The organism is Pantoea sp. MBLJ3 (assembly GCF_000816655.1).
Lineage (GTDB): Bacteria > Pseudomonadota > Gammaproteobacteria > Enterobacterales > Enterobacteriaceae > Pantoea > Pantoea eucalypti.
Genome location: NZ_JSUT01000005.1, coordinates 1,090,184 through 1,146,789 on the forward strand (window position 1 = coordinate 1,090,184; position 56,606 = coordinate 1,146,789).

At 55.6% G+C, this 56,606-nt stretch carries 55 protein-coding genes (2 of these 55 running past the window's edge); 31 read left to right on the plus strand and 24 right to left on the minus strand.

Going from position 1 to position 56,606, the window contains the following annotated elements; genetic code table 11:
* On the minus strand, window positions 1-163 hold the beginning of the coding sequence (locus NP77_RS11415) for a LysR family transcriptional regulator (protein WP_039660196.1). 719 nt of this gene lie to the left of the window's left edge; 163 of the gene's 882 nt are visible here — the first part of the coding sequence; its start codon is at window positions 161-163; its stop codon lies beyond the left edge, outside the window.
* 125 nt (window positions 164-288) lie between these two features.
* Here NP77_RS11415 and NP77_RS11420 point away from each other — a divergent pair, with 125 nt between their 5' ends.
* A complete protein-coding gene (locus NP77_RS11420) occupies window positions 289-1,455 on the plus strand; it encodes a methionine aminotransferase (protein WP_008925233.1) in 1,167 nt (388 codons plus the stop codon).
* Window positions 1,456-1,515: 60 nt separating this feature from the next.
* Window positions 1,516-2,292 carry a transporter substrate-binding domain-containing protein gene (locus tag NP77_RS11425; RefSeq protein WP_003853710.1) on the plus strand — a complete coding sequence of 259 codons (777 nt, stop codon included), beginning with the start codon at window positions 1,516-1,518 and terminating at the stop codon, window positions 2,290-2,292.
* 79 nt (window positions 2,293-2,371) lie between these two features.
* On the opposite strand, the gene NP77_RS11430 is transcribed toward NP77_RS11425, so the two are convergent.
* From NP77_RS11430 to pepT, 3 genes are all read right to left on the minus strand, one after another.
* Entirely contained in the window at window positions 2,372-2,851 is a 480-nt protein-coding gene (locus NP77_RS11430; protein WP_039660197.1) for a type VI secretion system tube protein TssD, read from the minus strand.
* A gap of 559 nt (window positions 2,852-3,410) precedes the next feature.
* Window positions 3,411-3,782, minus strand: coding sequence for a hypothetical protein (locus NP77_RS24060; RefSeq protein ID WP_312041149.1), 372 nt, complete (start codon window positions 3,780-3,782; stop codon window positions 3,411-3,413).
* A 293-nt stretch (window positions 3,783-4,075) separates the two neighbouring features.
* The gene (pepT, locus tag NP77_RS11445) at window positions 4,076-5,302 is read right to left on the minus strand and encodes a peptidase T (RefSeq protein ID WP_003853706.1); all 1,227 of its coding nucleotides are present in this window, start codon (window positions 5,300-5,302) and stop codon (window positions 4,076-4,078) included.
* Between the two features lie 127 nt (window positions 5,303-5,429).
* Between pepT and NP77_RS11450 the strand changes: the two genes are divergently transcribed.
* Window positions 5,430-7,025 (plus strand): ABC transporter substrate-binding protein, encoded by a 1,596-nt coding sequence (locus NP77_RS11450; protein WP_039660200.1) that lies wholly within the window; start codon window positions 5,430-5,432, stop codon window positions 7,023-7,025.
* A 43-nt stretch (window positions 7,026-7,068) separates the two neighbouring features.
* Here the strand turns inward: NP77_RS11450 and NP77_RS11455 are convergent, their stop codons facing one another.
* A complete protein-coding gene (locus NP77_RS11455) occupies window positions 7,069-7,983 on the minus strand; it encodes a LysR family transcriptional regulator (RefSeq protein ID WP_039660201.1) in 915 nt (304 codons plus the stop codon).
* A gap of 140 nt (window positions 7,984-8,123) precedes the next feature.
* Here NP77_RS11455 and NP77_RS11460 point away from each other — a divergent pair, with 140 nt between their 5' ends.
* Window positions 8,124-9,545, plus strand: coding sequence for a M20 family metallopeptidase (locus tag NP77_RS11460; protein WP_039660202.1), 1,422 nt, complete (start codon window positions 8,124-8,126; stop codon window positions 9,543-9,545).
* Complete coding sequence (locus NP77_RS11465; RefSeq protein WP_003853701.1) at window positions 9,542-10,810, plus strand: MFS transporter; 1,269 nt, start codon at window positions 9,542-9,544, stop codon at window positions 10,808-10,810. The genes NP77_RS11460 and NP77_RS11465 overlap by 4 nt, the downstream gene beginning before the upstream one ends.
* A gap of 76 nt (window positions 10,811-10,886) precedes the next feature.
* Here the strand turns inward: NP77_RS11465 and aldA are convergent, their stop codons facing one another.
* Window positions 10,887-12,323: an aldehyde dehydrogenase gene (gene aldA, locus NP77_RS11470; RefSeq protein WP_008925226.1), complete on the minus strand. Its 1,437-nt coding sequence runs from the start codon at window positions 12,321-12,323 to the stop codon at window positions 10,887-10,889.
* Between the two features lie 195 nt (window positions 12,324-12,518).
* On the opposite strand from aldA, the gene NP77_RS11475 reads away from it, so the two are divergent.
* Window positions 12,519-12,785: a DksA/TraR family C4-type zinc finger protein gene (locus NP77_RS11475; protein WP_003853696.1), complete on the plus strand. Its 267-nt coding sequence runs from the start codon at window positions 12,519-12,521 to the stop codon at window positions 12,783-12,785.
* 3 nt (window positions 12,786-12,788) lie between these two features.
* Here NP77_RS11475 and NP77_RS23445 read toward each other — a convergent pair whose 3' ends face one another.
* Window positions 12,789-12,887 (minus strand): YoaK family small membrane protein, encoded by a 99-nt coding sequence (locus tag NP77_RS23445; RefSeq protein ID WP_008925225.1) that lies wholly within the window; start codon window positions 12,885-12,887, stop codon window positions 12,789-12,791.
* 43 nt (window positions 12,888-12,930) lie between these two features.
* Window positions 12,931-13,254: a hypothetical protein gene (locus NP77_RS11480; RefSeq protein WP_003853693.1), complete on the minus strand. Its 324-nt coding sequence runs from the start codon at window positions 13,252-13,254 to the stop codon at window positions 12,931-12,933.
* A 359-nt stretch (window positions 13,255-13,613) separates the two neighbouring features.
* On the opposite strand from NP77_RS11480, the gene rhaT reads away from it, so the two are divergent.
* Window positions 13,614-14,648, plus strand: a complete 1,035-nt coding sequence (rhaT, locus tag NP77_RS11490; protein WP_039660203.1) for an L-rhamnose/proton symporter RhaT — start codon at window positions 13,614-13,616, stop codon at window positions 14,646-14,648.
* A gap of 309 nt (window positions 14,649-14,957) precedes the next feature.
* On the opposite strand, the gene rhaR is transcribed toward rhaT, so the two are convergent.
* Together rhaR and rhaS are read right to left on the minus strand one after the other, a co-directional pair.
* A complete protein-coding gene (gene rhaR / locus NP77_RS11495; protein ID WP_008925224.1) occupies window positions 14,958-15,824 on the minus strand; it encodes an HTH-type transcriptional activator RhaR in 867 nt (288 codons plus the stop codon).
* Between the two features lie 11 nt (window positions 15,825-15,835).
* Window positions 15,836-16,657 (minus strand): HTH-type transcriptional activator RhaS, encoded by an 822-nt coding sequence (gene rhaS, locus NP77_RS11500; RefSeq protein WP_003853688.1) that lies wholly within the window; start codon window positions 16,655-16,657, stop codon window positions 15,836-15,838.
* A 291-nt stretch (window positions 16,658-16,948) separates the two neighbouring features.
* Between rhaS and rhaB the strand changes: the two genes are divergently transcribed.
* The 4 genes from rhaB to rhaM are packed head-to-tail and all read left to right on the plus strand — an operon-like array spanning window position 16,949 to window position 20,827.
* On the plus strand, window positions 16,949-18,421 hold the full coding sequence (rhaB, locus tag NP77_RS11505) for a rhamnulokinase (protein WP_039660204.1): 1,473 nt from the start codon (window positions 16,949-16,951) through the stop codon (window positions 18,419-18,421).
* Window positions 18,414-19,670, plus strand: coding sequence for an L-rhamnose isomerase (locus NP77_RS11510; RefSeq protein WP_003853686.1), 1,257 nt, complete (start codon window positions 18,414-18,416; stop codon window positions 19,668-19,670). The genes rhaB and NP77_RS11510 overlap by 8 nt, the downstream gene beginning before the upstream one ends.
* Window positions 19,671-19,680: 10 nt before the next feature.
* Entirely contained in the window at window positions 19,681-20,523 is an 843-nt protein-coding gene (rhaD, locus tag NP77_RS11515; protein WP_008925223.1) for a rhamnulose-1-phosphate aldolase, read from the plus strand.
* Window positions 20,513-20,827, plus strand: a complete 315-nt coding sequence (gene rhaM, locus NP77_RS11520; RefSeq protein WP_003853684.1) for an L-rhamnose mutarotase — start codon at window positions 20,513-20,515, stop codon at window positions 20,825-20,827. The genes rhaD and rhaM overlap by 11 nt, the downstream gene beginning before the upstream one ends.
* A gap of 34 nt (window positions 20,828-20,861) precedes the next feature.
* Here rhaM and NP77_RS11525 read toward each other — a convergent pair whose 3' ends face one another.
* On the minus strand, window positions 20,862-21,512 hold the full coding sequence (locus tag NP77_RS11525; protein ID WP_003853682.1) for a TetR/AcrR family transcriptional regulator: 651 nt from the start codon (window positions 21,510-21,512) through the stop codon (window positions 20,862-20,864).
* Window positions 21,513-21,820: 308 nt separating this feature from the next.
* Here NP77_RS11525 and NP77_RS11530 point away from each other — a divergent pair, with 308 nt between their 5' ends.
* Together NP77_RS11530 and NP77_RS11535 are read left to right on the plus strand one after the other, a co-directional pair.
* The gene (locus NP77_RS11530) at window positions 21,821-22,078 is read left to right on the plus strand and encodes a DUF1471 domain-containing protein (protein WP_003853680.1); all 258 of its coding nucleotides are present in this window, start codon (window positions 21,821-21,823) and stop codon (window positions 22,076-22,078) included.
* Window positions 22,079-22,115: 37 nt separating this feature from the next.
* Entirely contained in the window at window positions 22,116-22,373 is a 258-nt protein-coding gene (locus tag NP77_RS11535) for a DUF1471 domain-containing protein (protein WP_003853679.1), read from the plus strand.
* Between the two features lie 77 nt (window positions 22,374-22,450).
* Here NP77_RS11535 and NP77_RS11540 read toward each other — a convergent pair whose 3' ends face one another.
* The 3 genes from NP77_RS11540 to NP77_RS11545 form a co-directional block, all read right to left on the minus strand.
* Window positions 22,451-23,635 carry a sugar transporter gene (locus NP77_RS11540; protein WP_003853676.1) on the minus strand — a complete coding sequence of 395 codons (1,185 nt, stop codon included), beginning with the start codon at window positions 23,633-23,635 and terminating at the stop codon, window positions 22,451-22,453.
* A 286-nt stretch (window positions 23,636-23,921) separates the two neighbouring features.
* Window positions 23,922-24,182: a hypothetical protein gene (locus NP77_RS23845; protein WP_003853675.1), complete on the minus strand. Its 261-nt coding sequence runs from the start codon at window positions 24,180-24,182 to the stop codon at window positions 23,922-23,924.
* Window positions 24,183-24,339: 157 nt separating this feature from the next.
* The gene (locus NP77_RS11545) at window positions 24,340-25,590 is read right to left on the minus strand and encodes an MFS transporter (protein ID WP_039660206.1); all 1,251 of its coding nucleotides are present in this window, start codon (window positions 25,588-25,590) and stop codon (window positions 24,340-24,342) included.
* Window positions 25,591-25,685: 95 nt separating this feature from the next.
* On the opposite strand from NP77_RS11545, the gene NP77_RS11550 reads away from it, so the two are divergent.
* From NP77_RS11550 to NP77_RS11565, 4 genes are all read left to right on the plus strand, one after another.
* Window positions 25,686-26,579, plus strand: coding sequence for a LysR family transcriptional regulator (locus NP77_RS11550; protein WP_003853669.1), 894 nt, complete (start codon window positions 25,686-25,688; stop codon window positions 26,577-26,579).
* Between the two features lie 130 nt (window positions 26,580-26,709).
* Window positions 26,710-27,927 carry an ROK family transcriptional regulator gene (locus NP77_RS11555; protein ID WP_039660207.1) on the plus strand — a complete coding sequence of 406 codons (1,218 nt, stop codon included), beginning with the start codon at window positions 26,710-26,712 and terminating at the stop codon, window positions 27,925-27,927.
* 113 nt (window positions 27,928-28,040) lie between these two features.
* The gene (bioD, locus tag NP77_RS11560) at window positions 28,041-28,739 is read left to right on the plus strand and encodes a dethiobiotin synthase (RefSeq protein WP_039660208.1); all 699 of its coding nucleotides are present in this window, start codon (window positions 28,041-28,043) and stop codon (window positions 28,737-28,739) included.
* 180 nt (window positions 28,740-28,919) lie between these two features.
* A complete protein-coding gene (locus NP77_RS11565; RefSeq protein ID WP_039660209.1) occupies window positions 28,920-30,296 on the plus strand; it encodes a nucleobase:cation symporter-2 family protein in 1,377 nt (458 codons plus the stop codon).
* A gap of 341 nt (window positions 30,297-30,637) precedes the next feature.
* On the opposite strand, the gene osmV is transcribed toward NP77_RS11565, so the two are convergent.
* Genes osmV through NP77_RS11585 form a run of 4 tightly spaced genes read right to left on the minus strand, consistent with a single transcriptional unit; the run spans window position 30,638 to window position 34,076 of the window.
* Window positions 30,638-31,774 (minus strand): osmoprotectant ABC transporter ATP-binding protein OsmV, encoded by a 1,137-nt coding sequence (gene osmV / locus NP77_RS11570; RefSeq protein ID WP_003853663.1) that lies wholly within the window; start codon window positions 31,772-31,774, stop codon window positions 30,638-30,640.
* Window positions 31,774-32,421, minus strand: coding sequence for an osmoprotectant ABC transporter permease OsmW (gene osmW, locus NP77_RS11575; protein ID WP_003853661.1), 648 nt, complete (start codon window positions 32,419-32,421; stop codon window positions 31,774-31,776). Before osmW ends, osmV begins: the two co-directional genes overlap by 1 nt.
* 9 nt (window positions 32,422-32,430) lie before the next feature.
* Entirely contained in the window at window positions 32,431-33,342 is a 912-nt protein-coding gene (locus NP77_RS11580) for a glycine betaine ABC transporter substrate-binding protein (RefSeq protein WP_039660211.1), read from the minus strand.
* 17 nt (window positions 33,343-33,359) lie between these two features.
* The gene (locus NP77_RS11585) at window positions 33,360-34,076 is read right to left on the minus strand and encodes an ABC transporter permease (RefSeq protein WP_003853657.1); all 717 of its coding nucleotides are present in this window, start codon (window positions 34,074-34,076) and stop codon (window positions 33,360-33,362) included.
* A 392-nt stretch (window positions 34,077-34,468) separates the two neighbouring features.
* Here NP77_RS11585 and NP77_RS11590 point away from each other — a divergent pair, with 392 nt between their 5' ends.
* Entirely contained in the window at window positions 34,469-35,935 is a 1,467-nt protein-coding gene (locus NP77_RS11590) for an MDR family MFS transporter (RefSeq protein WP_003853652.1), read from the plus strand.
* Window positions 35,936-35,974: 39 nt separating this feature from the next.
* On the opposite strand, the gene NP77_RS11595 is transcribed toward NP77_RS11590, so the two are convergent.
* Window positions 35,975-36,271 (minus strand): DUF1161 domain-containing protein, encoded by a 297-nt coding sequence (locus NP77_RS11595; protein WP_003853650.1) that lies wholly within the window; start codon window positions 36,269-36,271, stop codon window positions 35,975-35,977.
* Window positions 36,272-36,316: 45 nt separating this feature from the next.
* Window positions 36,317-36,640, minus strand: coding sequence for a DUF1283 family protein (locus NP77_RS11600; protein ID WP_003853649.1), 324 nt, complete (start codon window positions 36,638-36,640; stop codon window positions 36,317-36,319).
* Between the two features lie 273 nt (window positions 36,641-36,913).
* Here NP77_RS11600 and NP77_RS11605 point away from each other — a divergent pair, with 273 nt between their 5' ends.
* Window positions 36,914-37,240: a YnfA family protein gene (locus NP77_RS11605; RefSeq protein WP_033743086.1), complete on the plus strand. Its 327-nt coding sequence runs from the start codon at window positions 36,914-36,916 to the stop codon at window positions 37,238-37,240.
* Window positions 37,241-37,271: 31 nt separating this feature from the next.
* Here NP77_RS11605 and ydfG read toward each other — a convergent pair whose 3' ends face one another.
* Entirely contained in the window at window positions 37,272-38,018 is a 747-nt protein-coding gene (gene ydfG / locus NP77_RS11610; RefSeq protein ID WP_039660213.1) for a bifunctional NADP-dependent 3-hydroxy acid dehydrogenase/3-hydroxypropionate dehydrogenase YdfG, read from the minus strand.
* 401 nt (window positions 38,019-38,419) lie between these two features.
* On the opposite strand from ydfG, the gene guaD reads away from it, so the two are divergent.
* The 5 genes from guaD to dcp all read left to right on the plus strand — a co-directional run bounded on the left by guaD (window position 38,420) and on the right by dcp (window position 46,414).
* Window positions 38,420-39,748 carry a guanine deaminase gene (gene guaD, locus NP77_RS11615; protein WP_039660214.1) on the plus strand — a complete coding sequence of 443 codons (1,329 nt, stop codon included), beginning with the start codon at window positions 38,420-38,422 and terminating at the stop codon, window positions 39,746-39,748.
* Window positions 39,745-41,187, plus strand: coding sequence for a xanthine dehydrogenase small subunit (xdhA, locus tag NP77_RS11620; protein ID WP_039660215.1), 1,443 nt, complete (start codon window positions 39,745-39,747; stop codon window positions 41,185-41,187). Before guaD ends, xdhA begins: the two co-directional genes overlap by 4 nt.
* Entirely contained in the window at window positions 41,177-43,543 is a 2,367-nt protein-coding gene (gene xdhB / locus NP77_RS11625; protein WP_039660216.1) for a xanthine dehydrogenase molybdopterin binding subunit, read from the plus strand. Before xdhA ends, xdhB begins: the two co-directional genes overlap by 11 nt.
* The gene (gene xdhC / locus NP77_RS11630; protein ID WP_039660218.1) at window positions 43,530-44,306 is read left to right on the plus strand and encodes a xanthine dehydrogenase accessory protein XdhC; all 777 of its coding nucleotides are present in this window, start codon (window positions 43,530-43,532) and stop codon (window positions 44,304-44,306) included. Before xdhB ends, xdhC begins: the two co-directional genes overlap by 14 nt.
* Window positions 44,307-44,368: 62 nt before the next feature.
* Window positions 44,369-46,414 carry a peptidyl-dipeptidase Dcp gene (dcp, locus tag NP77_RS11635; protein WP_039660219.1) on the plus strand — a complete coding sequence of 682 codons (2,046 nt, stop codon included), beginning with the start codon at window positions 44,369-44,371 and terminating at the stop codon, window positions 46,412-46,414.
* A gap of 40 nt (window positions 46,415-46,454) precedes the next feature.
* Here the strand turns inward: dcp and hpxO are convergent, their stop codons facing one another.
* Window positions 46,455-47,612, minus strand: a complete 1,158-nt coding sequence (gene hpxO / locus NP77_RS11640) for an FAD-dependent urate hydroxylase HpxO (protein WP_008925208.1) — start codon at window positions 47,610-47,612, stop codon at window positions 46,455-46,457.
* Window positions 47,613-48,231: 619 nt separating this feature from the next.
* Between hpxO and NP77_RS11645 the strand changes: the two genes are divergently transcribed.
* The 5 genes from NP77_RS11645 (at window position 48,232) to NP77_RS11665 (ending at window position 51,921) form a co-directional block, all read left to right on the plus strand.
* Complete coding sequence (locus tag NP77_RS11645; protein ID WP_003853636.1) at window positions 48,232-49,389, plus strand: glycosyltransferase family 4 protein; 1,158 nt, start codon at window positions 48,232-48,234, stop codon at window positions 49,387-49,389.
* Window positions 49,390-49,480: 91 nt separating this feature from the next.
* Window positions 49,481-49,726 (plus strand): hypothetical protein, encoded by a 246-nt coding sequence (locus tag NP77_RS11650; protein ID WP_003853633.1) that lies wholly within the window; start codon window positions 49,481-49,483, stop codon window positions 49,724-49,726.
* 31 nt (window positions 49,727-49,757) lie between these two features.
* Complete coding sequence (gene ampC, locus NP77_RS11655; protein ID WP_039660221.1) at window positions 49,758-50,909, plus strand: class C beta-lactamase; 1,152 nt, start codon at window positions 49,758-49,760, stop codon at window positions 50,907-50,909.
* An 89-nt stretch (window positions 50,910-50,998) separates the two neighbouring features.
* On the plus strand, window positions 50,999-51,451 hold the full coding sequence (locus tag NP77_RS11660) for an antitoxin Xre/MbcA/ParS toxin-binding domain-containing protein (protein ID WP_003853631.1): 453 nt from the start codon (window positions 50,999-51,001) through the stop codon (window positions 51,449-51,451).
* Window positions 51,451-51,921, plus strand: coding sequence for an RES family NAD+ phosphorylase (locus NP77_RS11665; protein ID WP_003853630.1), 471 nt, complete (start codon window positions 51,451-51,453; stop codon window positions 51,919-51,921). Before NP77_RS11660 ends, NP77_RS11665 begins: the two co-directional genes overlap by 1 nt.
* Before the next feature lie 143 nt (window positions 51,922-52,064).
* On the opposite strand, the gene NP77_RS11670 is transcribed toward NP77_RS11665, so the two are convergent.
* Window positions 52,065-52,958: an SDR family oxidoreductase gene (locus NP77_RS11670; protein ID WP_003853629.1), complete on the minus strand. Its 894-nt coding sequence runs from the start codon at window positions 52,956-52,958 to the stop codon at window positions 52,065-52,067.
* A gap of 263 nt (window positions 52,959-53,221) precedes the next feature.
* Window positions 53,222-54,256: a LacI family DNA-binding transcriptional regulator gene (locus NP77_RS11675; RefSeq protein WP_003853628.1), complete on the minus strand. Its 1,035-nt coding sequence runs from the start codon at window positions 54,254-54,256 to the stop codon at window positions 53,222-53,224.
* A 223-nt stretch (window positions 54,257-54,479) separates the two neighbouring features.
* Between NP77_RS11675 and NP77_RS11680 the strand changes: the two genes are divergently transcribed.
* A complete protein-coding gene (locus NP77_RS11680) occupies window positions 54,480-55,502 on the plus strand; it encodes an ABC transporter substrate-binding protein (RefSeq protein WP_008925204.1) in 1,023 nt (340 codons plus the stop codon).
* A gap of 88 nt (window positions 55,503-55,590) precedes the next feature.
* Window positions 55,591-56,606 carry the beginning of an iron ABC transporter permease gene (locus NP77_RS11685; protein ID WP_039660224.1) on the plus strand. It continues 1,210 nt past the right edge of the window, so the window shows 1,016 of its 2,226 coding nt (coding positions 1-1,016); the start codon lies at window positions 55,591-55,593; its stop codon lies off the right edge, out of view.

Genomic DNA, 56,606 nt, shown 5'->3' on the forward strand with positions numbered 1-56,606 from the left:
GATCAAACAGTGTGACACCCAGCCACTGCTCCAGTGCGGCGATCTTGCGACTGACGGCACCCTGAGTCAGACACAGCTCACGGGCTGCATGGGTCAGATTGAGATGACGGGCGGTCACCACAAAGGCGTGAATGGCATTAAGCGGCAGCGATAAGCGTGACACAGTGAACCTCAGCTATGCATTTTTGTCATGGCTATTATGACGACATTTCGCTTGCCGACTCAAGTGGCAGCCCGTTGAATAGCGTTTTAACGCATCTGATCGGTTATGCCCCTGACGGAGAGACTATGTCCCTGAAAACGCCTGTCGCTATCCACTCAAAATTGCCGGACGTCGGCACCACTATTTTCAGCGTGATTGGCCAGCTCTCGGCGCAGCATCAGGCGATCAACCTGTCGCAGGGTGCGCCCAACTTCCCCTGCGATCCGGCGCTGGTCGACTCTGTCAGTCGCGCGATGCTGGAGGGACATAATCAGTATGCCGCCATGATGGGCCTGCCGGCCTTACGCGAGGCGCTCGCCAGTAAAGTGGAGGCGCTTTATGGCCAGAAATATGATCCTGCCCGTGAAGTGCTGATCACCGGCAGCGCCAGCCAGGGGCTTTATATGGCGATTACCGCGCTGGTGCATCAGGGCGATGAGGTGATCTTCTTTGAACCGGCATTTGACAGCTATGCTCCGGTGGTACGGTTGCAGGGCGGTACGCCGATAGGCCTGAAGTTGCAGGTGCCGTCATTTGCCATCGACTGGGATGCGCTGCGGGCGGCGATCACACCGCGCACCCGCATGATCATCATTAATACGCCACATAACCCCAGCGCGCAGGTACTGACGCCTGATGACCTTAATCAGCTGGCGGCATTGATTCGCAATACCGATATCGTGGTGCTCTCCGATGAAGTCTATGAGCATATTGTGTTTGATGGTCACTCTCACTGTGGCATGGCAACGTACCCGGAACTGGCGGCGCGCAGCGTCATCGTCTCCTCGTTTGGTAAAACCTTCCACGTCACCGGCTGGCGGGTGGGCTACTGCCTGGCGCCAGCAGCGCTGATGACCGAACTGGTGAAAGTGCATCAGTTCATGATGTACGCCGCCGACACGCCGATGCAGGTGGGATTCGCACACTACCTGCAGCGGCCGGAGAACTACCTGTCGCTCAGTGCCTTCTATGAGCAGAAGCGCGATCGCCTGATCACCCTGATGCAAAATTCGCCGTTCCAGCTGCTGCCGAGTGCCGGTTCGTTCTTTATGCTCGCCAGCTATGGACATTTCAGTGACGAGCCGGACAGTGAAATGGTAAAACGTCTCATCGTCGATCACGGTGTGGCCACCATACCGCTGTCGGCGTTTTATATGGATGGCACAGACAACAAACTGATTCGTCTCTCATTTGCGAAAGACGAGGCGACACTAGAGGCTGGCGCAGCGGCGCTATCTGCTTTTTCTCACTGAATCACGCCACCGCGTGAGGCAGCACCGGGAACAGGTAACCAGGACTTTTCGGGGTAAATAATGAAGAAACTGAACGCGCTTTTTCTTGCTCTGGGCATGATGACATCAGTACAGGCACTGGCACAGGATTTACGTTACGGCGTAGAATCACAATATCCGCCATTTGAAAGCCGCAATGCCAAAGGGGAGCTGGAAGGCTTTGATATTGAGCTGGGCAACGCTATCTGTAAGGCCGGCAATTTCAGCTGCCACTGGGTCGAGAGCAGCTTTGATGCGCTGATCCCGGCGCTGCAGGCGAAAAAATTTGATGCCATCAACTCGGCGATGAATATCACCGAAGCGCGCGCCAAAAGCATCGCGTTTACGCAGCCGATCTACCGTATTCCGACCATGCTTGTGGCGAAAAACGGTGAAAATCTGGCACCGACCGCCGACAGTCTCAAAGGTAAAAACATCGGCGTGTTGCAGGGCTCTATTCAGGAAACCTATGCGAAGAAGCACTGGGAGACGCAGGGCGTAACGGTCACGTCGTATCAGGATCAGAACCAGGTTTACAACGATATGGTCGCGGGCCGCCTTGATGGCACGCTGGTGATGTCTGCTGCCGGTCAGTCCGGTTTCCTTGATAAGCCCCAGGGTAAAGGCTTTGGCTTTGTCGGCAAGCCGGTCGAAGATGACGCGATTCTTGGCTCGGGCATCGGCTACGGCCTGCGCAAAGATGACGCCCAGCTGAAGCAGTCTCTTGATGCGGCGATCGCCAAAGTGCAGGGCGATGGCACCATCAAAAAGCTGGCTGAAAAATACTTCCCGGGCATTGATGTGAGCGCGAAGCCATAAACAGAATCGGGCGCACTCTGCGCCCGATTCTCTCCGATTGATTATGTCAGCCTTCATTTTTATCAAACAGTTCTTAGATTTAAGCCTTTGCAAAGTTATTCCATTCATCCCCATAGATAATGTTTCCGTCCGTATATTTCCAGGTAATAGCCTGATATCGCAATTCCAGTGTTTCCAGGTGCGTGCTGCTTAGTCCGTTAGGGGCAAGATAGGGAGAAACGGTAGTGAGCTTTATCCCTTCCAGCATAATATTGAAATATTCAACCTCGCTGCCTGACTCCACAATTCTGTACATTTTTGTTGTGCCATTTTTAAGTATTCGTCCTTCACAGATTGCGCGATAAAGAACGGACGTTGTCTGGTCGAACTCTTTGACGATAGTAATCGGGCTGTGAAAACGCGTACAGGTTAGTTTTCCCCAGGCGGGATCAACAGGAATGGTGATGTGGTGTGCGAACGATTTTAACTCTATTGAACCGAGTCGACGTGGCATCTGGCAGCTCCCCACGATGGGTGAACCGTTTTCATCGTCAAGCCATAGATGAGCGGGTACAGACATAATTTTATTTCCTTGTGAAAATCATACTGTATATTAAAGGGCTGTTACCATTTTACTGTTATGGGGAAGAATATTATTACAAGCAGAGCAAATACAGCGATGGGCCACAAAGGGCCGCCTGGGAAAAAATGAATAAATAACAAAGAAAAGGCACTTACAAAAAGAGCTGGGCCGAAAAGCGAAAGCCACGATGTAAATTTTCGCCTTAGAAACCTGATTATGAAATCTTTCATCATTCATCTACCTGATCATATTAGTAATTATTTTTGCAATGTCATCATCAGAGGGAAATGAGATTCTGAGTGCTCCAAACTTCTCGAATATAGGGTCAATCAGGAAGTACATCATTTCAAGTTCACTTTCATACAAAGCCGCGTAATAAGCAGGCAGTGCATAATTCAGCCGATTCGCGCTGTCTGCTGCTTTCTGAACTACGCCGTATATGCCTGCAACGACTGTTGCACCACCAGCCTTTTGGCCAGCAAGCGCACTGATATTAAAGCCGCATTAAATCCAACAGCCACGGCCGCTGTTACAGCTAAAACAAAACCGTGTTGGGTTAGATGACTGGCGCAATATGTACATTTACCGCCATGAGAGACTTCTTTATTTGCTCCAGTTGATTATTTGTTTTATATCTGAATAGTTCATTGAAATATATCTTGAGCATGTCATTTATAACATTTCCATGCCTTCTAAGTTGAATCACTCCCTTTGCAAATCTTACGTCCTCATCTTTTTGCTTCTGACAAACCTCCTGATATTTTTCTGTGAAGCAGGAGGTGTAATAAAGCGCACTTTGCACGCCTGAACCTATGTGTTCAATCTGATGTGATAATGCATCACTAACCCCATTAAAGGCCCGATCTAACTTTTTTGCTAAAATTTCGTTCGCCTGTAAATAATTAATTATTTCATCAGTGTGTTGCATAACTGAACCCCTTAAATTATCCCCGCATTTAAATGTTCATTGAAGATAAAGAGCATTAAGATGTATGTAAATCCGCTTAAGTGCTCATTAATGCGCGCGATCAAAATAAACCGGATAAAAGGAGGGTGCTTTTGGGAGGTGAAGTTATAATAGTGACGGAATAACGCAGGTTCTGGCCTTAATAAAACGCGCGTTTAATGTGGAAAATTCGCTGATTAGGTTTCACTGGCTGTATCAAAATCAGGGCTGAATTTCCCATTTCAGCCCTGTACATATAAGCATTAATAAAACTGTTAACCCGCCGCCAGATAACAGAGTTTTTCCGCCACCTGATAGGATTTCACGAAGGACGTAATCGGCAGAAACTCGAAGCGTGAGTGGAAGTTGTGTGCGCCGGTAAAGAAGTTCGGCGTCAGCAACCCTTTGGCTGACAGCGCAGCCCCATCCGTGCCGCCACGCATCGGAATGACTTTTGGCTCAATTTCCAGTGCGGCAAACGCACTGAAGATCAAATCAATCGCCCGACGATCCTCACCCAGTGCATTGCTGATATTGCTGTAAATATCGCTGATCGTGATGCTCACGTCGCCGGTGGGATAACGCGCTGCGAGTTTTTCCGCTGCCTGCTGCAACTGCTGCTTGCGTGCGGCGAAGCTGGTGAGGTCAAAATCACGAATGGAGGCCTTTAGCGTGGCTTTGCTGGCGTTGGCCTGAATCTCATTAAACCAGATATAGCCTTCGCGACCTTCGGTGTGCTCCGGCGTCTGCTGGCGATCAAACAGGCTGATATAGTCATGCGCCATCAGCAGCGGATTGACCAGCACGCCTTTGCCCGACATGGGGTGTGCGGGCACACCGGTAAACACAATCTCTGCAGCAGCACCATTGAAGTTTTCATATACCACTTCACCCAGTTCGCAGCAGTCGATGGTCCAGGCAAAATCGACATTAAACCGCGATTCCAGATCGAGTGCTTTCGCCCCGCGCAGGCCAATCTCTTCGTCCGGCACAAAGGCCACCACGATATCGCCGTGGTCGCCTTTAAGATTGGCCATCAGCGTCATCACTACAGTAACCGCCGCTTTGTTGTCAGCGCCCAGCACGCTGGTCCCGTCGCTGAAAATCACCTGCTGACCCACATAGGGCGCGATCTCAGGATGTTCATCGCGGCGCAGCCAGATATCCTGCTCTGCATTCAGACAAAGATCTTCGCCCTGCCAGGTGAGGATCTGCGGGTGAATATCAGGCGACAAACCGACATCAACGGTATCGATGTGTGTAATAAACCCGATGCGCGGTGCGTCAGGACGGTTACCGCGTTTTACTGCCGTCACTGTGGCATGTTCATCAATTACCACCTCATCGAGACCCAAATCGCGCAGCTCATCCGCCAGCAGTTTTGCCATGGCGTGCTGACTCGGGGTGCTGGGCAAGGAGGTTGATTTGGCATCGCTCTGACTGCTGACGGCGAGGTAACGGAAAAAACGTTCGGTGAGTTGCGACTCAAGTTTGTCTGTCATCACTATTCCTTATTAGTCAGCCACTGGCGGGGTTCGCTATGGTGCCGAATCGTGCTATCAATGAAGCATCTGAATGATTCATTTAGATATTGTGATCACCGGAAGTCAATACAAAGCGAGGATGATAATGAAAATCAAGATAGCCACCTTAGCGCTTGTTACTGCTGGGATAGCGCTGGCTGGCAGCGTAAACGCCAAAACGCTGGTCTACTGTTCTGAGGGATCGCCAGAGAATTTTAACCCTCAGCTCTATACCTCCGGAACCAGTGTTGACGCCAGTGCCGTACCGGTCTTTAATCGGCTGGTGGATTTCACGCCCGGCACCACCAATCTGGTCCCGAGCCTGGCGGAAAGTTGGGAGATCAGCCCGGATGGCACCGTATACACCTTCCATCTTCGCAAAAATGTGAAGTTCCAGAGCAATAAACAGTTCAAACCCAGCCGCGACTTCAACGCCGATGATGTGATCTTCTCGTTTATGCGTCAGATGGACCCGAAAAATCCCTACCACAATGTTTCTGGCGGCACCTATTCCAACTTCGAAAGTCTGGAACTCTCCACGCTGATTAAAGGTATTGACCGGGTTGATGACCACACCGTGCGCTTCACGCTTGCTCATCCGGAAGCACCATTTCTTGCCGATCTCGCCTGGTATTTCGCCTCAATCCACTCGGCGGAATATGCAGACGCGATGCTGAAAGCAGGGACGCCGGAGAAGGTCGATATGAACCCGATTGGCACCGGCCCCTTTGAACTGGTGCAGTATCAGAAAGATTCCCGCATCCTCTATAAAGCGTTTCCGGACTACTGGCAGGGTAAGGCGAAGCTCGATCGGCTGGTATTCAGCATTACGCCTGACGCCTCCGTGCGTTATGCCAAGCTGGAGAAGAACGAGTGTCAGGTAATGCCATTCCCGAACCCCGCCGATCTGGACAAAATGCGCGCCAATCCGGACATCATTCTGGAACAGAAGGCGGGTCTGAACACCGGCTTCCTGGCGTTTAATACCACTAAAGCGCCAACCGACAACGTCAAAGTGCGCCAGGCGCTGGCGATGGCGATCAACAAACCGGCGATCATTGAGGCGATATTCAAAGGCACCGGCACGGTCGCGAAGAATATCCTGCCGCCGGGCGTCTGGAGCGCGGACAAAGATCTGAAGGATTACGACTACGATCCGGAGAAGGCCAAAGCGTTGCTGCAACAGGCTGGCGTCAAACCGGGTACCGAAATTGCGCTCTGGGCGATGCCGGTTCAGCGGCCTTACAACCCGAATGCGCGCCGCATGGCGGAGATGATTCAGTCTGACTGGGCCAAAGTCGGCATCAAAGCCAATATCGTCAGCTATGAGTGGGGCGAATACCTGAAGCGCGTCCGAAGTGGCGAGCATCAGGCGGCGCTGATGGGCTGGACGACAGCGACCGGCGATCCGGATAACTTCTTCGGCCCGCTGTACAGTTGTACCTCTGCGCAGGGCGGTTCTAACTCCTCAAAATGGTGCTACCAGCCGTTCGAGAAGTTAATCACCGAAGCCCGCGCCGAGCCGGATCAGGGCAAACGCACCGCGCTCTATCTGCAGGCGCAGCAGATAATGCATGACCAGATGCCTGCCGTGATGATTGCGCACTCCACAATCTTCGAGCCGGTGCGCAAATCGGTCAGCGGCTATCAGGTCGATCCGTTTGGCAAGCATATCTTCTATCAGGTGGATATTAAGCAGTAACCCGTGGCAGTTAACGTCAATGGCCCACGCATCAGTGGGCCTCTTATCCCATCCTCACCTGCTGATCCATCTCCGTCAGCCGCTGCTGCAAAAACGCCAGAAATAGCGTCAAAGCCGCATTGCGCTGACGTCCCGACACTGTCTGAAGTTGCAATGTGCGCTGACTCAACTGATCCACTCCCATTGACCGCAACACCAGATTTTGCGTATCGCGCTCGAACAATAGGGTAAAGGCACTACAGATGGTTACTGCCTGCGGCGTATGCAGCAAAAAGTGATAAAGCGTAGCGAAATAGTCGCAGGTCAGCACCGGCTCCACCACGCAGTCATTCATCTGACAGGAAAGATCAAACAGCTGCCGGACGGTGGTGTGATGGCCCGGCAGCGCCAGCGGCCAGCGAGGCAAATCGCTTAGCGTGACCTCGCGTGACGCCAGCGGATGTGACTCATGCATCGCCAGCAACACCGGTGCGGGCCACGAACCCAGTACCTCAACGCTGCGCTCCGGCTGCAGACTAAACTGCAGCGCCACATCGCATTCTCCCGCCCGGACGCATGCGGCCACGCCCTGCGAGTGCGTCACGTTAATCGCAAACAGCGCGCCCGGGTTTGTCAGGCGAAACGCCGCCAGCAGGCCAGGCAGCAGACTAAACGCCATACCATCCGTGCAGGCGATGCGGATCAAACTGCGGCGTATCGCTTTCAATCCCTTAATCTCTGCCAGCGCATACGCCATATCAAGCTGACTCTTACGCACGTGATGCGCAAAAATCTCACCTGCTTCATTCAGCACCATGCCGCGCGCATGACGCTCAAACAGCGGCACCCCGACCTGTGCCTCCAGCCGCTGAATCTGACGACTGATCGCCGACACCGCAACAAAAAGTTGTTCACTGGCGGCGCTCAACGAGCCGCTCTCAACAACCGCCAGGAAATAGCGGATCTCGCTGCTTATCATCTCCACTCCGTCAAAACGCATCATAAAAGGGCAGTCAGGCATTGCTTTAAAAGCAACGCTCACTCGATAAATTGATAATTGTGGCAAGGAGAGAAGTTTGTCAAAGATAAAGCACGATAAAAAAAACAGGCAGGGCAAACATGACAGAGCAACAGGCCGTTGATCAGGCGATGAACTATTTCGATAGCGGTGAGTTTCAGCAACTGCTGGCACGGCGTGTCGCCTGTGTGACCGAAAGCCAGCAGGCCAGCAGAGGGGCGGAGCTGGACCACTATCTGCAGCAGGAAATTGGCCCGCAACTGACGAAGATGGGATTTACGTTACATCCATTTGAAAATCCCCAGCCAGGCAGCCCGCCGTTTCTGATTGCCACCCGCATTGAACATCCGCTGAAACCGACGCTGCTTTGCTATGGCCATGGTGATGTGGTATTCGGCGACGATGAAAACTGGCGCGAAGGCTTATCGCCGTGGCAACTCACAGCTGAAGGCGATCGCCTGTATGGACGTGGCAGTGCGGACAACAAAGGTCAGCACTGCATCAACCTCGCGGCGCTGGAACAGGTGTGGCAGACGCGCGGTGGAAAGCTGGGCTTTAACTGCAAAATCCTGTTTGAAATGGGCGAAGAGATCAGTTCGCCGGGACTGGCGGCGATCTGCCAGCAGCAGCAGGCGCTGTTAAAAGCCGATCTCTTTATCGCCTCTGATGGCCCACGGCTCAACGCAGTGCGACCAACGCTGTTTTTGGGTTCGCGTGGTGCGGCGAACTTTCGTCTGACCATTCGGGCGCGTGACAACGCCTATCACTCCGGCAACTGGGGCGGACTGCTCAGTAATCCCGGTACGCAACTGGCCAATGCGATCGCCTGCCTGGTGAATGCGCAGGGCGTATTGCAGGTCGCTGCGCTAAAACCGGACTCGTTGACCAGGGCCGTGCGGGCGATCCTGAGTGATATTGACGTCGGCGGTATGCCGGGCGATCCGGCGCTTGCAGAAGGCTGGGGTGAGCCAGGTCTGACGTCTGCAGAGCGCCTTTATGGCTGGAACACGCTGGAGGTGCTGGCGTTTGAAACCGGTAATCCGGCACGTCCGATGAATGCTATTCCGGGCAGCGCCACGGCGGTGTGTCAGCTGCGATTTGTGGTCGGCACTGACTGGGAAAACCTGGTGCAGCATGTCGAAAGTCACCTGCGTCAGCACGGCTTCGATAACGTCAGCGTGGAGTTTCTGCGCGGCTCACCGGCGACGCGGCTCGATCCGCAGGATCCGCTGGTGGCCTGGGCACTGGACACGCTGGCGCGTAGCAGCGGTAAAAAACCGGCGCTGTTACCCAATCTTGGCGGTTCACTGCCCAATGAAGTCTTCGCCGATATCCTGGGTCTGCCAACGTTGTGGGTGCCGCACTCCTATCCCGCCTGCGGCCAGCATGGCGTTAACGAACACATGCTCAATTCCATTGCACGTGAAGGCCTGGCGATTATGACGCGGCTTTTCTGGCAACTGGGCGAAGAGGGCGAACAGTTGATGACGCGCCACCATCAGTGGCGGAGAGGTGAACAATGAGCAGCATCGCGCAGACGACCTCGCAGGTGAAACCGAGCCTGCACAAAACACTGTTCGCCACCTGCATTGGTAACGCGCTGGAGTGGTTCGACATCGCGGTCTATGGCTTTTTTGCCAGCTACATCGCGCACGTTTTCTTTCCGGTCAGCGATCCGTCAGTGTCGCTGTTGCTGACCTTTGGCAGCTTCGGTATCTCCTTTCTGATCCGTCCGCTGGGTGCCATTGTACTGGGCAACTATGCCGACCGTCATGGGCGCAAAAAGGCGCTGCTGTTGTCGATTAACCTGATGATGCTGGGCGGGGCGATCATTACGTTTATGCCGGGCTACGCCACTATCGGTCTGGCCGCACCGCTATTGATCATTCTGGCGCGTCTGATTCAGGGTTTCTCTGCCGGGGGCGAGTTTGGCAGTTCCACTGCCTTTCTGGTGGAGCACTTTCCCGAACGTAAAGCCTTTATTGCCAGCTGGCAGTTCGCCACTCAGGGGGCGAGCACGCTGATGGCATCCGCATTCGGGCTGGGGCTGACGCACTGGCTAAGCGAAAGTGATATTCAGGCGTGGGGCTGGCGCATTCCGTTTGCCTTCGGCCTGCTGATTGGCCCGCTGGGTATCTACATTCGCCGCCATGTGCAGGAACCTGCCAGCTTTGCCTCGCAGGAGAAGGAATCCGCGCCGCTGAAGACGCTGTTCGGGCGGCAGAAAGCGCTAATCACCCTGGCGATAGGCGTGATGGTGATTTCCACTGCAGTAAACTACATGCTCAACTACATACCGACTTACGCCACCAAAACCCTGCATCTGCCGGGATCGGTCGCCTTCACCGCCACACTGATTGCGGGCATTATCCTGACGGTCGTGACGCCCATCATGGGATTGTGGGCAGAGCGGATTGGCCGGTTGCCGCTGATGTGGGGATCGCTGCTGCTATTGATGGCCACCATCTATCCTGCGTTTAAATGGATGGTCGATCACACCACGCCCACTACGTTAATCCTGCTGGTGGCCTGGATGGCGCTGCTCAAGTCAGTCTATTTCTCGACGGTGCCGTCGGTGATGGCCGATCTCTTTCCGGCGACCACCCGCGCCAGCGGTATGGCGATCAGTTACAACGTGGCGGTGACAGTATTTGGCGGGTTTGCGCCGCTGATTTGCAGCATGCTGATTGCCGCTACCGGCAGCAGTCTGGCACCAGGCTACTACCTGATGGCGGTGGCAGTGCTAAGTGGCATCGCGCTGCTGCGCTGCAGTAAGCGGGTGGCATAGCAAAATGGGCCGGTTAGCTGGCCCATTTTGTGGCTGACAACGTCAGGAACGGGAGGCGTTAAGATCGAGCCTTCGTTTAACTGAACTGCAGGTAAGCAACATGGGTCTGCAGATACTCCTCCAGGCCATGTTTCCCATCGGCACCGCCGATACCCGACCTGCGCCATCCGGCATGAAAGCCCTGCATCGCCTCAAAGTTCTCACGATTAACATAGGTCTCGCCGAACTTCAGCTTTCGCAACGCGGTCATGGTGGTATTGATATTCCGGGTATAAATTGAGGACGTCAGCCCATACTCGCAGTCGTTAGCCAAAGCGATCGCCTCATCCAGCGTTTTGAACTTCATCACCGGCAGCACCGGGCCAAAAATTTCCTCCTGCATAATCGCCATCTCCTGACGCACATCGGTAAGCAGCGTCGGTTCAAAGAAGAAGCCCTTATCGCCGGCGCGCTTGCCGCCCAGCACCACTCTGGCGCCGGCGGCGACGGCGTCTGCTACTTTCTGCTCAACCCGATCCCTTGCCGCGCCCGTAATCAGTGGCCCCATGTCGATATCACTGCGTTCGGCGGGATCGCCAAACGTAACCTGTTGAAACGCCGTGGTCAGCGCGCTGATAAAGCGCGCGTAGATGCCTTCCTGCACATAGACACGCTCTGCGCAGTTACAGACCTGACCGCTGTTGATCATCCGCGAACTGACAATTGCCTGAACCGCCAGATCGAGATCGGCGTCATCCATCACGATAGCCGGGGCTTTGCCGCCCAGTTCCAGCGACACTTTGGTGACATTTTTAGCAGCGGCTTCCATGGTAGCGATACCTGCGCCGACGCTACCGGTCAGGCTCACCAGCCCGACTTTGGGGTTTGCCGCCAGCTCCTGTCCCACTTCCGGACCCAGACCGTAGACAATGTTAATCACGCCCGCTGGCAGACCCAGCGTGTGAATGATGTCGGCAAAAATGGCCGCATTGTCTGGCGTCAGCTCACTGGGTTTAATCACGATAGTGTTGCCAGTAATCAGGGCAGGCGCCGCTTTGCGGGCAATCAGGAAGAAGGGGAAGTTCCACGGTAAAATCCCGGTGGTAACGCCAATCGCTTTTTTGAACAAAAAGATGTTTTCATTGGGTCGGTCGCTGTTGATGATCTCACCTTCGTAACGCCGCGCCCACTCTGCCATGTAATCAAGGTAGTCGGCGGTGAACAGCACTTCGGTCTTCGCCAGTCCCTGGGTTTTTCCACCCTCGGCCACAATCGTTGCCGTCAGTTCAGGCTCCCGATCGCGGATGGCGCTCGCGATTTTGTGCAGCCAGGTGCCACGCTCCACTGCAGGCAGAGCCTCCCACGCTGGCTGAGCGGCTTCTGCGGCGTTGATGGCACGGCTGGCATCCTGACGAGTGCCTTCGGGAATACGTGACAGCAGCGCCTCAGTGGCCGGGTTGTTCACCTCAATCCATGCGTCACCGTGATGGGCGACGAACTCGCCATTAATGTAATGTTGATGATGTGTTGTCATTCGCTTTGCTCTCCGCTATCGATATGTTGCAGTGATGTAATCGCAGAGTGAAACAGATCGTTAAGCGTGACCTTTAGCTGAGTGCCAGGTGCCGTAATCGGCTGGCAGCCAATCACAGGTATCGGTGAGTTCTGAGGCAAAAACGTCAATCTGTTGTAGATTTAAAGAAGTGAAGTCGTGAAAAGGGGTTAAATAATGGCAAGCGGATGGGCTGCAGAAGGCGCAGTACAGGAACAGATTGATAGCACCGTGAACGACGGTATTGAGCGGGTAAGGCAGTCAATCGGGCAGGGCGAAAGCGCCACAGAATGCGAGCTCTGCGGCGAGCCGATTCCTGAAGCACGTCGTCAGGCACTTAAAGGCGTGCACTATTGCGTGGCGTGTCAGGAAAAAATCGACAAACAGCAGCAGAGCACCAGCCTGTATAATCGTCGGGGCAGTAAGGATAGTCAGCTGCGCTAACCCTCAGGAGCCTGGCATCGCCAGGCCGCTGCCAATAAACCATGCCAGAAACCCTACACCCGCCACAATAATGGCGATCGGAAACAAAATTCCAATTCTCATATTCAACCTGCTGCAAACAGCGTTTTCAGGGGCCACGATCTTATCATGAGATCTGGAGAACGGCGCGATGGGTTTTCAGCAGGGTAAAGAGCTGAAACTGCGTTGCATCACTCTCTTCGCGCAACACTTCCCCTTTTTTATAGACAATATGATGCACATGGCCGAGCTGACGCCAGACTACAATCGCTGAGGCGATGAGAGCGCAATGCTGTTCTGACTGCAGACACTCGATGGTGGCATAGTGCGTTTCATCCAGGCCATTCACAAACACCTTTATCGCATCTGCGGGTAATATTGCCCTGATGTCATCCAGCATCACCCGGCTGACTGACTGTGAAAGAAACAGTGTTAACCATTTTGATGTCATCCCAATCCCTGATCCGATCAATTTTCCCCAGTTTATACAATCCTTGCTGGGTTTATAAAAGGCTTCTTTGCAGACTTGCCACTCCATCAGCCTTTATGGCAGCCATAACAGAATTGTGCTGCGCTACACAGCAGAACAGTAAAAAACAGTGAATAATAAGTAAGTTACCTTTGCGCTGGTCCAGTTTTATAACAACTGTGAAATTGTGATCCCTGACAGGAATAACGGTCAGAAATTGCCACGCTGCTGCGGTTTCCGGCATTTATCCAAAGGCTGAGGAATTCCTGCAAAACGTAGACTGCCTGCTGAGCGGAAGCAGACAGGTTTCCGACAGGCCTCAACCAAACCGGGGAATAACAATGAACAGTGCCATTATTGCGGGTATCTTCTGGCATTTTGTCGGCGCAGCCAGCGCGGCGTGTTTCTATGCGCCGTTTAAACAGGTGAAAAGATGGTCATGGGAAACCATGTGGTCAATTGGCGGCCTGATGTCGTGGCTAATCCTGCCCTGGACGGTGAGTGCCATTTTGCTGCCGAACGTTATGGCCTATTACAGCAGTTTTACGCTGTCGCAACTCACGCCGGTATTTCTGTTTGGCGCGATGTGGGGAATAGGCAATATCAACTATGGTCTGACCATGCGCTATCTCGGGATGTCGATGGGTATTGGTATCGCGATTGGCATCACCCTGGTGGTTGGTACGCTGATGACGCCGCTGTTGCAAGGGCGCTTTGGTGAGCTGTTCGCCTCGTCGGGTGGCCGGTTAACGCTACTGGGGGTCATGGTGGCGCTGATTGGTGTGGGGATTGTGACACGCGCCGGGTTGTTAAAGGAGCGCGCGCTGGGGATCAACGCGGAGGAATTCAATCTCAAAAAGGGACTGGTGCTGGCGGTGATGTGCGGCATTTTCTCGGCAGGCATGTCGTTTGCGATGGATGCGGCGAAACCGATGCATCAGGCTGCCGCTAATCTCGGCATCGATCCGCTTTATGTGGCCTTACCCAGTTACGTGGTCATCATGGGCGGCGGGGCGCTGGTCAATCTGGGCTTCTGTTTCTGGCGGCTGGCCACCCGGCCGGAGCTGTCAGTGCATAAAGACTTTTCCGTCGGGAAGTCACTGCTGATTGCGAATACCGCGTTTGCCGTGCTTGGCGGCACCATGTGGTATCTGCAGTTCTTCTTCTACGCCTGGGGACATGCGCGAATCCCGGCACAGTATGACTATGTCAGCTGGATGCTGCACATGAGTCTTTATGTCTTATGCGGGGGGCTGGTTGGGCTGCTGCTGAAAGAGTGGAAGTCAGCGGGACGTCGCCCGGTGAGCGTATTGTCGCTCGGCTGTGTGGTGATTATCATTGCCGCCAATATAGTCGGTCTGGGCATGGCGGCCTGATTGCTCACTCCGTCGGAGTTAAGTTACAGCAACCTATTAGCAGAACGTGCAGGAGACGGGGTCAGAAGAGGAAAGCGTCCCGCCGCCCTGGACAAAAACGCCGGGAGCTTTTTTGAACAACGCAACGCGTTGGCCCGGCCACGGGCGCACCTCATCCATGAGGTGCGTAATCGCGCGGACCGGGCATGTCACGGATCACGGCTCTAGCGTCTTTCCAGTCTGATCCTGTTCCCTGTAAAGACACTGTTTCACAACAATGCAGGGCTGCTTTTGTCTGTAACCTGAAAGGGCCTGCTATGCAGGCCCTTTTTAGTCAGACTCGGCACTCTTCAGTGCCTGCCGGGGCGCGATAAATCGCTGGCGCCAGGCGCTGGGCGCTAACCCGGTATCACGGGTGAAGACGACAGAAAAATAGTTACTGTCATCAAAACCGCAGCGGGCGGCGACCTCACTAATCAGACAATCCTGGGTGCGCAGCAGATATTTTGCCTGACAGAGCTGAAGCTGACGCAGGTAATGACCGATGGTCATGCCGGTCTGCTGACGGAAAAGCTGCCTCAGCGCCCGTTCGCTGAGTCGATTCTGCTGGCAAAACGCCGCCAGATCGAAGGGGCGGGCAATCGCACCCTGTAAAGCCGACATCAGCAGATCCAGCTGTTCACCCTCCGGTAACGCCCATGGACGGTCAGCGGCGTAGCCGTGGCGACGCAGAATCAGCGCCAGCTGTAAAAACAGCGCCTCTGAGAGCTGCACGGACAGCGGATCGCTTTTGCGGCTTTCTCGTTCCAGCTGGCTGATCACGCCCCGTGCCAGCGCCATCCCTCGCGTGGTCAGCCGCCAGCCGCCCGGTTCATCCGCGCCCTGTTGCGGCAGCAACTGGTTCCAGTCAAGGGCAAGACCAAAGCGATCGCGGCAATAGAGGATGTTATCCAGCACCAAATCATTGACGCTGTCGTAGCTGTGGCAGTCACTGTCGCGGATGTAAAAAACGTCGCCGCAGGTTATAAGCCAGGGACGATCGTTGAGGATATGCAGGCCGTTGCCGCGCCAGACAATCACGATTTCGCTGAACGTGTGTCGGTGCGGCGGGAAAGAGGGTTGTGGCATCCTTTCAGCCACCGCCACCGGCAAAGTAGTGGCGGGAAAATAGTCATCCCGACTGAGTATCAACGCCATGTTCGCCTCCATTACAGCATTTGCTGACGCTCCGTTCGCGGTGCGCAGCCAAATTCGCGCCTGAACAGCGTTGAGAAATGGTTGCTGTCACCAAATCCACACTGGAAGGCAATATCAGTAATGCGCATATCACTGTGACGCAGCAGATGACGGGCCTGTAATAGCCGCAGACGGTTAAGATAGCGCTGCGGCGTGCTGCCGGTCTGCTGCTTCATTTGCCGATGCAGCGTACGCAGCGACAGTGAGAAGCGATCGGCCAGCTCATCCCAGACAATCTCGTCACTGTAGTGATCACCCAGCCAGTCAAGCAGGCGATGCAACCGTGCCTCCAGATCCTGACTCTGTCCGTCAATGCATGCTTCTCGCAACAGCACCAGCAGCTGTAAAAAAAGCTGCTCCTGTCGTGCCTGCTTCTCCAGCGACCAGCTCTCATCGGGCTGCATTTGCGATGCCACACACAGCGCCTGCGTCATCACTTTGTGATTGATGCGCCAGTGAGAGCGATATTGCCCATCCTGATCGCGGGGCAGTAAGGCCTGTAGTCCGGAGAGAAAGCGAAACGCGCCGGGACTGCGATAGAGCACGTTGGTCAGGCAAAGATTATCTGTCTGCTCATAGAGATGACGATCGTGATCCCGAACAAAGCAGACGCACCCCGCGCAAAGCGTTTGTGGCTGACCATTGAATACATGAATGCCGGCACCTTGTTCAACCAGCACAATCTCATGGAAGTCATGATGATGTTCCGGAAAGGCTGCCTGCGGGTGTCGGGGTTCAATTGCTATGGCGTAATCACCTTCGGGGAAGAAATCCGCACTGTGTAAAATGGTCATGATCTTCTCTCGCTACTTTACAAAACCGTAACGCAGTCTAATCAGCCCGCCAACACCTTACCTTGAATTTTCATCCTGACTCAGCAGGAATCACGCTGATTTTTCAAGATATCCTCAGCAGTTAATCATTTTGCGGCAGGTGTCACATCCTCCTCACTGCCGCCTCTGTGATCTCTCTCACGAAGTTCTTTGCCAGTCTGCCAGGGCCTGTCCGCCGCTGGCACTCCGGGGAAGGTGTGAAACCCCTAAGATTTTTACGCTGTGACGACGCAATCACAGGAAACCGCCGCTATGACCAGGAGAAGTTTTGTTGCTATCGATCTCGGCGCCTCCAGTGGACGGGTTATGCTCGCCAGCTGGGAGGCAGCGCAGCGCAAGCTGATGCTGCGTGAGGTCCGGCGCTTTAACAATACGCGTCAACATCGTGCCGGTTATGACTGCTGGGATCTGATGCTGCTGGAGCAGGAGATCCGCGCCGGGCTGGCTCAGTTAGATGAAGAAGGCATTGTGCCGGACAGTATCGGCATCGACACCTGGGGCGTTGATATGGTGCTGCTGGACGCACAGGGCGAGCCGGTGGGTGAGGCGGTCAGCTACCGCGATGCGCGCACTCACGGTGTGATGGAGCAGGCGCATCAGGAACTGGGCCGTAGTGCTATCTATGCCCGCACCGGCATTCAGTTTCTGCCATTTAACACGCTCTATCAGATGCGCGCCCTGCATCTTCAACAGCCCGACTGGCAGGCCCGCGTAGTACATGCACTGATGATTCCCGATTACCTGCATTTTCGTCTGACCGGCAACCTTAACTGGGAATACACCAACGCCACTACCACGCAGATGCTCAATATTCACAGCGGCGAGTGGGATCGTGATTTGCTCGCCTGGGCGGGGGTGGATGCGCAGTGGTTCGGACAGCCGCAGGCACCGGGCAATACCGTCGGCCACTGGATTAACCGCGCAGGCATACCGGTTCCGGTCATCGCGGTCGCCACGCACGACACGGCCAGCGCAGTGCTGGCAACGCCGCTGATGCAGGATGACGCCGCCTATCTGAGCTCCGGGACCTGGTCGCTGATGGGCTTTGAAAGTCTGCAGCCCTATGCCAGCGACGCCGCGCTGCGCGCCAATATCACCAATGAGGGCGGCGCAGAGGGTTATCGCGTACTTAAAAACATTATGGGCTTGTGGCTGTTGCAGCGCATCTGTGCCGAACTGCAGATTGACGATCTTAACGCGCTGATTGAAGAAACGGCCCGCCAGCCCGCCTGTGCGTCACTGATCAATCCCAACGATGCCCGCTTTATTAATCCCGACAGCATGGTGAGCGAAATTCAGAATGCCTGTGCAGAGCAGGGCATGCCGGTGCCGCAATTTGCCGCTGCGCTGGCGCGCTGCATTTTTGACAGCCTGGCACTGCTCTATCGCGACGTCATTCACGAACTTGCACAACTACGTGGCAAATCTTTCAGCCAGCTGCACGTAGTGGGTGGTGGCAGTCAGAATCGTTTTCTGAATCAGCTTTGCGCCGATGCCTGCCAGATTCCGGTGCTGGCGGGTCCGGTTGAGGCCTCCACGCTGGGCAATATTGGGTGCCAGCTGATTGCGCTGGGCGAGCTGACGGATGTGGCGGATTTTCGCTGCAGCGTTATTAACAACTTTCCTCTCGAAAAATTCGAACCGCAAACTCACAGCGTCTTGAGTGCCAGTCAGGCACGCTTCGCGACGCTGACTCAACCCGCTAAGGAACCCATTTATGACTAAGCAGATTGAACAGGCTTTTGAACTGGCTAAACACCGCTACGCCGACATGGGGGTTGATGTTGAACAGGCTATTCGTCAGCTGGACCGCATCCCGGTTTCAATGCACTGCTGGCAGGGGGATGATGTCCGGGGATTTGAAAACCCACAGGGCCCATTGACCGGCGGTATTCAGGCGACGGGTAACTATCCAGGGCGAGCACGTAACGCCGATGAACTCCGCAGAGATATCGACAAAGCGATGTCCCTGATTCCCGGTGCAAAACGCCTGAATCTGCACGCCATCTATCTGGAAAGCGACAAACCCGTGACGCGCGATGCGATTGAACCTGCCCATTTTGCCCATTGGGTTGACTGGGCGAAAGAGCACAATTTAGGGCTGGATTTTAATCCCAGCTGCTTCTCGCATCCGATGAGCGCAGACGGTTTTACGCTGTCGCACAGTGATAAAACCGTGCGTCAGTTCTGGATCGATCACTGCAAAGCGAGTCGCCGTATTTCCGCCTATTTTGGTGAGCAACTGGGCTCGCCATCAGTGATGAATATCTGGGTGCCAGACGGCATGAAAGATATCACCGTGGATCGACTGGCTCCGCGTCAGCGTCTGATGAGCGCACTGGATGAGGTCATCTCAGAAAAACTCAACCCGCAGCACCATATCGATGCGGTAGAGAGCAAATTGTTTGGCATTGGCGCAGAGAGCTATACGGTAGGTTCCAGTGAGTTTTGTCTCGGCTACGCTGCCAGCCGCCAGACGGCGTTGTGCTTGGATGCAGGCCATTTCCATCCCACCGAAGTGATCTCCGACAAAATTTCTGCCGCGATGCTCTATGTGCCGCGTCTGCTGCTGCATGTCAGCCGTCCGGTGCGCTGGGACAGCGACCATGTGGTGCTGCTGGACGATGAAACTCAGGCGATCGCGAATGAGATCGTTCGTCACCAGTTGTTCGATAAAGTCCATATCGGGCTCGATTTCTTTGACGCCTCTATCAACCGCATTGCCGCCTGGGTTATCGGCACACGCAACACGAAAAAAGCGCTGCTGCGTGCCTTGCTGGAGCCCACCGACCGTTTGCGGCAGGCCGAAAACAGCGGTGATTACACCGCACGGTTGACCCTGCTGGAAGAGCAAAAATCGCTGCCGTGGCAGGCAGTATGGGAAGCGTGGTGCCTGCGCCATGATGTCCCGGCTGATGCCAGCTGGTTAGGTGATGTCCGTCACTATGAACAACAGATCTTGAGCCAACGTTAAGGATTTCATGATGCAAAACATTCTTTCTTCCGGGTTTGTTAAGGGAATGGTCAAAGCGACCAGTGATATGTGGCTGAAGGGCTGGGACGAACGCAACGGCGGCAACGTCAGCCTGCGTCTGCTGGAGGAGGAGGTCAAACCCTTCGTCCACGACTTCTGTAAAGCACCTCGCTGCATTGAGCTGACTCAACCGGCACCTTCGCTGGCAAACGACTGGTTTCTGGTGACCGGGTCTGGAAAATTCATGCGCAACGTTCAGCTTGATCCGGCGGATTGCCTGGCGCTGCTGCAGGTCGATGACAAAGGGCTCTCCTATACCATTCACTGGGGCCTGTCGAATGGCGGATTGCCGACCTCCGAGCTGGCGTCACACTTCCAGTCTCACGCGGTGCGTAAAGCGGTCAGCAAGGGCGCAGATCGGGTGATCATGCACTGTCACGCCACCAACTTTATGGCGTTGAGCTATGTGGTGGAGATGGATTCTGCCCGCTTTACCCGCCTGTTATGGGAAGGCAGCACTGAATGTCTGGTGGTCTTCCCGGATGGCGTGGGTGTGCTGCCATGGATGGTGCCCGGCACCGATGAAATCGGCGCGGCGACGGCCGGGCAGATGCAGTCGCACACGTTGGTAATGTGGCCGTTCCACGGCGTCTTTGGTACAGGCCCGACGCTCGATGAGACTTTTGGTCTGATAGACACAGCGGAGAAATCGTCCGAAGTGATCGTCAAAGTGCTGTCTATGGGCGGGATTCGCCAGAGCATTACCACAGAACAGCTGGTCGCATTGGGTGAGCGCTTCGGGGTGAAGCCGTGGCAACCCGCGCTGGATGTGGGGCCTGCTAATGCTGCGTAAAGCTTTTGTGATGCAGGTGAATGCCGACGCTCATGCAGAGTATGAGCGCCGCCACTCCCCGATCTGGCCGGAACTGGCTGAGACGCTGAAAGCGCATGGCGCACACAACTATGCTATCTGGCTGGACGCCGAACGGCATCTGCTCTTCGCCAGCGTTGAGATTGAATCTGAGGAGCGCTGGCACGCGGTGGCAAAGACGGAGGTGTGCCAGCGCTGGTGGGCATCAATGAAAGATTTAATGCCGTCGAATGCCGATAACAGCCCAATCAGTCAGCCGTTGAAACCGGTGTTCTTTCTGGAGTAGTGGAGGGAAAGGGCGGCATCGCCGCCCTGATGCTCTACCGTTTAGTCTGACACAGGCCGGTCAGCGTTGGCCACATCGCCATCAACGTATCAATAATACTATCAAGATCGTCGCGCTCAGCGCCTTCACGCGCCCGCACCGACATGCCCTGCAGCATACAACCCAGATAACGGGACAGCGCCGGAACATTGACTGACGCGCTCAGTTCGTTACGCTGCTGACGCGCCAGCAGAAAATCGCTTAATACATGCTCCTGCGACTGATGCTGCTGTTGCAGCATAGTGGCAATCTCCTTCGACGCCGCCGACAGGGCGGTTGAGGTGCAGATAAAGAAGCAGCCGCCGGGAGAGTCACGCTCAGTAAAGCAGGCGGCGGTGGCACGGAAATAGGCTTCAATTGCGCGATCTACGGGTAACGTATCGTCGCCTAACACCGCTTCTCGCCAGGCACTGAACTTCTCTATATAGCGATCCATCGCCGCACGGAACAACCCTTCTTTATTCACAAACTCTGCGTAAAGGGTCGGTGCTTTTGCACCGGTTGCGGCGACAAGATCGGACAGGGACGTTCCCTCATAACCGTGTGTCCAGAACAGGGTGAGTGCTTTATCAAGCGCAGCGTCACGATCAAACACTTTAGGTCGGCCACGGCATTTCTTTACATCACAATCCTGAACCTGGCTCATACATCCTCACTGACAGTAAAACATCCTATTAAATTACCGATCATTATAAAAATGTGCAAGGTCCGCTATGCATGCCCTCGGCCAGGGTTGCCATTTTGTGCGCCAGCGCAGTGTTATCGCCCCTATGGTTAAGTCAGAAAAGGGGCTGAAGCCCATAATCACGCCACTTCGCGATTAAAATAACGCTCATTAAATAAATATTGACGGCGAGCCCCGGCGGGGTCTATCATTTGTTTAACGGTCGTTAATTAAATAGCGACAACCTAATTCAGACCAACCAAATTCAACTACCGAATAGAGAGAAGATGATGAAAACCATTAAAACCACCCTGGCAGCACTGGCACTTACCACTCTGACTTTTGGCGCATATGCCGCTGACCTCGTCACCAGCGAACCGTCTAATCAGCAGCCAGTCGGCACCATCTCTGTACAGGGCGGCACTAACCTGACCTCCCTTGAATCACAGTTGAGTGCTAAAGCGGATGAAGCGGGTGCGAAATCGTTCCGTATCACCTCAACCAGCGGCCAGAACAAACTGCACGGCACGGCAGTGATTTATCAGTAAATCGGGTGTCGACAGAATCAGTGAGAGGGGATTTGTTATGAAACGTATTAGCTTGATGGTGACAGCGGCTTTGCTAAGCAGCATCTCATTTGCCAGTGTCGCGGCTCAGCAGGTCAGCAGTACACCGCCTGATGCGCAAAAAATCGGTGTCATCAGCGCGACGGGCAGTACTAATCTGACCTCGCTGGAGCAGCAACTGTCAGAAAAGGCCAGCGATGTCGGGGCAAAGTCTTTCCGCATCACTTCGACCTCTGGCAACAACAACCTGCATGGCACAGCCATTCTTTATAAGTAAAAGCACGATAAATATTCATAAACAGGCTTCAGATAAACCCACTTATCTGAAGCCTTTTTTATTCTTAAGTCACAGCCTTATCCGTTGCTCCGCAACTGGGGATAACGACGGAAGATGTAAATACACCAGAGTAACGCCACCAGCCCGATCATCCCGCCGACGTTCCCGACTTCCGCCATGCTCAGATGCAGACTGACCTGATTCCCCAGCAGCGCACCTGCGCCAATCCCGATATTATAAATCCCTGACATGAGCGACATTGCCACATCCGTGGCATCGGGTGCCAGTGACAGCACCCGCACCTGCATACCCAGTCCAATCATCATCATTGCCATGCCCCAGACAACGCACAGTGTTGAAATAGCGGCAGGTCGGACGGCAGCAAAAATCAGCAGCCCCATACAAAGGGTTATCAGTGCGATGGCGGCAATAAGCAGTCCGGAAGGGAATTTATTGCCGAGGGTACTGAACAGCACGCTGCCCACAATACCCGCTGAACCAAACAGCAACAGCAGCAGGGTCGTAAAATTGCCGCTGGAATGCGCCACATTCTGCATAAACGGCTCGATATAGCTGTAAGCGGTGTAATGCGCGGTCACCACCAGCGTCACCAGCAGATACATGCTGACCAGCGCGGGACGGCGAAACAGCATCGGCACACTGCTCAGCGAGCCGGTATGCTCACTCGGCAGGCGCGGCAGGATCCGCACCAGCATAATCATCAGCACCAGCGCCGAGAGGCCAATCGCGCCGAAGGTGGTACGCCAGCCAAGATACTGACCGACCACACGCCCAATCGGCACGCCCAGGACCATTGCCAGCGCAGTACCGGTCGCCAGCATACTCAGAGCCTGTGTTTTCTTGCCGGCGGGTGCAACGCGAATCGCCAGTGAGGCTGTAATCGACCAGAACACCGCGTGAGACAGGGCGATGCCCACACGTGACACCATCAGCGAGCGGAAATCCCAGGCGACGGTTGAAAGTATATGGCTGACGATGAAAATCAGGAATAGCACGCCCAGCAGCAGGCGTCGCTCGATATTACGGGTTAGCAGCATCAGCGGCAGTGAGAGCAGCGCGACGACCCAGGCATAGATAGTCAGCATGATCCCGACATCAGCCGTCGGCATTGAAAAGTCAGCGGCAATATCGGACAGCAGGCCAACCGGGACAAATTCGGTGGTATTGAAGACAAACGCAGCAATAGCCAGCAATACCACGCGTAGCCAGGCAGTCTTACGTGAAACAGTTGTTGATTGCATGAGGAGTCAAGCCAGTCAGAATAGCGAATGTGGATGTGACAGACACACCCAGTGAAAGTGACCTGCGTCACAAAATTAACCGCTATTGTAGTCAATAAACCGGGAAGAGAAACCTGATAACGCGCTTTTAATACTGAATTTTTTTTATCGCCCTGGCACCGGGCGATAGCCAGAGGTTATTACCCGCGACAACGCAAGGAGATCCTGTGCAGCAGCATAATCTATAAGCAAAATGTGACGGAGCAGCACGCCGGAGAGAACACCATCACCGTTAAAAGCCCTGCGCTTAACGCGACGTTGGCGTGTGCTTCAGGGCCACACTGAGCTGAGCTGCCGGATGGGTCGTATGATTGAGCGGACAGCAATTTTCACAGCCTATTGCACCCACATAATATTTTTTCGCCTGAAGAATAGCGGCGTTAACGTGGTAAAAACTGCCCAGAAACAGTCTGTTATCCATGTCGGGAAGATGAGGGCAACCCGCAGCATGGACGACATGATTATCGTTATATCCTGATTGTTTATTAACGTAATAGTAGAGAGCCACAGGCGTTCCTTGTTGCCGTGCTGAAAGGCAAAACAGATGAATTATGACAATAAAATGATTATAGCGGGAAACGCACACTTTGTTTGTTGTGGATCTGAATCAAACGTTCTGGAGGCGGTTTGCCAGACCCGGCGGGGCCTGGCAAACGTGCAGGCTGTCAGAGTTTTCTACTGTGCAGGCGCCAGGCAACCGCTAACGCCAGTATCAGCAGGACGCTGATAAATAGCGTAATACCGCCCCAGCCGAAGTTATGCCAGAACAGACCGCCCAGCGTACCCGCCACGCTGGAACCCACGTAATAGCTGAAAAGATAAAGCGAGGAAGCCTGTCCCCGCGCCCGACGCGCCCGGGGACCGATCCAGCCGCTGGCAACGGCATGAGCAGCAAAAAAACCGGCAGTGAACAGCATCATCCCAGGCAGGATCAGCCAGAGGGAGTTAAAGGCCGTTACCAGCAGGCCCAGTAACATGATGGCTGTCGCGCCCAGCATTACCGGCCCGCGCCCAATGCGGCTGGTCAGCGCACCCGCTTTAGGCGAACTCCATGAGCCGGTCAGGTAGACCACGGATAACAACCCGACCACGGCCTGACTGAGATGCCAGGGCGCGTCCAGTAAACGATAGCCAATGTAGTTGAACAGGGTGACGAAGGCGCCCATCAGCAGGAAGCCTTCGGCAAACAACCACGGCAGGCCTGGATCGCGCCAGTGCAGCCGGAAGTTAATTAACAGATTACGCGGGCGCAGGGTGATGGGTCTGAAATGACGCGATGCGGGCAGGATCTTCCAGAACATCAGCGCGGAGGCCAGTGAAAAACAGCCGATTACCGCCACGGCGATCCGCCATGAGAAGAGGTCGGTCAGGACACCGCTGAGCAGACGCCCGCTCATTCCGCCTATGGAATTACCGCTGATATACAACCCCATGGAAAAGGCAACGACCCGTGCATCTATCTCTTCACTGAGATAGGTCATGCCCACCGCCGCAACGCCGCTAAGCGACAGGCCCATCAGCCCACGCATGATCAGAATGCCGTGCCAGCTGGTCATCGTGGCCGAGATCAGCGTACAGATGGCGGCGAGCATCAGGGCGGTCACCATCACCGATTTACGCCCGATAGCATCAGAGAGTGGGCCGGTGACGAGGAGGCCCAGCGCCATCAGACCGGTAGAGATGGAGAGCGACAGGCTGCTGGTCGCCGGAGAAACCCCAAACTGCTGTGACATGACTGGCAGAATCGGCTGCACACAATAGAGCAGGGCAAAGGTGGCCAGTCCGGCCGAGAAGAGTGCCAGCGTCACGCGCATAAACGCGGGCGTTCCGCGGCGAATGTATCCTGAAGCTGCCGCAGATTCTGGCGGTGCAGACACCGCACTCTCATCCACGGCGGCCTGTATTGAGCGACTCACACATCATCCTTTCAGTCAGAAAACCAGTGGTCAGCATAGGAAAGTGGAATTATGATGTCTAATATATTAATAATCTCAAATAAGACGTTTAAAATATGAATATCGAGCTGCGTCACCTGCGCTACTTTATTGCGGTTGCCGAAGAGTTACATTTCGGGCGGGCAGCCCTGCGTCTGAATATCTCTCAGCCGCCGCTCAGCCAGCAAATAATGCAGCTCGAAACGGAAACGGGTGCCAGGCTATTTAATCGCACCAACCGCAGCGTGCAACTTACCGCAGCCGGAGAGCAATTACTGAGTGATGCCCGTGCGATTCTTTTACAGGTTGAGCAGGCGTCTGACCGCGCAGCCCGGCTGCATCGTGGCGAAGAGGGAGAGTTAAGAATTGGTTTTACCTCTTCGGCGCCGTTTACCGCGGTGGTCTCAGATGCACTGTTCCGGTTTCGTCAGCGCTGGCCACAGGTGCATATAAAGATGCAGGAGATCAACACCCGTCAGCAACTGGTCCCGTTGCACGAAGGACTGCTTGATCTTGGTGTGATGCGCAATACGCCGCTGCCGGCCGATTTGCGGCATCAGTTGCTGCTGAGTGAGCCGCTCTATGCCGTGGTGCATAAGGCCCATCCGCTGGCGGGCGCCGAAAAAATTTCGGTGACTGCGCTGGCGGCTGAACCCTTTGTCTTCTTCGATCCTCAGGGCGGCACCGCGCTTTACAGCGATATTCTGGCGCTGCTGCACCGCTATCACATCAAGCCCTATATCACGCAGGAAGTGGGTGAAGCGATGACCATCCTGGGGCTGGTCGCAACCGGTCTGGGCGTATCCATTCTGCCCGCCTCATTCCGGCGGGCGCGGCTGGCCGATCTGGTCTGGCTGCCGTTAACGGAAGAGGATGCCATTTCAGAGCTGTGGCTGGTCTGGTCTGCAGGACGTGAATTAAATGCCCAGATGCAGCACATGATGGCGTTGCTGCAGGAGAAGCAGCGCTGAACCCTGCCTGTCACCGCATCAATTTGTGCGATAAATCACATTTCTAATCAAATATTTGACGCTGTTGCCTGATCTGCCTCACCATGGCGCATGTTTATTTAGAAGCGCGAAAATAACCGGGAGCAGGGTTGTGAATCCGGACAGTCAACCTGGCCACATTGACCAGATTAAGCAGACCAATGCAGGTGTCGTATATCGATTAATTGATAGCTACGGTCCCATTTCGCGTATCGAACTTTCCCGCCGTGCCCAGCTCGCGCCGGCCAGCATCACCAAAATTGTGCGTGAAATGCTGGATGCGCATCTGGTGCAGGAGACTGAGTATCAGGACCCCGGCAGTCGTGGCCGTCCGGCGATTGGCCTGATACTGGATACCGATGCCTGGCACTATCTGGCGATTCGGTTGCATCGCGGCGCAATGACCTTCACGCTGCGCGATCTCAGCAGCCGGGCGCTGGCAGAAGACAGCCTGCCGCTGCCTGATGAATCTGCTCAGCCATTACTCTCCGCGCTAATAGAACAGGTCGATGCTTTTTTCATTCGTCATCAAAAGAAGCTTGAACGCCTGACGGCTATCGCTATCACCCTGCCAGGACTGATTAACGCCGCCTCCGGCGTGGTGCATCGTTTGCCAGGTTATGCGGTACGCGATATGCCGCTGGGCGATGCGCTGGCAGCGCGAACCGGCTTAGCGGTGTTTGTGCAGCACGACATTTCAGCCTGGACGCTGGCGGAATCGCTGTTTGGCGCATCACGCGGTGCACAGGATGTTATTCAGATTGTGATTGATGAAACCGTCGGCGCTGGCGTGATCAGTGGCGGTCAGCTGCTGCACAAGAGTGGCAGGGCACTGGTCGAAATCGGCCATACCCAGATAGATCCTTATGGTCAGCAGTGCTACTGCGGTAATCATGGCTGTCTGGAGACAGTCGCCAGTACCGGCAGTCTGCTCGCGCTGGCAGCGCAGCGTCTGCCAGCCCAGCCGGACAGCCTGCTAAATAACCAGCCGTTGACGCTTCAGTCACTGTGCGAGGCCGCGCAATCGGGCGACCGTCTGGCGCGCGACACCATTGCCAGCGTCGGGCACCACGTTGGCCGGATCCTGGCGATGATGGTCAACATCTTCAATCCACAACATATTCTTATCGGTTCTCCGCTCAATGCCGCCGCTGATGTGCTGTTTCCGGCAGTCAGCAATACGATTCTGCAGCAGTCACTGCCCGCTTACAGCGCGAGTATTGAGCTGGCACCCACTGAATTTAGCGAGCCGGGAACACTGGGCGGTGCCGCGCTAATCAAAGACGCCCTCTATAACGGACATCTGTTAGTGAAGTTGTTGCAAGGTTAAGCAGACCTGAACTTGCGCTAACGCAATCTGTTCCCCTCCTTCATTCCTTAAAATGCCGTTTCGCAGCAAGGTTAATCCCTGATTAATCGCAACGGTTTTAGAGGAGAAGTTGAGTGAACAGATTATTTGTTACTGGCACCGATACCGCAGTGGGCAAAACGGTGGTGTCACGCGCCCTGTTACAGAGTTTTATACAGACCGGACACAGTGCAGTCGGCTATAAGCCTATTGCACGATGTGCAGTTAAAACCCCGGATGGCCTGCGTAACAAAGATGCACAGGTTCTGCAAAGCGCGTCCTCCATCGACTTGCCTTATCAGGCGATCAATCCGCTGGTTTTCCAGGAAGAGGAGATCTGCACCCATCCCACGCAGATCATCGACTATGGGTTGCTGACTCAGGGCTTAACCCGCCTGATGCAGCAGGCCAGTCGCGTGGTCGTTGAGGGCACAGGCGGCTGGCGCAGCCTGATGAACGATGGACGTCCGCTCTCCTGCTGGGTCGTTGAGCAGCAACTGCCGGTGGTGCTGGTGGTCGGCATCCAGTCGGGCTGTATCAGTCACGCCTTGTTGACGGCAGAAGCGATTGCGCAGGATGGTCTCCCGCTGCTGGGCTGGGTAGGCAATCGAATTAACCCAGGACTGGCGCACTACAGCGACATTATCGAGATTCTGCGCGAAAAAATCGGCGCACCGCTGCTGGGCGAACTGCCTTATTTACCGCGTGCCGAACAACGCGATCTCACACCTTATATCGATATTTCCCTGCTGGAGCCGGACAGTTTGCACGCTGTGAGTGCAAAGATCGCCTGATTATGAAACAAAACGAGTCATCTGAGTCGGGAGTGAGCCTAAAGTTTCAGGCTCGTTTTCGACTCTCTGCAAAAATTTCTGTTTATATTTGAATGGCCTGACGCAGTTAACGCGAAACAACAACGTCATGGCGCAAAAAATGCATTAACTCCGCTTATCACAGTGAGCCGGAGTATCATCATGTCGCATTCGCACGAGAAAGGTTTGTTATATGGGCTTGAGGCCCGCATTGGTCCCGCCCCGGCGTTTCTGGCCGCATTGCAACATCTGCTCGCCAGCGTAGTGGGGATTATCACGCCACCGCTGATTATTGGTTCAGTTCTGGGATTAAATGCCTACATTCCTTATCTGATAAGCATGTCGCTGTTTGTTTCAGGGTTAGGCACTTTTATGCAGGCCAGACGCTTTTATGGCATTGGCGCGGGCATGATCTGCCTGCAGGGCACCAGTTTCGCGTTTCTCGGTGTGATTCTCTCCGGTGGGCTGATGGTGAAAGGGCGCGGCGGATCGCCAGAAGAGATTATGGCGATGTTGTTTGGCTGCAACCTGGTGGCAGCGCTGATTCCGATTCTGATTAGCCGCTGTGTGGGCTCACTGCGCAAAGTCCTGACGCCGGTTGTGACCGGCACAGTGATTACTCTCATCGGCATCAGCCTGATCAAGGTGAGCATCACCGACTGGGCTGGCGGTCACAACGCCACAGATTTTGGTTCGCCGGGGAATCTGGCGCTGGGAGCGCTGACGCTGCTGGTGATTGTGGCGCTTAACCGTTCGCGCAACCGCTGGGCAAGGCTGGTGGCAGTGGTGGCCGGCATCGCGGTGGGATGCGTGGCGGCAGTCTTAACCGGATATTTACAACTGCACGTCGCGCCGGAGAGCAGCTGGATGGTACTGCCAGCCTTCTTCCGGTTTGGTTTCGCCTTTGACTGGACTATCTTTCTGCCGATTGCACTCGTGTCGGTCATCGCCGTAATTGAAGCCGTTGGGGATCTCACGGCCAACTGCCTGATTTCACAGCAGCCCATCGCTGGCAAGCCTTTTCAGCAGCGGCTGCAGGGCGGTATTGTCGCTGATGGCCTGAGCTGTGTGCTGGCGGCGGTTTTCTCCGCCTTTCCTAACACCACGTTTGCGCAAAATAATGGGGTTATCCAGATGACGGGCGTTGCCAGTCGTTACGTAGGCATGCTCTTAGGCATTATGCTGGCGCTACTGGGGCTTTTTCCTTTTGTTGGCTCGCTGCTGCAGCAGATCCCGCCGCCAGTCCTTGGCGGAGCCACTATTGTGATGTTTGGCAGCGTCGTCGCTGCGGGTATCCGGGTGATGACACAGACGCCGCTGGGCCGCCGTGAGATGCTGATTGTCGCAATTTCATTCGGGATTGGTCTTGGCGTGGAAGCGGTGCCGGAGGTACTGAAGCAGTTCCCACCGCTAATTAACAGTCTGTTTGGTCATGCGGTAACGACCGGCGGTATTCTGGCGATTATGCTCAATCTGGTACTGCCAGACGAGGCATCTGCCGTGGAAGAGGTTGAGGCGGAAACACTGACTGAAAGTTAAAAGCTGAATAACGCACAACCGCTGAATAACGCACAACCGCTGAAGTTGCTCTGACAGACGGCTCAGAAATTCAAAGCGATGGGAGCATACGCCAGTAGCAAAGCATCGCGGACCAGGGATGGGAGCATACGCCAGTAGCAAAGCATCGCGGACCAGGGATGGGCCGCGCTGAGCCCGCCAGGGATGGCGTGGTTTGCGTCTTTGTCGAGGGCGTAAGCTCCCTGAGCTGGTAATAAATTAACAGTCATAATACGTCGTGACTTAACTGGCTTTAAGATGGAGTCGGCGAGGGGAATAGGGCCAGAGCGGCCCTTTTTCTGACTTATATCACTATTACGACATTATGGATTCAGACGACGACGGGTTCGACCCGAGCTGAGGTAATCCGCGATGTAATCCTGCGAAATCTCCCCGCTGTAGCGACCCTCTTCATCGACTATTGGCATCCAGACTGTATTGTGCTCATAGAGTTTGGACAACACCACGCGCAGGTTCTCTTCCGCTTTACCGGTGACCTTAAAGGTGTGCAGCTTCTCTTCACAACGGCCACTCACGTTACGCGCCTCGCGACGCTTCACGAAGCCCAGCGGCTTACCATCCTCATCGACCACGGTAATCGACCGCATATCGTTCTCATCCATGGTGCCAAAGGCTTCATCCAGTGGCGTTGAGCGGCGCACGGTGATGGTCGGCTGCTGATCGGTCACGTCTCCCGCCTGCACCAGTAACAGACGCTTAAGCGTGCGGTCCTGGCCCACAAACGAGCCAACGAAATCATTGGCCGGAGTCGCCAGCAACTCATCCGGGCTGGCGCACTGCACGATTTTACCCTGACCAAAGACGGCGATGCGGTCGCCGAGCTTGAGCGCCTCATCGATGTCGTGGCTCACCAGCATCACGGTTTTCTTCAACTGGCGCTGCATGTCGAGGAACTCGTTCTGGATCACTTCGCGGTTAATCGGGTCAACGGCACCAAACGGCTCATCCATCAGCAGCACCGGTGGATCCGCGGCCAGGGCGCGAATCACGCCGATACGTTGCTGCTGACCGCCGGACATCTCACGCGGATAGCGATGCAGGAACTTAGTCGGGTCCAGCGCGACCATGCTCATCAGCTCAGTGGCACGTTCACGACACTGCTTCTTGTCCCAGCCCAGCATGCGTGGCACTACAGTAATGTTCTCCTCAATGGTCATGTTGGGGAACAGACCTATCTGCTGGATAACATAGCCAATGTTGCGACGCAAAGTGGTGGTGTCCTGGGTACTGGTATCTTCGCCGTTGATCAGGATGCGGCCACTGGTGGCGGGGATCAGACGGTTAATCATTTTCAGCGTGGTTGTCTTACCGCAGCCCGATGGCCCCAGCAGTACACACATCTCACCGGCGGGTACGTGAAGGCTGACGTTATCGACGGCTTTGTTAGTAGTGCCGTTTTTCTGGGTAAAGGTTTTCGTCAGGTTTTCCAGCGTAATCATTATCGAATCCCCTTTGGAGTCAGCGCCTGCTGCAAACGGTGCAGCAGCCAGTCAAGAAAAATAGCCAGCAGACAAATCATCAGTGCCCCGGCAATCAACATACGAATATCACTGCCGCTGATCCCATCGAGCAGCAACTGGCCCAGACCGCCCGCGCCAATGACGGCAGCAATCGCCATCACGCCAACGTTCATCACCACGGCGGTACGGATGCCGCCAAAAATCACCGGCAGCGCCATCGGGATTTCAACCCAGCGCAGACGCTGCCAGAAGGTCATGCCGATGCCACGGCCCGCTTCACGCAGTCCATCCGGCAGATTCTCCAGCGCGGTGTGAGTGTTGCGCACAATCGGCAGCAGTGAGTAGAGGAACACCGCGGTGATCGCTGGCAGCGCGCCGATGCCCTGACCGATCAGCGAAAATACCGGAATCATCAGACCAAACAGCGCAATAGTAGGAATGGTCAGCACCACGGTAGCGATACCGAGTATCGGCGTTGCCAGCCATCTGACACGCACGATCAGAATGCCCAGCGGCACGCCAATCACAATGGCCAGGCCGACCGCCACCAGCACCAGCCAGCTGTGCTGCCAGCTCAGGGTGAGCAGGGTGCTCCAGTTATCCATGATGTAGTGAAGGGTATCCACAGTGCCTCCTTACAGCATGTTTTTGGATTGAAGGAAATCACGCGCCACGGTTTCCGGTGACTCATGATCGATATCGACCCGCTTGTTCAGCTCTGTGATCGCCTCATCAGTGATCTGAGCAGAAAGCTGATTAAGCGCGGTATCCAGCCCCGGATGGCTCGCCAGCACATCCTGACGCACGACCGGCGTCACGTTGTAGCTCGGGAAGAAGTGTTTATCATCCTCCAGCACTTTCAGGTTGAAGCCCTTAACCCGTCCATCGGTGGTGTAGATCAGACCGGCATCGACGAATCCATCGCGAATTGCGTTGTAAACCAGACCCGGGTCCATCTGGCGGATCTGCGGCCGATCGAGCGCCAGGTTATAGGTTTTCTGCAGGGGTTTCAGGCCGTCAGAACGACCGGCGAACTCCAGATCCAGCCCCAGACGCCAGTTATGGTCCGGGTCAGATTTCCGCACCTGCTCAATTTTCGCAACCAGCTGCGAGAGGGTGGTGATGCCTTCTTTTTCGGCCCGCTCACGGGTCATGGCAAAGGCATAGGTATTGTTCATCGGTGCCGGATTAAGCCACACCAGTCCCAGCTTTGCATCCAGCTTTTTGACCGTTTCATAGGCCTGCTGCGAAGACATCGGCTTGTTGATATGGTTGAAGATAATCAGTGAGGTGCCGGTATATTCCCAGGTCATATCAATCTGCTTGTTCAGCAGTGCATTACGACCAATGGTAGTGGCGATATTACGTTTAGGGACCACCTCAAAACCTTTCTTCTGCAACCACAGCACCGTCATCGCGGACAGGATATGCTGCTCGGTAAAACTTTTGGTTGCCATCACCAGCGGGGTGGCAGCCTGCGCCGTCTGGCTTAGCAGCAGCGTCGCAGTCAGCGCGACAACGCTTTTCTTAATCCACTTCGTTAGCATTACAAAGCTCCTTGTGGTCAGGCCGCAGCATGCGGACTCAGAAAGCGGCCCAGTGCGGCCAGCAGCATATCCAGAACCAGTGCCACCAGTGCGGTGGCAACGGCGCCCAGAATCAGCGTCGGAAAGTCATTCAGATAGATGCCCGGGAAGATCAGCTCACCAAAGCTGCTGGCACCAATCAGGAAGGCCAGTGGAGCGGTACCGACGTTGATGGCGGTGGCGATGCGCACCCCTGCGAGAATGACCGGCAGGGCGTTAGGCAGCTCAACCTGACGCAGACGTTGCCATTTGGTCATGCCGATGCCGTTGGCGGCCTCAATCAGCGACGGAGGAACCGCGCTCAGGCCAGAGAAGGTGTTTCGAACGATGGGCAGCAATGACGCCAGAAACAGCGCAATCAGCGCCGGACGATCGCCAATGCCGATGATTACCATCGCCAGCGCCAGCACCGCGAGCGGTGGCAGTGTGTTTCCCACATTGAAAATCTGCATCACATATTCGGCCCAGCGACGCGCAAACGGGCGACTGAGCAGGATGCCGCTGGGAATACCGACCAGCAGAGCGAACAACATTGACCAGAAAACTAAGAAGAGGTGCTGCTGCCCGAGATAGAGCAGATCGACTTTACGTGCGACCAGTTGATCCCAGCCTAAGCCCCAGATCAGTGCTGCGATCACCGCGACCACTGCAAGCACTGCCAGACCGGCGCGTTGGGCCAGTGAAGCATTTTGCATAGGAGAATCTCCCTGATGACGATCTCATTTGTTATAACAACCATAAACAGTCCGACAGGCGCGACAAAAACTGCCACCGCACCCAAAACCGAAACTGCGATAAAATGTAGATAAAATGACTGTTTACCCACTCTTTTTCAGCGAATACCGAATAAGATGGGGTAATGCTATAGCAGGCCTTTTTTGCACAAGCCAGCTTTTAAGCCATATATCAGGCAGATATAAACAGGTTAAAATGGTGTTAAAGCCGCATAGCCGCTGGGTTAATGCGACAATAAAAAAAATTCATCGACATTTGGTGACAACGTCACAGATGACGCAAAAGGTGCGCACGCGCGGGAAACTGCACTGGCTGTTTTTGAGCTAGCCTTGCAGATAAAAAAAGGAACCCTATGACTGAAAGCGCGCAACTCCAGACCGGACATCGCCACTGGATCTTAATTGCCTGCATGCTGGCGATGTTTATGGCGGCCATTGAAGTGACGATTGTGGCTACCGCAATGCCCACTATCATTGCTGACCTTGGCGGTTTTTCGCAGTTTGGCTGGGTCTTCTCCATCTATCTGCTGACTCAGGCGGTCAGCGTACCGCTCTATGGCCGGCTGGCGGATATGGTGGGGCGCAAAACAATGTTTTTTGTCGGGACCGCCATCTTCCTGGTGGGATCGGTGCTGTGTGGGTTTGCCCATACGATGACCTGGCTGATCCTGTTCCGGGCATTTCAGGGCCTGGGCGCGGGCGCGATTATGCCGCTCAGCTCCACCATCGTGGCGGATATCTATTCGCCGCGCGAACGGGCCAGCGTGCAGGGCTGGCTCTCCAGCGTCTGGGGTGTGGCGGCTATCGTCGGGCCACTGACCGGGGCCTGGCTGGTGCAGCACTTTAGCTGGTCGGTGATTTTCTGGGTTAACTTGCCGATTGGCCTGATGAGCATGCTGATGCTGGCGCGCTGGCTACCGGCGCACCAGAAGGAGGAGAAATCACAGCCGCTGAACCTGGCAGGAAGCGGCTGGCTGATGCTCTGCGTGACGGCCCTGCTGGTGGCGCTATTGCAGGCAGAACAGCTGGGCATCTGGCTGGTGCCGTTTCTGATGTTCTCGCTGTTTGCGGGCTGGCAGCTTAAACGCCATGAGCAACGTTCAGCAGCACCGCTGTTTCCGCTGATCATCTGGCGCAGCCGGCTTATCGTGGCGGGTAATGCGGGCAATCTGATTATCGGGGCGGCCATGATGGGCATCAGCGCGTTTTTACCCACCTGGATTCAGGGGATCCGCGGTGGCTCACCGTTGCAGGCGGGCAGTGTGCTGGCGATGATGTCGATTGGCTGGCCGCTGGCCAGTACCCTCAGCGGCAGACTGATGCTGCACACCTCCTACCGCTTTACCGCCCAGCTTGGCGCGCTCTTGCTGGTGACGGGCAGCGCCTTGCTACTGTTCTTACAGCCCGCAAGCTCTCTCTATCAGGCGGGCTTTACGGCGTTTCTGATCGGGACTGGCATGGGGATGACCAGCACCACGTTCCTGGTTTCTGTGCAGAATCAGGCGGACTATCAGATTCGTGGCATCTGCACCGCTTCAATCATGTTCAGCCGGATGATCGGCTCGGCGGTGGGAACGGCGATTATGGGCGCAGTGCTGAATCTGAATCTGCAATGGCGACTGCCACAGGTACAGGATCCGGTGCAGCAGATTATGTCAGAATCCAGTCGTCAGCATTTGCAGCCGGAAACGCTGCAACAGATGGTTGCGTCCATCGCGACGTCATTGCACTGGGTATTTGTGGTGGCACTGGTGATTGCGCTGTTTGCGGTGGGTGTGGCCTGGATGATGCCACGTCAGCGGCCGGAACAGGCGGACTAGCAGGCAGGGCGACAGGATGTCGCCCTGATTTGACGCTGACTACTGAGCAGGCGAGTCCTGTGAACTGCCGGCACTGGCGGGGACACTGGCTTCGTCGTCACGGCCTGTACGCTTATAAACAATCTTTTGTGTGTCGTTTTCACAATGTCCGACGACCTGACCGCCCGCCTGATCAACCTGATCGTTGGCGACCACGTCGAGACTAAAACCTGACTCAGGCACACCGTTCTGAATAATTTTCTGGCTGATGTCGGCTTTCACCGACTCACAGGATGCCTGTGCCATCAGCGGCAGAGCTAAAAACGCCGCGCTTAATAAAACCCTCTGTAGCTTCATCACGTCTTCCTTATGTTAGTCGTCCGTCATTACTATAGCTCAAAATTACGGCGCAACCGGGCGACCTGAACGGCGGTCCAGGCAACGCAGGGTGTTGGGTTCCCAGTAAGCGTTGAGATTAAGGCTCTGCTCGCATTTGTCGCGGGTGTCATAGGCGCGATCGGCCTTATCAAACTCTTTTTCGACGCGGGTGTTCACTTTGTTACGCAGCATGCGCGTGTCATTCCATTGCTCTTTATCCTGGCGCGCCGCTTCATTGCCCAGCGCGGTGCTGCCATCTTCAATGATCAGACGATTCGTATTCGCACTGGCAGTGAATGCCGCAGAGGAGATCAGAACCAACAGCACGGCAGGGATCATTTTTTTCATCACAATATCCTTTAGTTAACGCAAACATCGCCTTCCGGGACGTCTGTTGCAGCGGGTATGCTTTAAGCCTGGCCCACCAGCCGTCATTGTTGCTGTAAGTCCGGACAGGGAAAGCGCGAAGCAATCCGGCGTACATGCGTGGTGATGGTGAGCGCTGCCCGGGTTCAGGCTAAAAATAAAATAGCCCGATGACAGAGATTCTTATTATATCATCGCCGTTTCTTCGCTCACCAGTGGTGAGTCATTTGTTTACGTTCAGGAGAGGTTAGGGTGCTGATTAAAACCGCCTTGCTGTTTTTTATTACCGCGCTGGCGGAGATCATCGGCTGTTTTTTGCCCTGGTTATGGCTAAAAAAAGGGGGCTCAGCCTGGCTGTTACTGCCTGCAGCGGCGAGTCTTGCGCTGTTTGTCTGGCTGCTGACCCTGCATCCTGCCGCCAGTGGACGGGTCTATGCCGCTTACGGTGGCGTCTATGTGCTGACTGCGCTGCTTTGGTTGCGGGTAGTGGATGGCGTGAAGTTAAGCGCGTGGGACTGGAGCGGGGCAGTGATCGCCTTCAGCGGCATGCTGATCATCGTGATGGGCTGGGGGCGCGGGTAGCGCCAGCCGGACGGACTGGCGCTGCAGAGGCTTAAGGCTTATGGACTTTCAGGCCTGCCAGCGTCTGGCTGACCGGCATCATTTCAAGACTGTTGATGTTGACATGCTTAGGCAGCGTGGCAACCCACCAGACCGCTTCTGTGACATCTTCGGGTGTTAAAGCCTTTGCGCCTTCATAAACCTGGCCCGCTTTGTCATCATCGCCCTTAAAGCGCACATTGGAAAACTCCGTGCCGCCGACAAGGCCGGGTTCTATATCGGTGACGCGCAGTGCCGTACCGTGCAGATCGGTTCGCAGGTTAAGGCTGAACTGACGGACAAACGCTTTGGTTGCACCATACACGTTGCCGCCGGCATAAGGCCAGCTACCGGCAATCGAGCCAATGTTGATGATGTGGCCGACATCGCGCTCTACCATGTGGGGCAGCAGGGCGCGGGTCATGTAAACCAGGCCTTTGGTGTTGGTGTCGATCATGTTTTCCCAGTCTTCAACATTCGCTTTGTGCGCAGGTTCAATCCCCAGCGCCAGACCGGCGTTGTTAACCAGTACGTCAATATTGCGCCACTCTGCCGGTAAGTGCATGACCATCTCTTCAATGGCTGCACGGTTACGCACATCCAGCTGCACCGTATAAAGATTCTCGCCCAGCTCCTCCTTCAGCGCTTTTAAACGCTCGGCGCGGCGTCCGCTGGCAATGACTTTGTGACCATTCTCAATAAAGCGGCGGGTGATGCTTTCACCAAAACCGGCGGTCGCGCCGGTGACAAAAATAATCATCTCACTGTTCCTTATGCCATTTTCAGAGTCGATGACTTCACCATAGCATTTCATTTCCGCTTCTGCGCGTTGAAAAATCGCCAGGCCTGTAAATGGAATTTACCGGTTAACTGACTGCGCCTTTTCAGGGCAGGCTGCACCTAAAAAGGGCACGTTTCCCTCCGGCAGGCCATACTCAGTATGATCAGTTTACATAAAATTGAGTCGCAACCGTTTGCCTCCGTTCCGCAAACGGTTGCTAAGCCATCTATGGTGATTTATGTTGCGCAACAGGTAGTAAATGATTTATTTGATTGATTTATAAGGATTTTACGGCTCACCAGTTCTGGCACGCAGGTTGCAAGGCTATAACTGGAGATTTCCCTGCAACTATTCTATCGCGCTTTCAGAAAGGACAACCCATGCTATCAGCAACCGACACGGCGATTCGCGCCAGCTTCTTTGACTTTACTGGTGTCGTGGATCAGCCCGACGACCTGGCCGGTAAGGCGCGCTATCTGGAAGATGCGGTGCTGTTGCTGCGTGACGGACGCGTAGCAGGGCTGGATAGCTGGGAGAACAGCGAGGCGATGCTGGCAGGCCATCCGATTACCGATCTGCGCGGCAAACTGATCGTACCTGGCTTTGTCGATACGCATATTCACTATCCACAGACAGAGATGATTGGTGCGTTCGGCGAACAGCTGCTGGAGTGGCTGAATCACTACACTTTTCCGGTTGAAGCGCAGTATCACTGTCCTGACCATGCGGCCAAAATGTCCGCCTTTTTCCTGCATCAGCTGCTCTCAAATGGCACTACCAGCGCACTGGTGTTTGGTACTGTCCATCCGCAATCGGTGGAGGCGCTGTTCAGTGCCGCAGAAGCCCTGAACATGCGACTGATTGCCGGGAAGGTGATGATGGATCGCAATGCGCCCGACAATCTTACCGAAACCCCGGAGCAGAGCTACCAGCAGACACGGGCGCTGATTGAGCGCTGGCATAATCGTGGACGGCTGAGCTACGCCCTGACGCCGCGTTTTGCGCCGACCTCCTCCCCGCAACTGCTGGAAAAAGTGCAGCAGTTGCGCCAGGCATTTCCGGATACCTGGCTGCATACCCATCTCAGCGAAAATCCACAGGAGGTGGCCTGGGTAAAAGCGCTGTTCCCGGAGCGTGAGGGCTATCTGGATGTTTATCATCATCACCAGCTAACCGGGCGTCGCAGCGTCTTCGCGCACTGTCTGCATCTGGAGGATAAAGAGTGGCAGTGTCTGCACGATACCGATTCTTCTATTGCTTTTTGCCCAACCTCAAACCTCTTCCTCGGCAGCGGCCTGTTTAACATTAAACGCAGCTGGCAGCAGGGCGTGAAAGTGGGAATCGGCACGGATGTCGGCGCGGGCACCACCTTTAATATCCTGCAGACGCTGGGCGAGGCTTACAAAGTAGGCCAGTTGCAGCACTACCGGCTCAGTGCCGCTGAAGCCTTTTATCACGCCACGCTGGGCGGAGCGCGTGCACTGGATCTCGACCACGCCATCGGAAATTTTAACATCGGCAAAGAAGCCGATTTTGTCGTGCTCGATCCGGCGGTCTCTGCGCTGCAGCAGCTGCGTATTGGCAATAGCAAAGATATCTGGGAAAAGCTGTTTGTATTAATGACGCTAGGCGACGACCGCAATATTGCCCAGACCTGGGTAAATGGTCGTCCGGTCTGGCAGCGCGACGCACAGGAGCAAGCCGCATGATTGAGTTTTTGTTAAACAACCAGCTGGTCAGGGAAGAGGCACTTGACCCCAATCTTACGGTGCTCAACTATCTGCGCACCCGTCAGCATCGTCCTGGTACCAAAGAGGGCTGCGCCTCTGGTGACTGTGGCGCCTGCAGTGTCACCCTGGGAAAAGCCGTCAGGGGTGAGATGCAGTATGAAACGGTCAATAGCTGTCTGACGCTGGTCTCGTCATTACAAGGCAAACAGCTGATCACCGTAGAGGATCTGCGTCACGGTCGTGCACTGCACCCGGCGCAGCAGGCGATGGTCGACTGCCACGGCTCACAATGCGGATTCTGCACGCCGGGTTTTGTCATGTCGCTGTTCAGCCTGCAAAAAAACGCAGCGGGCTGGGATCGTCATCAGGCGGAAACGGCGCTGGCCGGTAATCTTTGCCGCTGCACCGGCTACCGGCCCATTATGGCTGCCGCAGAACAGCTCTGCTCCCAGCCGGTTACTGACCAGTTCGATCACAGTGCCGCCGCCACCGTGCAGCGGCTGGAGGCGCTGGCTACCCCGGACATGCAGGAGATAGACGGTGAAGGCCGCCGTTGTTTCCTGCCCAAAACGCCGGCTCAGCTGGCAGGGATCTACCTGGCGCATTCCGATGCGAAACTGATTGCCGGTGGTACCGACCTCAGCCTGCAGATTACCCAGCAGCATAAGAGAATACCGCTGCTGATTGCGCTGGAACAGGTGGCCGCGCTTAAGGTCTGCAGTGAATTTGACGATCATTACCTGCTGGGTGCAGGTGCCTCACTGCAGCAGGTCAGTGAGTTTCTTGCCACCCGCATTCCTGGTGTCAGCGAGATGCTGCAGCGGTTTGCCTCACTGCAAATTCGTCTGCAGGGCACACTGGGCGGTAATATCGCTAATGCGTCCCCGATAGGCGATGCGTCGCCGGTGCTGCTGGCCCTCAATGCAAGTTTGCTGCTGCAGCGCGGTGAAGAACAACGCAGCCTGCCGCTGGACCAGTTCTTTACCGGCTATCGGCAGACACAGCTGGAAAAAGGGGAGTTTATCCGCGCCATTCGCATTGATAAGGTGACGGTGTCACCTGATTTTGTCGCCTGGAAAGTCTCCAAACGGCTGGATGATGATATCTCCGCCGTCTTCGCTGCCTTTAACCTGCAAATCGAACAGGGCGTGGTGAGTGGTGCCCGCATCGCCTTTGGCGGTATGGCGGCGACGCCAAAACGCGCCCACCACTGTGAACAGGCGCTGATGGGTCAGCCACTGAATGCCGTGACGGTGTCACGTGCCGCTGCCGCGCTTGCGTCTGATTTCCAGCCGCTTTCCGATTTTCGCGCCAGCAGTGACTACCGTCTGCAGGTCGCCCGTAACCTGCTTCGCCGCTACTGGCATCGCCATAACGGCGAAATCACCTGCCTTGAGGTCTCTCGCTATGTCTCATAACCGCCCGGAACTCAACGAAGAGGTCATCAAGGCCCAGTATGCCGCCGATTTACAGAGCGGCGTAGGCCGGAGTAACCGCCATGAAAGCGCGGAGAAACATGTCTCTGGCGAGGCGCATTTTATCGACGATAAACCGGAGTTGCCGGGTTTACTGCATCTCTGCCCGCGTCTGAGTGAACACGCGCATGCGCGCATCGTGAATATTGATGTGCAGCCCTGTTATGCCGTGCCGGGTGTCGTCAGCGTATTAACCTGGCAGGATGTGCCGGGCATCAATGATGTCGGGCCGCTGGAGCCGGGCGATCCGCTGCTGGCGCATGACAAAGTCGAGTACCTGGGGCAGATCGTGATTGCCGTCGCGGCGGACTCCCCTGACGCTGCACGTCTTGGCGCGGCCGCAGCGGTGATCGAATATGAGGTGCTGGAACCGCTGCTGGATGTAGAGCAGGCGCTGGCGCAGGGCAGCTTTGTACAGGAACCGCACATCCATCAGCGCGGTGATGTGGACGCGGCACTGGCGCGTGCGCCGCATCGGGTGAGCGGGTCGTTTCATATTGGCGGCCAGGAGCATTTCTATCTGGAAACCCAGACGGCAATGGTCATCCCTGGTGAAGATCAGCAGCTGCAGGTCTTTTCTTCCACTCAAAACCCCACGGAAGTGCAGAAGCTGGTGGCGGAAGTCATGGGCATCAGCCTGAATAAGGTGACGATAGATATGCGCCGTATGGGCGGCGGCTTTGGTGGCAAAGAGACGCAGGCCGCCGGTGTCGCCTGTCTCTGCGCCATCGTAGCCCGTCAGACGGGGCGGGCGGCAAAGATGCGACTCTCACGCCGCGACGACATGCGCGTGACCGGCAAGCGCCATCCTTTCTTTGTGCGTTACGAGGCAGGCGTTGAGGAGGATGGCCGGCTGTGTGGCATCAAAATCGATCTGGCCGGTAACTGCGGTTATTCGCTGGATCTGAGCGGATCCATTGTCGATCGCGCCATGTTCCACGCCGATAATGCGTATTACCTCGGCGATGCGTTGGTCACGGGCTATCGCTGCCGCACGAATACCGCCTCCAACACCGCCTATCGCGGCTTTGGCGGACCGCAGGGTATGGTGGCGATTGAACAGATCATGGATCACATCGCCCGCCACCGTGGGCTGGATCCGCTGGCGCTGCGCAAGCGTAACTATTATGGCAAGCAGGATCGCAACATCACCCATTACCACCAGCAGGTCGAGGACAATCTGCTGGATGAGATTACCGAACAGCTGGAGCAGAGCAGCGACTATCAGGCGCGTCGCGCGGAAATCAGGGCGTTTAACGCCCGCAGTTCGCTACTGAAACGCGGTCTGGCGCTGACGCCGGTAAAATTTGGCATCTCATTTACCTCCAGCTTCCTTAATCAGGCGGGCGCGCTGATCCTGATTTACACCGATGGCACGGTGCAGCTGAATCATGGCGGCACCGAGATGGGCCAGGGCCTGAACACCAAGGTGATCCAGATTGTCGCCGAAGTACTGCAGATAGAGACCGATAAAATCCAGATTACCCCCACCGACACCGGTAAAGTGCCCAATACCTCGCCAACAGCGGCCTCCAGCGGTGCTGACCTCAACGGTAAGGCGGCGCAGAATGCGGCTGAAATCCTGCGCGATCGCATGACCGCCATGCTCTGCGAACTGCATCAGTGCGACGCAGCGGCGGTGAGCTTCCGCAATGGCGTGGTACGTGCCGGAGAAAAACATTACACCTTCGCTGAGGTGGCGAAACTGGCGTGGCTGAATCAGGTGCCGCTCTCTGCCACCGGCTACTATCGCGTACCAGGCATTCATTACGACCGCGTTGCCGGGCGCGGCACGCCATTCTATTACTACGCCTATGGCGCGGCCTGCTGCGAGGTCGTCATCGACACCTTAACCGGCGAATCCCGCCTGCTGCGCGCCGACATCCTGCATGACGTTGGTGCCTCGCTGAACCCGGCCATCGACATCGGTCAGGTCGAAGGAGGCTTTGTCCAGGGTGTCGGCTGGCTCACCTGCGAAGAGCTGGTGTGGAATGACAAAGGTCAGCTGCTGACCGACGGTCCCGCGAGCTATAAAATTCCCGCCATCAGTGACGTGCCGGCGGATCTGCGGGTCACACTGGTGGAGAACCGCAAAAACCCGAAAGACACAGTCTTCCACTCCAAGGCCGTTGGCGAACCGCCGTTTATGTTAGGGATAGCTGCCTGGTGTGCGCTGCAGGATGCGGTCGCCAGCGTGGCGGATTACCGCCAGCATCCGTTGCTGGATGCGCCCGCTACACCGGAGCGCATCTTCTGGGGCGTGCAGCGTCTGTCGGGAGCCATTGATGATCTATCATGACTGGATAGGCGTGCTTCACCAGTTGCGTGAAAAACGGCAAAGCTGCGTGCTGATTACCGTGCTTAGCGAGCACGGTTCGGTGCCCCGTGACAGCGGCAGCAAAATGGTCGTCACACAGCAGGAGAGTTTTCTCACCATCGGTGGCGGTCATCTGGAATTTGCGTGTATCGCCCAGGCCAGGGCGATGCTGCAGGATGGGGCGACCGCGCCCCATACCGATGATTTCAGCCTCGGCGCGCGGCTTGGACAATGCTGTGGTGGCAAAACGACGATTTTGTTTGAGCCGCTGCTGCAGGCGCAGCCGGAGATATTTCTGTTTGGTGCAGGTCATGTCGGACAGGCACTGGTTAACCTGCTGGCGACGTTACCCTGTCACATAAACTGGATTGACAGCCGTCCGGCGCAATTTTCCAGCGTCCCTGCGGGCGTAGTGACCTGGCAGCCCGATGATCCGCTCGATTGCGTGGCGCAGGCGCCTGCGGGCAGCTACTTTATTATCATGACCCACCATCATCCGCTGGACTTTGAACTGTGTGAAGCGGTGCTGAAACGCGGGGATTTCCGCTATGCCGGATTAATCGGTTCGTCGACGAAAAACCAGCGTTTTCGCTACCGGCTGGCAGGCAGGGGCGTTCAGAGCGAATCACTGGCGCGCCTGCGCTGCCCGATTGGTCTGCCGGATGTTAAAGGCAAGCTACCCGCCGAGATTGCGGTGGCGATTGCCGGTGAAATTATCTGCGTTTATCAGCAACATATCACCTGAGTTGTGGCCTGCGCGGCAACCTGTCAGGATAAGACTTTGCGATGCCCCATCAGGAGCGAACCATGAACGCCCGTCAGAATCCCTTCTTTAGCGTCAGCACACTGCCTTATCATGCTCCGCCTTTTGACCAGATAGAGGAGCAGGATTTCCTGCCTGCGCTGCAGGCGGGCATCGAAGAGAAGCGTCAGGAGATCGAGGCGATCGCCCTGAATAGCGAAGCGCCCACCTTTCTTAACACCTTTGAAGCACTGGAGAAGAGCGGACAGCTGCTTAACCGGGTCAATCTGGTCTTTGGTGCCATGACCTCGGCCCATACCAGCCCGTATCTGCAGCAGGTGGATGAGGAGATAGCGCCCCAGCTTACCGCGCTCAACGATGACATCATGCTGAACCGGCCGCTGTTTTCACGGCTCGACGCGGTCTATCTGCAGCGCGCTAAACTGGATGCTGAATCAAAACGTCTGGTTGAAGTGATCTGGCAGCGCTTCCAGCTGGCGGGGGCCAATCTGCCTGAGGCGCAAAAACAGCAGCTTAAAGCGCTGAATCAGGAGGCCGCACGCCTCGGTACGCGCTTCACCAACAGACTGCTGGCTGCCACCAAAGCGGGTGGACTTGTCGTCAATGATTTGCAGCAGCTGGCGGGTCTGTCGCCGGCCGATCTGGCCGTAGCACAGGCGGAAGCGCAGGCGCGCGGGCTGGAAAAAAGCGGGTTGCTGGTGCTGCAGAACACCACGCAGCAACCGGCGCTGCAGAGTCTCGCCGATCGCGCAACCCGTGAAGCGCTGTTTAAGGCGGGCGTGACGCGCACGGAAAAAGGGGATGAAAACGACACCCGCGAGCTGGTGTTAAGGCTGGCGCAGGTCAGGGCGGAGCAGGCCCGGCTGCTGGGATTTGCCAGCTATGCGGAGTGGAAACTGCAGGATCAGATGGCCAAAACCCCCAAAGCAGCGCTGGCCTTTATGCACAACATCGTGCCCGCTGCGCGCGCCCGTGCCGAACGCGAAGCCGCGGCTATCCAGCAGACTATCGATAAGCAGCAGGGCGGCTTTACCCTGCAGGCCTGGGACTGGCGTTTTTATGCTGAACAGGTGCGGCGCGCACGCTATGACCTCGATGAGAGCCAGATTAAGCCCTACTTTGAGCTTAACTCGGTGCTGCAGAACGGGGTGTTCTGGGCGGCGACACAGCTCTATGGCATCCGTTTTACCCCGCGACAGGATCTGCCGGTTTATCATCCTGACGTGCAGGTCTATGAAATTTTCGATGCGGACGAGACGCCGCTGGCGTTGTTCTATACCGACTTCTTTAAGCGTGACAGCAAAGGCGGCGGTGCCTGGATGAGCAACTTCGTCAACCAGTCGACGCTGCTCGACACCAAACCAGTGATCTATAACGTCTGTAACTACACCAAACCGCCCGCCGGTGAACCGGCGCTGCTGAGCTGGGACGACGTCATTACGATGTTTCATGAATTCGGCCACACGCTGCACGGCCTGTTTGCCAGCCAGCGCTATCCGAGCCTGTCAGGCACGGAGACCCCGCGCGATTTTGTCGAGTTTCCTTCGCAGATCAATGAGCACTGGGCCAGCGAGCCGGCGGTGTTCCGCAACTACGCTCGCCACTATCAGACGCATGAGCTGATGCCCGCTGAGCTGCATGAAAAGATTGTCCGGGCCGCAACGTTCAACAAAGGTTATGAGATGAGCGAGTTGCTGGCTGCCGCGCTGCTGGATCTGCACTGGCATAGCCTTAACCGTGATGCCGCGCCGCAAAGCGTGGAGGGATTCGAGCAGCAGGCGTTGCAGAGCGACAATATGGCGCTGACAGCGGTGCCGCCGCGCTATCGTTCCAGCTATTTCCAGCACATCTGGGGCGGCGGTTATGCCGCAGGGTATTACGCCTATATCTGGACGCAGATGCTCGCCGACGATGGCTATCAGTGGTTTGCGGAGCATGGCGGATTGACGCGTGAGAACGGCGATATCTTCCGACAGAAAATTCTGTCACGTGGGAACAGCAGCGATCTTAAAACGCTGTATGAAAGCTGGCGGGGCGCGGCCCCACAGCTTGAGCCGATGCTGAAAAATCGCGGTCTGGCGGATTCATAACAAAAGGGCTGTCACCATGACAGCCCTTTTGTTATTGGGGCTAGCCCAGCGGGCCACCTTCAATGGTTTCGCACATTCCGGCCAGCACCCGCTCACCGGTTTCGTTTTTCAGTGACTGATACCACTCTGCCGTGACCGCCGGGTCGCGAGCATGGGTGACATCACAGCGTTTGCGCGCTTTCAGCACCAGATCTTTGACCCGCTCAACGCGGCGCGCCTGATAGCGTAGCAGCGCATCTTCGATGCCCAGCGAATGTGAGGCCAGCGTCGACGCCAGCACCACAGCATCTTCCATCGCCGCGCAGCCGCCCTGACCAATATCGGGGGTGGTGCTGTGGGCTGCATCACCCAGCAGAGCAACGCGTCCTTTCACAAAGCGACTAAAGGGTTCAATGTCGTGGATCTCAACCCGGTTGGTGGTGTCGGGATTAATCGCCGCGATCAGCTGCTGTACCGACTCCGCCCAGCCCTGGAAGTAGCCGGTTAAATCGGCTTTCACGGTGCTGCGATCCTGCGGCAGACCTTTCGGCAGCGGCACATCAAAGAAGAAGTAGAAGCGATTACCGCTGACCGGCATCAGCGAAACGCGTTTGCCGTCACCGACAAAGGTAGTCCACTGATCGGCGGGTGCAATCCGCTCGTCAATGGTGACCAGCCCATTCCAGTTAACGTAACCGGCGTAACGGCGCTCCAGCTTCTCTTCCAGCACATATTCACGAATCACCGAATGGGTGCCATCGGCAGCAATCAGAAAATCGCCGGTGGCCTGACTGTTGTCAGAAAAGGTGGCGATCACGCCGTCTGCGGTCTGTTCAACCTGGATCACCCGCTTACCAAACTGCACCCGTTCACGGCCAAAGGTATCAATCAGCATCGCCTGCAGCTCTGCACGCGCTACCGGATAAGGGTATTCACCAACCTGTTGAACCAACGGCGCCATGCTGAAGCGGGTCAGAGGTACGCCGGTCGCGCCGTCGTGATAAGCCATAAAGGCCATGTTACCGCCCAGCTCACGCAGCGCGGCTTTCATTCCCAGCGCATTCAGGCATTTAACGCCGTTGGGCCAGATGGAAATCGCCGCGCCGACAGGCTTCATTTCCTGCACCGCTTCGTAAACTTCCACGTCAATTCCGGCTTTCTCCAGCGCAATGGCGCTGCTCATTCCGCCAATACCGCCACCAATCACGATTGCTTTCATAATGCTCTCCTGTCTGCATAGACTTTTCCTGCAACTTTTGTACCAGAGGGAGGCCTACAGGGAGAGTGAGTAGAAAAAACAGGTTAATCAGTACGTTGACATATAATCTCTGAGGTGGCTGCGTCGTCTGATTGCTGACCTCATGCACTTAAATGTGGCAAAAGGTCGAATCAAAAGGGTGCAGTGATCATTTTTTCTGCATCGATTGTTTCATCATTCATCAGGTGCAGTCGGTCAGTTTCAGAGCCATTTATCCTTCAGCGTGCATTGTCGGCGGCTTAGCCTTATACCCGTTTTAATTTGTTTAAAAATTATAAACTAAATCACCCGCTTCCCTGAAATCAGCCCGCCCGGGCAGCGTCATATTCTCATGACACACAGCACACCCTTTTCCGTGGCTTTGCCTCTTTATCGGACAATAATGCGCTGTGACGTTATCAGAAAGCCTTGTTCAGTACAGGCGCGCAGGCACGACGAAGGCCTTCCGGTTATGGCTTTTAATGATTAGTAAAGTTAATTATTTCGAGGCGAAACGGTCTTTTAGGATATTGCTCAAACGCATCTGGCACGATCGCGTGATATAGATCACTCTGGACATAAAGGACTCTGGAAAACGACCATGAAAGTTGGAATCACGAATAACCAGTATCCGGAGCAACGTAATATTTTAGTTAATCCGGAAAACCAGTACATCAATCTGAAAAAGAGCAATCTTTTCTATTTTATCAACCCGTTACGAACCCGATTGCTCAAGAAAAACAAAACCTTTGTCTTTCAGCCTGTGCCTTTTTCAGGGGCAGCGCGGGCTGACATCCTGCATCTGTTTAATGAGGTTGCGATTACCCGACAGAAGTGGGTCGCCTCATTTGAGACTGAGCTGCCGCGCGTGCTGCCGGTGGCTGGCGTAGCCAAGCAGGATAACCCTGAGCTGCAACGCCTGATCCCCTATCTGTTAAAAGACAATTGCCTGGGGCTGATTGCCATTTCCGACGCCACGCTGAACATTCAGATGAAGCTGTTCAAAGCGGATGTCGCCCGGCAGATTCAGCGTAAAACCGTGGTGCTGCATCCGCCACAGACGCTGTTTGTTCAGCAAAAAGCGCCACGCCAGTCAGGTACGCTCAGGCTGATTTTTGCCGGTAACGAGTTCTACCGCAAAGGCGGAGCCGAAGTGGTGCTGGCTATCAGTGAGCTGATTGAAGAGAAGCGGCTGGATGCGTCGCAGCTGGATGTGCAGCTGATTGGTGATCTCGCTAAGCGCCGCAACGTTGCTCACCGCCAGTTCCAGGATGACGAGGCTTTTTACCGCGACATTGAGAATCGCATCAAACGCCATCGCTGCTTTACGCATCATACCCAGATGGAAAACAGTGCGCTAATGCAGCTGTTCCGCCAGAGCGATGCCGGCCTGTTACCGACCTGGCAGGAAACCTACGGGTTTTCTGTACTGGAAATGCAGGCTAATGGCTGCCCGGTGATCACCAGCAACGTGCGTGCATTGCCAGAAATTAACCCGGATAGCGCGGGCTGGGTGCTGGCGAGTCCGCTGAACGCGGACCGTGAATACAGCATTACGTCAACAGAGCAGAAAACGCAGCTGCGACAGTCCCTGGTGGAAGGGCTTAAATCCACGCTGCTCGCCATCATCGAACGGCCTGAGATGCTGCAGGAGAAAGGCGAGGCGGCGATTCTGCGCATCAAAGAGCAGCATGATACCGGGCGCTACATTGCCCGGCTCAACGATATTTACCGTCGTGGCGTAGTGAATGCCACTTAACATCCTCCTGGTGTCTCAATTTGATTAGATTTCTCTGACGGCGCGCGCCAGACTAGCCATACTTAGCGCAGCGTCCCACTGGAGAACTCTTATGAAAATTATCCTCACTCTGCTGCTGTCCGGATTACTGGGCAGCAGCGCCTTCGCTCAGCCCGCACCGGTTTTTCCGGCCCGCGCGCCTCTGGTTCAGCTGACCCCTGCGGCAGCCCGCTGTGATGTCTCCGCCTGTCAGACCAACTGCTACGTCGAACAGTCACACTGCAACACCCGTGAAAACGGTGCCTGCAGTTCAGAGGCGCAGATGTGCGTACAGGCGTGTGCCAGCCAGTGTAAATAATTCATTTCAGTGAAGAAGCCTTTAGTTGCCAATGAAAAAGTCTGTGTTTTATTTTGCTTTACTGTCTCTTTCTGCCAGCTGTGTTGCCGCCGATCTCTCTTCACAGCAGGTCACTTCTCTGGTTAAAGCCGCGATCGAACCGCTGATGGAGCAGCAGGCGATCCCGGGCATGTCGGTGGCGGTGCTTTACAAGGGCCGGGCGCAGTTTGTGAACCTCGGCGTGGCCGATCTCGCATCAGGCCGCCAGGTGACGGAAAATACGCTGTTTGAGCTGGGTTCGGTGAGCAAAACGTTTACCGGTACGCTGGCAGGTATCCTGATCCGCAACGGTGACATTCGCCTCAATGATCCCGTACAGAAATACTGGCCGCAGCTGACCGGTGAACAATGGCGTCCGGTGAGGATGCTGCACCTGGCGACCTATACCGCCGGTGGCTTACCTTTACAGCTGCCGGATGAGGTTACCGATCAGACCTCACTGCTGCGCTTTTATCAGGAATGGCAGCCAAAAGCATCACCAGGCACGCTTCGTCAGTACTCTAACGCCAGTATCGGTCTGTTTGGCTCGCTGATGGTGAAGGGGGATTATGAGCAGGCGATGGCGCGTAATGTGTTTCAGCCGCTGCGGCTGACGCGCACTTATATCACCGTGCCGCCCTCAATGATGCTGGACTACGCGTGGGGCTATAAAAAGGGTCAGCCGGTTCGGGTTTCCCCCGGCATGCTGGATGCCGAAGCGTACGGCGTTAAATCCACCGCGCGTGACATGCTGACCTTTATGCAGGCCAACGTCGATCCTAATCGCCTCTCCTCGGGCAACACTGTGTTGCGTAATGCTATCCGCACCGCACAGTCGCGCTATTTCAAAATCGGCAGTTTCTGGCAGGGACTGGGCTGGGAGATCTATGATTTGCCTGCCACTGCCGACACCATCATCAGCGACAGCGACAATGGTGTTGCGTTACAACCGCGGCCAGCGACCCTGCTAAATCCGGTCGGGCCCTCACTGAACGCCAGTTGGGTGCATAAGACCGGTGCCACCAATGGATTCGGTGCTTATATCGCGTTTATCCCTGAGCAGAACAGCGGCATCGTGATGCTCGCCAACAAAAATTACCCCAATCCGCTGCGCATAAAGGCCGCCTGGCAGATTCTGCAGGCGTTACATCAGGGCACGCCTTAATACCTATCTGCTTACTCTGCGACGGGGTAAGGCTGGCACCTCCTGTTCATTTGAGCTAAAATAAAAATCAAATGAACAGGAGGGCTGCTATGTCCATCGCCATCTATACACCCGCTCAGCATCGTCGCGATACGTCGTTGCTGCATGCACTGAACCTGCCGGATACGCTGCCCGATGCGCACCAGCGAATTGCAGTGGGGTTCAGCAGCGGCGTGCTGAAACGCACGGCGTCATTGTCCACCTTTGACGAAGGCTGGCTATGCCGTCTGGCGGGCATTGACCGCACCACCTATAACCGCAAAGTGAAAGATCCTGATCAGACCTTTTCGCCCGACCAGAGCGGACGCATCTACATGCTGATTCGTGTTCTCTCTGCCGCCAGTAAACTGTTCCGCGACGACAGGCAGCGCCTGGTGCAGTGGCTGGAAACGCCGGCTAAAGCGCTGGGAGGTAAAAAACCGGCGGAAATGACCACCACGGTAGCGGGTGCAGAAGCGGTCATTAACCTGATTGGTCAGCTTGAGCATGGCGTGATTACCTGATGGCGGTGCCTTTTTACCGTCTGGTGAAGCGTGAATATGCAATGACCGCTTTTGATGGGTTTGGTGCCCGTACTTATGGCGGGCGCTGGAACTCTGTGGGCACGGTTTGTGTTTATATGGGATCGAGCCGGGCGCTGTGTGTGCTGGAGGCCTTAGTGCATCTCACCATTCAGGATCTGGCGCATGACTACGCTATGCTGGCGATTAGTGTGCCAGAGGCTCTGATCACCGAGCTCTCGCTGTCGGCATTGCCCGACGACTGGCAGACCGATCCTGCACCCGCCTCTACACGGCAGATTGGAGACGACTGGCTCGCCAGCCCGGACAACGGCCTGGTGCTCAAGGTGCCCAGCACGCTGACCGGTGAGTGGAATGCGTTGTTCAATCCCCGTCATCCGGCGGCGGCCGGCATCGTCAGCAAGGTGGTGGTGGAGCCGTTTTTCTTCGATCCCCGCTTCCGGCTGCAGTAGGGCGCTAACAGGCTTTCCCGGTCACCTCGCGCAATCTGAACAGGCACACCAATGCCATCCGGTTGCCACCGTGGCGGCTGGGTAACGAAACGAAAGAAAGCGGGACAAAAAAATGGCCGCATAACGCGGCCATCGGGATATTGTTACAGCGTGCCGGTACCGCCATCAGAGCACCAGACCTGACCGGAAGAGTAGCTGCTTTCGGTTGAGGCCAGCGTGACATAGAGCGGGGCGATTTCAACCGGCTGGCCCGGGCGACCCATCGGTGAATCGGCGCCAAACTGTTTCACTTTCTCCATTGGCTGTCCACCGCTGGATTGCAGCGGCGTCCAGTAAGGACCTGGGGCAACAGCATTGACCCGGATACCCTCGCCACCCAGCTGTTTAGCCAGTGATTTCGTAAAGGCGACAATGCAGGCTTTGGTCTGCGCATAATCCAGCAGAATATCGCTGGGTTTAAACGCCTGAACCGAAGAAGTATTAATAATGGATGCACCGCGTGGCAGATATTCCAGCGCCGCTTTGGTGATCCAGAACATGGCGTAAACGTTAGTTTTAAACGTCGCATCAAAATCTTCCGTACTCAGGGTACGGATGGACTCATTAAATTGCTGACGACCGGCGTTATTTACAAGAATATCCAGGCCGCCTAATTTATCGGCTGCGTCTTTAACCAATTGCTGACAAAATTCTTCAGAGCGAATATCGCCCGGAATAGCGAAAACTTTACGGCCTTCCGCTTCGATTAATTTAACCACTTCATCAGCGTCGGGCTGTTCTTCAGGCAGGTAATTGATCACTACGTCTGCGCCTTCGCGGGCATAAGCGATAGCTACCGCGCGGCCAATGCCGGAGTCACCACCGGTGATAAGCGCCTTACGGCCAGTCAGTCTGCCTGTGCCGCGATAGCTGGTTTCACCGTGATCGGGAACCGGGATCATTTTGCTGGCCAGGCCTGGTGCCTGTTGTGGCTGATCCTCAAAAGGAGGTTTAGGGAATTGATCCAGATCGAGCGTCTTGTTAGTGGGTGTCGCCATTGTATGCTCCTTGAACAACGTTATCTGAGACATTAAGCCTGGCACAAATGTGATATTTGTCACATCTGACTGCTGATTCATTGAGCAGGTAAAACCAGAAGAAATTAATAATGCTGATAAAGCGTAGTCATGAAATCAGAAAACTGTGCCGGAGCCTCCGATTATTTTTCTGCGCGGGAAGGGGATATTTAAAACGAAGCGTGGCGGGTTTTGGTTATTATTACAGCGAATAAAGCGCATCGGCAGAAAATAAAAAAAGGCGGTTATCCGCCGCGTACTGAACCCCGCCAGACGACATCCACCGGGTATATTCTGCGCTCCTGCTGCTGTTCATTCTTCGGCATCAGTGTCTCCGGTTGCGCTTCCGTCTCCACCAGCCAGGCAATCGCATCGCGGGCGAACTGCTCCACCGGCTGCGCGAAGGTGGTGAGGTTGTAAGAGGACCAGCCCGACTGCGGAATATTGTCGTGCCCCATGATGCAGAGATCCTCCGGAATACGCAGCGCAAAGCGGTGACGCGCTTCATCCATAAAGCCACAGGCGAGCAGGTCGGTGGCGCAGTAAACCGCGTCAGGGCGAACTTTTCGGGTCAGCAGACGCTGAGCCAGAATCTGTCCGCTTTCATAGGAGGTGGAGCCGAAGCGTTCGACCTGAACCGCGACGCCCGCTTTCTGCGCCGCGGCCAGAAAATCGGCTTCGCGCTTCAGCAGGCTGGGTGTTCCCGCCAGCGAATTCACGAAAGCGATGCGGTTGCAGCCCGCCCGCACAAATGCGTTGACCGCCATTTCCGCTGCCGGGCCGGAGTCGAGATTAATATTGAGCGTACCGGGCAAAGACTCATCGCGATTAATCAGCACCAGGTGCTGGCCATGTTTGTAGCAGAGGCGGGTAATGCCGCTGTCAGGCATACCTGAAAGAATAATGGAGGCGTCGGCGCGAAAATTAATCGCCTGTTGCAGCGCGGCGGAAACGCGCGCATCCGAGCGGTCGGTGTTAATCAGCATCGCCACTTTTCCCGCTTCCTGCAGGTACTGGGTCATCCAGCGCACCAGGCTGGCACGGTAGGGCGTATCCACTTCGGAGGCAATTAAACAGACAATGCCGCTGCGGTTGCGAACCAGACCCCGTGCCAGATGGTTGACGTGATAGCCCAGCTCTTCTGCCGCTTTCATCACCCGCTGACGGGTGGCCTCCGACACGCTGGCACCTGGCGTAAAGGTGCGGGAGACCGCTGAACGGGAAACGCCCGCCCGGTCTGCGACATCCTGTGCGCTTACCACCGCTTTAAGCTGCTGCATCTTATTTCCCCGTCCCACCGTTGTCTGCACTGAGTCTGCCTGAAATTGCAAGGCTGTGCAAAACATGGCTGCACGTAAAGTGTTTCAAATTTGTGACAGCGCCTGACAATTGCGTAACAACCGAATTGACAGTGTCAACAGCTCGCCGTACTACTTTGCGCATACGTTTGCACACATGTGCAATAGCTGGCGCACCTGCGTCATCCAGCCCCAGGAGAACATCATGCGTTATTCCTCTCTGCTCGCTGCTGTCATTGTCTGCCCTATGATGCCGTTTGCTGCCTCGGCGGCCGGCCTTAACATGATCTGCTCAGCGGATGTGGTGGTGTGTGAACAGATGACCACGCTGTTCAGCCAGAGCCATCCTGATATCAAACTCAGCATGGTGCGGCTCTCTGCCGGTGAAGCCTATGCCCGTATCCGCAGTGAAGCACGCAATCCCCGTACCGATATCTGGTGGGCCGGCACCGGGGATCCGCACATGCAGGCTGCCGAAGAGGGCTTAACCCAGGCCTATAAATCCCCTTTGCTCGATCAGCAACAACCCTGGTCACAAAAAGTGGCGGAAATCTCCGGTTATCGCACCGTGGGCGTCTACGCCGGTGCGCTGGGCTGGGGCTATAACACGAAGCTGCTGGCGGAGAAAAAGCTGAAGGTCCCGGCCTGCTGGGCTGACCTGCTCGACCCGGGTTTTAAAGGTGAGATTCAGATCGCCAATCCCAACTCCTCCGGCACGGCCTATAACACCCTGGCGACGCTGGTGCAGATTATGGGTGAAGACAAAGCCTTCGATTATCTGAAGAAGCTTAACGCCAACATCTCGCAATACACCAAGTCCGGCTCTGCGCCGGTCAAAGCCGCTGCGCGCGGTGAAACCACCCTCGGGATTGTCTTTATGCACGATGCCGTAGCGATGGAAGTGGATGGCTTCCCGATTAAGCCCGTCGCGCCCTGTGAAGGCACTGGCTATGAGATTGGTTCAATGTCGATCATCAAAGGAGCACGAAATCTGGCAAATGCCAAAGTCTGGTATGACTGGGCGCTGAGCGCTGAGGCGCAATCACACATGAAAGAGGCGAAATCGTTCCAGCTTCCTTCTAACCGTCAGGCGGAGATCTCTGAATACGCGCCGCGTTTCGAGAACATCAAACTGATCGATTATGACTTCAAAACCTATGGCGATTCGGCAAAACGTAAAGCGCTGCTGGGCCGCTGGGATAAAGAGATTGGTGCCAGCGCGCAATAACAGTGGGGTTGTCCCGGCCGCCTGAGCCGGGCCGTTGCCAGACCGCGGTGGCGTAAGCCTGATGCCCGCTTCCTGATCGAGGTAATTTATGAATGCGCACAATCGTCGCTTAACCGCGGCGCTGCTGGCGGGCGCCGTCGCGCTGACGCTGCTGCCCTGGTACAGCCTGGAGCAGGGCTTCTTCAGCGGGGAGTGGCTGTTCAGCTTATGGACCGATGAGAACAGTGCACCGGCGCTGGGGCAGCTCGCGTTACGCAGCTGGCTGAGTATTGCTGTCGCGCTGTGGCTGCTCTCTGCGGCCAGCGTCTTTCTGCCGCCGGGCCGCACGCGTAGCACGCTCCTGCTGCTGTTCAGCGTCACGGGCATCCTGTTTCTGGTGCTGGAAGGGCATGCCATTGGTTTCAGTGGCTGGAACTGGCTGTGGCTGGAACATATCGCGGGTCCGCAGGCATTGGGCCAGCCAGCAATGGGCGCGGGCGCGCTGCTGCTGCTGACCGTGTTTTTGCTGATCTTTGCGTTTGCCCTGGCGGAGCGGGGTGTGCTGAAAGGTGATGCCTTTGTCGTGGCGTCGATTGTACTGCTGGTGGCGCTGGTGACCACCTTTGTGCTCTATCCGGTGCTGAGCCTGTTTGTCGCCTCGGTGCAGGATATTGATGGCAGCTTCAAACCGGATGGGCTGATTGCCAATATGCAGGACCCTGCGATCTGGAGTCTCTCCTGTTTCACCGGTGGCACCTGCGGCACGGCGTGGCGCACGCTGGGACTGGCGCTGATGACCGCCAGCGGTTCGACGCTGCTGGGGCTGGCGTTTGCGCTGGCGGCTACGCGCACGTCGCTGCCGTGCAAGAAAGCGCTGCGGATGCTGACCATTCTGCCGATTATCACGCCACCGTTTGTTATCGGACTGGCGCTTATCCTGCTGTTTGGCCGCTCCGGTGTCGTAACAGAATCACTGGCAACGCTGTTCGGCATCGAACCGGGCCGCTGGCTCTATGGCCTGACCGGCATCTGGATTGCGCAGGTGCTGTCGTTTACCCCTATCGCTTTCCTGGTGCTGATTGGCGTGGTCGAGGGTGTCAGTCCGTCACTGGAAGAGGCCTCTCA

What these genes read in the sequence shown, in the direction of transcription:
- ampC (WP_039660221.1), top strand. Translation starts at nt 49,758, where the DNA reads ATGAAAAAGTCTGTGTTTTATTTTGCTTTACTGTCTCTTTCTGCCAGC.
- rhaB (WP_039660204.1), top strand. Translation starts at nt 16,949, where the DNA reads ATGACCAGGAGAAGTTTTGTTGCTATCGATCTCGGCGCCTCCAGTGGA.
- NP77_RS11565 (WP_039660209.1), top strand. Translation starts at nt 28,920, where the DNA reads ATGTCGCATTCGCACGAGAAAGGTTTGTTATATGGGCTTGAGGCCCGC.
- NP77_RS11540 (WP_003853676.1), bottom strand. Translation starts at nt 23,635, where the DNA reads ATGCAATCAACAACTGTTTCACGTAAGACTGCCTGGCTACGCGTGGTA.
- NP77_RS11535 (WP_003853679.1), top strand. Translation starts at nt 22,116, where the DNA reads ATGAAACGTATTAGCTTGATGGTGACAGCGGCTTTGCTAAGCAGCATC.
- rhaT (WP_039660203.1), top strand. Translation starts at nt 13,614, where the DNA reads ATGAACAGTGCCATTATTGCGGGTATCTTCTGGCATTTTGTCGGCGCA.
- NP77_RS24060 (WP_312041149.1), bottom strand. Translation starts at nt 3,782, where the DNA reads ATGCAACACACTGATGAAATAATTAATTATTTACAGGCGAACGAAATT.
- rhaM (WP_003853684.1), top strand. Translation starts at nt 20,513, where the DNA reads ATGCTGCGTAAAGCTTTTGTGATGCAGGTGAATGCCGACGCTCATGCA.
- guaD (WP_039660214.1), top strand. Translation starts at nt 38,420, where the DNA reads ATGCTATCAGCAACCGACACGGCGATTCGCGCCAGCTTCTTTGACTTT.
- hpxO (WP_008925208.1), bottom strand. Translation starts at nt 47,612, where the DNA reads ATGAAAGCAATCGTGATTGGTGGCGGTATTGGCGGAATGAGCAGCGCC.
- NP77_RS11645 (WP_003853636.1), top strand. Translation starts at nt 48,232, where the DNA reads ATGAAAGTTGGAATCACGAATAACCAGTATCCGGAGCAACGTAATATT.
- NP77_RS11425 (WP_003853710.1), top strand. Translation starts at nt 1,516, where the DNA reads ATGAAGAAACTGAACGCGCTTTTTCTTGCTCTGGGCATGATGACATCA.
- NP77_RS11660 (WP_003853631.1), top strand. Translation starts at nt 50,999, where the DNA reads ATGTCCATCGCCATCTATACACCCGCTCAGCATCGTCGCGATACGTCG.
- dcp (WP_039660219.1), top strand. Translation starts at nt 44,369, where the DNA reads ATGAACGCCCGTCAGAATCCCTTCTTTAGCGTCAGCACACTGCCTTAT.
- rhaS (WP_003853688.1), bottom strand. Translation starts at nt 16,657, where the DNA reads ATGACCATTTTACACAGTGCGGATTTCTTCCCCGAAGGTGATTACGCC.
- NP77_RS11600 (WP_003853649.1), bottom strand. Translation starts at nt 36,640, where the DNA reads ATGAAAAAAATGATCCCTGCCGTGCTGTTGGTTCTGATCTCCTCTGCG.
- NP77_RS11455 (WP_039660201.1), bottom strand. Translation starts at nt 7,983, where the DNA reads ATGATAAGCAGCGAGATCCGCTATTTCCTGGCGGTTGTTGAGAGCGGC.
- NP77_RS11530 (WP_003853680.1), top strand. Translation starts at nt 21,821, where the DNA reads ATGAAAACCATTAAAACCACCCTGGCAGCACTGGCACTTACCACTCTG.
- NP77_RS11670 (WP_003853629.1), bottom strand. Translation starts at nt 52,958, where the DNA reads ATGGCGACACCCACTAACAAGACGCTCGATCTGGATCAATTCCCTAAA.
- rhaR (WP_008925224.1), bottom strand. Translation starts at nt 15,824, where the DNA reads ATGGCGTTGATACTCAGTCGGGATGACTATTTTCCCGCCACTACTTTG.
- NP77_RS11650 (WP_003853633.1), top strand. Translation starts at nt 49,481, where the DNA reads ATGAAAATTATCCTCACTCTGCTGCTGTCCGGATTACTGGGCAGCAGC.
- osmV (WP_003853663.1), bottom strand. Translation starts at nt 31,774, where the DNA reads ATGATTACGCTGGAAAACCTGACGAAAACCTTTACCCAGAAAAACGGC.
- NP77_RS11465 (WP_003853701.1), top strand. Translation starts at nt 9,542, where the DNA reads ATGAGCAGCATCGCGCAGACGACCTCGCAGGTGAAACCGAGCCTGCAC.
- NP77_RS11675 (WP_003853628.1), bottom strand. Translation starts at nt 54,256, where the DNA reads ATGCAGCAGCTTAAAGCGGTGGTAAGCGCACAGGATGTCGCAGACCGG.
- NP77_RS11430 (WP_039660197.1), bottom strand. Translation starts at nt 2,851, where the DNA reads ATGTCTGTACCCGCTCATCTATGGCTTGACGATGAAAACGGTTCACCC.
- xdhC (WP_039660218.1), top strand. Translation starts at nt 43,530, where the DNA reads ATGATCTATCATGACTGGATAGGCGTGCTTCACCAGTTGCGTGAAAAA.
- NP77_RS11590 (WP_003853652.1), top strand. Translation starts at nt 34,469, where the DNA reads ATGACTGAAAGCGCGCAACTCCAGACCGGACATCGCCACTGGATCTTA.
- NP77_RS23445 (WP_008925225.1), bottom strand. Translation starts at nt 12,887, where the DNA reads ATGAGAATTGGAATTTTGTTTCCGATCGCCATTATTGTGGCGGGTGTA.
- NP77_RS11580 (WP_039660211.1), bottom strand. Translation starts at nt 33,342, where the DNA reads ATGCTAACGAAGTGGATTAAGAAAAGCGTTGTCGCGCTGACTGCGACG.
- NP77_RS11460 (WP_039660202.1), top strand. Translation starts at nt 8,124, where the DNA reads ATGACAGAGCAACAGGCCGTTGATCAGGCGATGAACTATTTCGATAGC.
- NP77_RS11680 (WP_008925204.1), top strand. Translation starts at nt 54,480, where the DNA reads ATGCGTTATTCCTCTCTGCTCGCTGCTGTCATTGTCTGCCCTATGATG.
- pepT (WP_003853706.1), bottom strand. Translation starts at nt 5,302, where the DNA reads ATGACAGACAAACTTGAGTCGCAACTCACCGAACGTTTTTTCCGTTAC.
- xdhA (WP_039660215.1), top strand. Translation starts at nt 39,745, where the DNA reads ATGATTGAGTTTTTGTTAAACAACCAGCTGGTCAGGGAAGAGGCACTT.
- NP77_RS11550 (WP_003853669.1), top strand. Translation starts at nt 25,686, where the DNA reads ATGAATATCGAGCTGCGTCACCTGCGCTACTTTATTGCGGTTGCCGAA.
- NP77_RS11665 (WP_003853630.1), top strand. Translation starts at nt 51,451, where the DNA reads ATGGCGGTGCCTTTTTACCGTCTGGTGAAGCGTGAATATGCAATGACC.
- NP77_RS11585 (WP_003853657.1), bottom strand. Translation starts at nt 34,076, where the DNA reads ATGCAAAATGCTTCACTGGCCCAACGCGCCGGTCTGGCAGTGCTTGCA.
- aldA (WP_008925226.1), bottom strand. Translation starts at nt 12,323, where the DNA reads ATGACAACACATCATCAACATTACATTAATGGCGAGTTCGTCGCCCAT.
- xdhB (WP_039660216.1), top strand. Translation starts at nt 41,177, where the DNA reads ATGTCTCATAACCGCCCGGAACTCAACGAAGAGGTCATCAAGGCCCAG.
- NP77_RS11420 (WP_008925233.1), top strand. Translation starts at nt 289, where the DNA reads ATGTCCCTGAAAACGCCTGTCGCTATCCACTCAAAATTGCCGGACGTC.
- NP77_RS11525 (WP_003853682.1), bottom strand. Translation starts at nt 21,512, where the DNA reads ATGAGCCAGGTTCAGGATTGTGATGTAAAGAAATGCCGTGGCCGACCT.
- NP77_RS11510 (WP_003853686.1), top strand. Translation starts at nt 18,414, where the DNA reads ATGACTAAGCAGATTGAACAGGCTTTTGAACTGGCTAAACACCGCTAC.
- rhaD (WP_008925223.1), top strand. Translation starts at nt 19,681, where the DNA reads ATGCAAAACATTCTTTCTTCCGGGTTTGTTAAGGGAATGGTCAAAGCG.
- NP77_RS11450 (WP_039660200.1), top strand. Translation starts at nt 5,430, where the DNA reads ATGAAAATCAAGATAGCCACCTTAGCGCTTGTTACTGCTGGGATAGCG.
- ydfG (WP_039660213.1), bottom strand. Translation starts at nt 38,018, where the DNA reads ATGATTATTTTTGTCACCGGCGCGACCGCCGGTTTTGGTGAAAGCATC.
- NP77_RS11595 (WP_003853650.1), bottom strand. Translation starts at nt 36,271, where the DNA reads ATGAAGCTACAGAGGGTTTTATTAAGCGCGGCGTTTTTAGCTCTGCCG.
- NP77_RS11480 (WP_003853693.1), bottom strand. Translation starts at nt 13,254, where the DNA reads ATGACATCAAAATGGTTAACACTGTTTCTTTCACAGTCAGTCAGCCGG.
- NP77_RS11475 (WP_003853696.1), top strand. Translation starts at nt 12,519, where the DNA reads ATGGCAAGCGGATGGGCTGCAGAAGGCGCAGTACAGGAACAGATTGAT.